Consider the following 57,671-nt stretch of genomic DNA (forward strand, 5'->3'; position numbering starts at 1 on the left):
GGATTACTACAACCGTCTGACAACAGGCATGAACCGTCCGTCGGAGATGTCTATTCTGCTTACAGGTGCCTATGATGCACCGCGCAAAAACATCGGTAACCTGCGTAACAAAGGTGTCGAGTTGAATCTCGGTTGGTCGGATAAGGTGGGAGAAGTGAAGTACGGATTCAACTTTAATGCTTCCTATAATACTACCACGCTTGAGAAGTGGAATGAGTTCCTCGGCAGGGGGTGGGTATTCCTGGATATGCCTTATCATTTCCTGTACACTTATGAGGATGTGGGTATTGCCCAGACATGGCAGGATGTGTATAGTCATACGCCACAGGGCGCTTCTCCGGGAGATCTTATCCGTAAGGACCTGAATGGCGACGGACGTATAGACGGTAATGACATGAAGGCTTATCCTAATGTACAGCGTGACAGGCCTACTACGATGGGAGCCTTGAGCCCTGTTGTTTCCTGGAAGGGCATTCAGCTGTCCTGCCTCATCACAGGCGCTACCGGTCGTAAGGATTTCTGGATCAATAATTACAACAACATCAACTTCGGTTTACAGCGCTATGCTTCGAGCTGGAATCACTGGAATAATCCGTGGTCAGTAGAAAACCGTGATGGTGAATGGCCTCGTCTGGGTGGCAGTAACAACAGGGTGGAGACCTCCTTCTGGCTGGACGATCTCAGTTATATCCGCTTCAAGAATATTATGCTGTCGTACAGCTTCCCCAAGAAGTTACTGGATAGGATAGGCCTCGCCAGCTTCCGCATTTATGGGGCGACAGAGAATATTGCCACGATCACCTCGTTCCGCGGACTTGATCCTGAGCTGACGGGGAACAGGAGTAATGCGTATCCGTTGAACAGATCTTATTCGATGGGTTTAAACATCAGTTTATAAATGTCATGATCATGAAACTAACAACTGTTAAAATATATATCGCAGGTATGTTGTGTCTTTGGGCCTTCTTTACCAGCAGCTGTACAAAAGATCTGCTGCACAGGGAGCCGACCACAGAGCTGGGTACCGCTTCCTTCTGGAAAACTGAGGCAGATGCCACCTATGCCCTGATGGGCGCTTATGCAGATATCAGACCGCTTTTTGACCGTGATTACTATTTCGACGGTCAGGGAGAATATATCAGGACCCGTGGCACCAGTACTGCCAGCGGTAACCTGCAAAAGGGCGATGCCTATAATGGCGGGGACTATAGTCCTTCCGGTTATGGCGACAACTTTGACAAAATGTATGAGCATCTTTATGGCGGTGTACACCGTGCTAATTACGTGATTGAGAACGTGAGAAAGATGCTGCCATCAGTCAGTGAAACCTCCTTGCCGCAGCTGGAAAGAGTGGTGGCAGAGGCCCGTCTGCTCAGGGCGATGGTCTATTTCCGTTTAATCTCTATGTGGGGGGATGTGCCCTATATCGACCACGTGATATACGATAATTCGGAGGTAGCCAATATGACCCGTACACCGCTGGCACAGGTGAAAGATTCCATCCTTGCGGACCTCACGTATGCTTTTGACAAACTACCGGTGAAAGCACCGGAACTTGGCCGCGCTTCGAAGCCAGCAGCGCTGGCTTTCCGGGGTAAGGTACAACTGTACTGGGCCTGCTGGAACAAATTCGGCTGGCCGGAGCTGGATACCTTCACACCGGATGAAGGCAAAGGAAACGAGGCGTACAAGGCTGCTGCCGATGATTTTAATAAAGTGATCAATGACTATGGTCTGACGCTTTTCAGAGGCGGAGAACCGGGTGAATGTGATGTATTGGGGAAGGCAGATAAACTGCCCAACTACTACTATCTGTTCACATCTGTAGCCAACGGAGATGCAGAAATGATCATGTCCTTTACACATGGCGGTACGGGCACCAACCAGGGAGAAGAACTGATGCGTGATGTAGCCGGCCGTTCCCATGAAGGTTCCCAATGTTGGGTATCTCCCCGGTATGAGATCGCGGATAGGTATCAATCGACTATTACAGGCGATTTTGCGCCTAAACTGATCCCGATGAACCCTACTACTGCCGGCGCAAGAACAGCCCCTAATTCGGCTGTAAATCCCCAAAGCTATGCAAACCGCGATTACAGGATGAAGTCTTCCATTATGTGGGATTTCGAAGTGAGCGTTGGTATGATCTCACTGAAATCGACCGGCTGGGTACCATTCATCTACAAGACCTGGAATCAGCCGGTAACTATTGATGGGGTGAAATACACGACCTATAATACGGATGGCTGTAACTCCGGTTATGTGCTGCGTAAGTTCCTTCGTAATACGGCTGGTCTGGGCCGCAGCGATGGCACCTATAGCTATCCTGTGATGCGCCTGGCGGATGTTTACCTGATGTATGCAGAAGCTACGAATGCCATAAACGGTCCGCAGGCAGATGCCATCGCGCTGGTAAACAGGGTGCGTCACCGTGGCAACCTGCCGCCGCTGGCAGGAGATAAAACAGCCAGTAAGGAGGCATTTTTCAGTGCTATTGAACAGGAGCGAATTGTGGAACTGTTCGGAGAGGGACAGCGTTCATTTGACATTCGTCGCTGGAGAGCGATCGAGCGGGTATGGAATCCACCTTATGGGAATGGTGTATGGCGTATCGATAGCTATGGCGTACAGATGTCCCGCTATTTCCAGAATATGTCTGAGCGGGAATACCAGCAATGCTACATTTTCAGGATACCACCGGGAGAGCGTAACAGGAACCCTAACCTGACACAGAATACCCCCTGGCTGTAATTCATTCACTTATTAAAAACCGACACGATGAAAAGATATTCCGCTATACTCCTGTTACTGCTCATGACCACTTTGGGCTGGATGGGCTGCAAAAAGGATGATGCCCCTATTGATGAAGATGGTCTGCTGATCACTACCCGTGCAGAATGTTATGTCAGCAATTTTGAACTGCTGGGTTCCGATTTCCAGACAGTACGTACCAGGAATGCCGTGATAGATACGGTAGCCTGTACCATCAATGTGACCGTTTTCTTTGGCACAGACCTGAAGAACCTGTTCCCGCAGTTTACATTGGTAACAGATGCGAAACTGGATCCGAAGATCACTGGTTTTACTGATTTTTCTGACCTGGCCAATCCAAGGAGCTATACGGTTATTGCCGGCAACAGGCAGGTGAGAAAGACTTATAAAGTGATCGTTGCTGTGCAGCCAAGGTAGTATTGACATTTAAACATGCTTTTTATGAACACTAAATATCTCGGATATACATTATGGTTCTTCTCGCTGTGCCTGTCTATGGTGGCGTGTAAGGACGACAAATACACTGTTCCGCAGCCTAAAAATCAGCTGCAGAATGACTGTATCAAAAGAACGTTGGGCCCCAATGTGGCTGGATTGAAAATAGAGTTTGCCTATGCAATGGCGCTGCCTGCTGCAAGAGGTAAGATTGTGTCTGCACAGGTGGAAGCATCTATACCCGGTGATGCAGCGACCTACCTGGAGAACAAGTCTTATTATACAAATGGTAGTGGTGAGGACGTTGGTATCCCTATCGGTGATCCTTCTGTGAATGAAGGCGCCGTTACAAAGGTTACGTTCACCAAAGACACCAATGCGGTGACGCTCAGGTATTACTATGTGATACCGCCCACTGCGAAGGGGAAAGAGGTGAAGTTCACTTTCTCTGCGAAGAGCAGTAATGGGGAGACGGTTTCTTATGTGATGGGGCCATACACTATTTCCAATATGGATATGGTGCTTGACCTGCCGGTGAAGAATGGGGATGCGTGTTATATTTCCATTGCAGATATGGCGGTTTATAATGCTGCAGACGCTGCGGCGAATGCAGCCAAAATAGATCTTGTGTACCTGTATAGAGCTATTTCCGACGTTTCATTTAATCATGCACTGGTATCTCCGGCGGCAGATACCACTTATCTTCCTGGTGTGGTATTGCCTACCGGTGTGAACAGGGATACGAAGATCCGTAAGACCTGGAACCTGAGAGACCGGCATCTCGCACGACTGCAGTATGGTATTTATATTGACGACCTGGATTTCCAGCAGCTGGATATGAAAGGGTCTCCTGATTATGCCATCAATCTTAAATCAGAAGCAGGCGCCTGGGTGGAAACAGCAGATGGGAAATACCGCGCCTACATCTATATGAATAAGGTGGATGACGCGAAGAAAAGCGCTACTATCAGTATGAAACGTTATACACTTAAATAAATTAATGCTTTTATGAAGATGCCTGCATTAGAGGTTTGTATGATGCTGATCCTGGCGCTGTTTGTTTGCATGAATACCCTGATGGCGCAATCGCCGCCGGAAACTTTCCTGGTCAAGCCAGGGAAGCTGCTGGAAGTGAAACGGAAGATCGCGCGGCAGGAACCCGCCATGCAGCAGGCGCTGACGGAACTGATTTCCATAGCTGATAAGTCACTGAAGAACGGGCCTTATTCTGTCGTGTATAAGGATAAGGCGCCGCCCAGTGGCGACAAGCATGACTATATGAGTGTGGGGCCGTACTGGTGGCCTGACACAAGCAAGGCGAACGGACTACCCTATATCCGTAAGGATGGGCAGGTGAATCCGGAACGTTATACGATCAAAGATGATGAGTACCAGAATGCCATGTCCCGGGATGTATATTTCCTGGGCCTGGCCTGGTTCTACACTGGTGATGAGCGATATGCTGCTCATGCTACGGAACTATTGCGTACCTGGTTCCTCGATCCTGCTACGCGGATGAACCCGAATCTGAATTATGCGCAGGCCATTCCCGGTATTACAGATGGCAGGGGGATCGGGTTGATCGATACCCATAATGTAACCATGCTGATAGATGGCGTGCAGTTGCTGAAAGGTTCAAAGTCCTTATCTGCCGAGACATACAAAGGCGTCCAAAACTGGTACAGGGAATTCCTGCAATGGATGCGTACCAGTCCTATTGGCCTGGATGAAGCGGACGAAATGAATAATCATGGCACCTGGTATGACGTACAGCAGGTAATGATAGCGCTGTTCACTGGTCAGGAGCAACTGGCCAGACAGATGCTGGAAGAGCAGACGAGGAAGCGGATAGACCTGCAGCTGGAAACGGATGGTCGCCAGCCAAAAGAACTGGCCAGAACGCTTTCGTGGAACTATTCCCTGTTTAATCTACGGGCGTTTTTTGAACTGGCTTTACTGGCGGAAAATGTGAATGTTGATCTGTGGAACTATGAAAGTCCCGGTAAGAAAAGTTTGAAGAAAGCATATACCTGGTTGCTACCTTATGCCACAGGAAAGAAAGACTGGGATTATCAGCAGATCAAACCGAAACACGATGAGGAATTCCTGGAGCTGTCGGAGGTAGCCGCAAAGAAATATACAGACATTGATCTGGCGGCACTCCGGAAACAGCACGGGGAACTCCGGAATAATTTATTGCTACTCACCGACTGGGCATATTAAAACAAAGGTCTCATGAAGAAAATGATCGTTTTCACCTACATGCTGTTATTGCTGGGAGGTCAGCTATCTGCGCAGAACCTGTTGAGTGGCCGGTATACGCCGGCACAACTGGCAGAGAAACTGATACCGCATGACAAATGGGAACCATTCCCTCATATAGAAAACCGGGCAGGATGGGAGAAAGCCGATCCTGCAATAGGAGCGGCTATTATTAAGAAAGCAGAAGCCTACCTGAATTATGAATGGCCGGGTATTCCTGCTGTAAAATCCTTGCTCATTATCCGTAATGGGAACCGTACAGAGTACCAGGATATCAGTAGTAAAAAAAGAGAAGTATTGGGTACGTTGTTGCTGGCGGAAGTGTACGAACATAAGGGCCGTTTCACCGACCAGGTGGTGAATGGTGTATGGTCTATCTGTGAGGAATCTTTCTGGGGCGCACCTGCGCATCTGCCAAGGTCTTTTGATGGACTGATGGATGTATCAGCACCCTTTGTGGAACTGTTCTCCGCGGAGACGGCTACCTTGCTGGCATGGGTCGACTATTTCCTGGGAGCTGAGCTGGATAAGGTTTCTCCGCAGGTCAGGAAACGGATCTACTACGAGACCAATAAGCGGATATTCGAGCCACTGATGACCAAACATCATGGGTGGATGAGTACAAGCAGTAGTGGCAGGCGTCCCAACAACTGGAATCCCTGGATCTGTTCCAACTGGCTGAATGCCGTATTACTGCTAGAGAAAGATGATAGTAAACGGGTAGCGGCGGTATCAAAGCTGCTGGGCGTACTGGATGAGTTCCTGAATCCTTATCCTGCCGATGGTGGCTGTGACGAAGGACCCGGATACTGGGGTGCAGCCGCGGCTTCTTTATACGATAATGTCTCTTTACTGAACCTGGCGACCAACAATGCTTTTGCCTATGTGTATGCTGACAAAAAAGTGGGGGAGATGGGCCGGTTCATTTACAGGGCGCAGATCAGTGAGCGTTACTTCCTGGATTTTGCCGATGCAGATCCTCAACCGGGTATGGCGGCCAGTATGATCTACCGTTTTGGTAAGGATATTCAGGATACGGCCATGATGCGTTTCGGGGCGTATTATCTGAAGAATGAGAACCCGGCTTCTATAAGAGGGTACCATTATTTCAGGCACCTGTTTGTACTGTTCATGCAGGATGAATTGCAACATGCAGATAAGGGGCTGGTGTTACCGGGCGATGTCTGGTGGCCTGACCTGCAGGTAATGATAGCCCGCGACAGGAATGGCAGTACGGATGGCTTCTTTGTGGCTGCCCAGGGTGGGCATAATGACGAGAGCCATAACCATAATGATGTGGGCAATTATGTGGTGTACCACGACGGATTGCCGGTGCTGATAGACGTAGGGCGGGGTACGTATACCGCCAAAACTTTCAGCAGTAAGCGATATGATATCTGGTATAACCGTTCTGACTATCATAATGTGCCTACTGTAAATGGCTATCCCCAGTCAGCAGGCAGCCAGTTTAAAGCGGAAAAGGTGGTGTACAACAAAACGGCATCGGCCAGTACACTGGCTATGGATATCCGCGAAGCGTATCCGGAGAAGGCAGGCATAAAGAAATGGCAGCGGAGCATCCGCCTTAACAAGGGGAAAAATGTACAGATAGAAGATGATCTGCAGCTGGAGGGGGACGGACAGGTGACGGAACATTTGATGACCTGCTATCCGACAGAAGTGCTAAGGCCGGGCGTATTGGTGATACACCGGAAGGAGGGAGGTGCATCGAAAGACTTTTACCTGCATTATCCTGCAAAGGATCTTGTGGCCAGTATAGAGAAAGTGCCTTTGCAAACAGAGGAAGATGGAGGCGTAAGGCAGAAGTGGGGCGATAATATTTACAGGATCAACCTGGAAGGAAAAATAAAGTCGCAGGGTAAGCTGAAATTTTTTGTAGCATCTATGTAGAATTTTAATAAAAAAAGAACCGGCAGGTGTTCACCTGCCGGGTTTGCATTAATTCACTATGACTACCTGTTATGATTACACTCTTTTACTTATTTACCAACTATACCAGCTAATTTCTCTGACAGTTGACTCCCTTTCAGATTTCTGGCAATAATATTTCCGGCGCCGTCTATCAGCACGTTCTGCGGAACTGCAGAGACATTATAAAGTTCGGCGATCTCGTTTCTAAGGAATTTCAGATCGGATATATTGTATCCTGGCATCCTGTCTTCAGCGATAGCTTTTACCCATGGTTCCTTACGTTCTTCCAGTGCGATGTTGATCACGGTTACGTCTTTCGCGGTGTAAGGCTTCAGGATCTGCTTCAGCTGTTGGTTTTCCAGTCTGGACGCTGCAGACCAGCTGGCCCAGAAGTTCAGCAGTACTACTTTTCCTTTGAAGGAAGAAAGTGTTACCCTGTTACCATCAGGATCTTTTTCAGAGAACTCGCGGGCTACAGCACCTACGGCTGTCAGCTTTGATGTCTCGATCTTTTTCAGGTATGCTTTACCTTTCGCGGATGTTTTTGTTGGGTCTGCCAGTGATTTGAACAAAGGCTCTACATCACGGTAGTCGATAAAAGCGCCTGCGTATTCTTCAAGGATATCCAGGCTGATATACATCTCGGGATGCTGCTGGATAAACTCTTTCATTTTCTGTTTTCTGTAGTCCATTGCAGCACGGAAATGCTCCATATAGTTGCTTTTTGCAGCAAGGGCTTTTTCCGTTACATCATTCTGCAATGTGTTGGATGATTCAGCGGTCAGCAACGTCAGTTTTTCTTCCGCATCTGCCATGAATTTCTCATACACTTTATAATCATCCTGGGACTTCGAACCGTTGGACTCGAAGTTAGCGATGCTTTCGTCGGATGTCAACCACACGATTGAACCTGGTTCTACATATAGATGTGCAATATCCTTTGCGTTAAAGAAAGTCTGCGGCTCCCCATCCCGGCTTACAGTCAGCAGAATGTTTGTTGGATAAGAAACCGGCCTGTCGAATGAGAAATTACCATTGTCAACATCCGCAGAGTCATATACACTTTTGCCGTCAAAAGTGTAACCAATGTATACCTTGGCCGGAGCCTGTAATCTTCCGAGCTTTCCTTTAATCTGAAAGGATTGTGCAAAGGCTGGCATAGTCATGCAGCAGGCTGCAAGAACCATTAAGCTTCTGTTCATCTGTTTTACCTTTATTATTATGGTTACACGAATTATTAAAGTAGATTCAAAATCTAACGCGCATTATATTGAATGAACCCTTTGCATATAAGACAACATTTAATACCCGATATGCGTACAAGGGTTAAAAAAAAATTTAAAGTATATAGCTGGGAAATGTGTCTATGTAGATATTATAAGTATCCAAAATGCGGGAGGCTGGAATACATAATTGATTTATTATATGGGACTTATGAGAGGAGAGATGGCTATAAGCGGGCGGAAAATCCCCTGAAAAAATATTTTGAGCAAATAGGCTTAAACGTAATTAAGTAGCTGGTAATCAGTGAGAAAATATTTTTAAAAATATTTTCGGGAGAGCAGTGAAAACTTTTTTATCCGCATAACGAATAAAAATTGCTTTTAAATATAAAAAAATGTTAAATTGTAAGGGAACACGAACCTTTTACCGAATTATTAAAGATTATCCCTATGACAAAGCGCGCACTAAACCTATTTCTTATTGTCATGCTGGCAATGTTTTCATTCAGTACTTCTGTTGCAAATGCCCATGATATCAAACCTCCCTTTACTGAAATAGGATACCAGACCGACGGAGATTATTATTATACATTTTACGTTGACTTGTCTAAGGACGGTCCTAACGCTATCGCTTATATACAGGTACAGAGAAATACAACAGGAGAAATACTGAAGCTGGATAATTTCAGTGGTAAGGTAATGCTGTTGAATCCTGTACAATTCAGCATAAAGGATAAAGCCACTGTGGCATTCTTTGATGGGAATAAACTGATTTCCAAGGACCTGAAAGGTGCATTACAAGGTAGTGTAAAACCCTGATCAATTCTATATACCAGATAAATGTCCCGTAACCGGTTTATTATGTAACCGGTTACGGGATCTTATTGTTTAATGCTGAACTATTGCAGGAGGGAAGTGGGCCATCAGAAAATATAGTATAAATCACCCAAACAAAAAAAACGAAATGCTTTTAGTTTTTCGTAATCTGCCGAACTTATTCGACGTTATAGGAAACGCTTAATGAAAGTCCGTCTGCCGATGCCCCGGAAACCAAGCAGCAGAATATCCCGGCACGGAACCACAATGCACTGTTAACTGTTAAATAAGCAGAATGGCCAATAGCACGTTTACCACCAAAATCTGAAATCGCGGATCACAAGATCAGTTAAGGAACCTGTAGCAGTAATTTATCAATCATCATATCTAAATCGAACAAGCTATGCTTCTACCCAAATCCGGCTTGCTCGTGTTGCTATTTCTATGTAGCACACTGGCACTATTTGCGCAGCAAAACATTTCAGGAAAAATTAAGGACGCCGTGAATGGCAAACCAATTCCCGGTGTAACTATCAGAATACAGGGCACCAACAGGGGGACCATCTCTGATGGTAGTGGTGCCTATAATTTGACGGTTCCCTCGAACGCTACATTGCTCGTTTCCTTCACGGGCTACAAAACACAAACTATTAAGGTATCAGGTAATGCTACCCTGGACATTACGATGGAGGAAGATTTTGCTAAACTGGATGAAATTGTGGTAACTGGTCTGGCTACTACTGTAAAGAGAAGTAACCTGGCCAATACCGTGGTAACCATCAATGCCAATCAACTGTCTGGCGCTGCACCTGCGCAGACGTTCGATGCTGCGTTGAGTGGTAAGGTACCTGGCGCCCTGATCACGGCCAACTCCGGCGCCCCGGGTGGTGGTATTTCCGTGAAGATGAGGGGTATCACCTCTGTATTTGGTAACTCACAGCCACTATATATAGTGGATGGTATCTTCTTCAACAATAGCAGTATCCCTGCGGGATTGAATGATGTAACCGGTGCTGCTACAGCAGGTAACCCTAATAACCAGGATAACCCTTCCAGCCGTATTGCAGACCTGAACCCACAGGATATTGAGAACATCGAGATCCTGAAAGGAGCCTCTGCTGCTGCCCTCTATGGTGCAAAAGCGGCAGCCGGTGTGGTGATCATCACTACCAAAAAAGGAAGGGCCGGTAAAACAAGGATCAGCGTGAACCAGGAAACGGGGTTTGCCAAAGTAAGACACCTGATGGGTGTCCGTTCTTTTACCCCGGAAACAGCTGCTGATCTGGCAGGTCCGGCTTCCAGCACAGACCCGGCTGTTATAGCGAGACGTGCGGCATATGCGGCACAATACAACGCAGCTAAAAGCGCGGGTAAGATCTTCGACTATGAGAAGGAAATGTATGGCGAAACAGGGCTGATATTGAACACTGGCCTGTCACTGAGTGGTGGTGGAGAAAAGACCACTTTCTACATCTCCGGCAACCGCAGGCAGGAACAGGGTATCGTAAAGAATACCGGCTATTTCAATAACTCTGTACGCGTGAATATCGATCATAAGATCAGCGACCATATCTCGCTGGGCGTTACGACCAGTTATATTCATTCCGACGCTGACAGAGGTCTGACCAACAACGATAACAATGGTGTGACCTACGGTGTGGCTTTATCATCTACTCCCGACTTCGTCTACCTGTTCCCCAATGCATTAGGTGAGTATCCCCGGAACCCGTTTGCGGCCTCCAATCCGCTGGAAACCCGTGATAAAATGAAGAACAATGAGCTGACCAATCGTTTTGTTGGTGGTGCCAACCTGGAGGTACGCATTCAGCAGAATGATCATTCTACTACCAAATTCATTGGTCGTGGTGGTGTGGATTATTTTAACTACAAAACTGCTGCCCTGTTCCCCCGTGATCTGCAGTTTGAGGAAAATGCCCAACAAGGGCATTCCATCCAGGGCAATACCAACAATACCAATACTAACTTAGGCGGTTTCCTGGCCAATACTTTTACGCCAAATGAGAATATCAGTCTGACCAGTACTGTAGGCGCCACCCTGGAAACAGGTTTCATGGACAATATCGTGACGGTGGCTACCAACCTGGTATCCGGACAGAGTAACCTCGACGCCAGCGCCAATACCACTACAAGGCAGTTCAGACAGAAGTACCGTGACAATGGTATTTTCATACAGGAAGACCTCTCACTGATCGACGCGATTACTTTGAGTGGTGGTGTACGTTTTGACCGGTCTACCAATAACGGTGATTACAAAAAATATTATGTATTCCCCAAAGGAGCTATTTCCTGGAACATTGCCAAGATGAAATTCTGGGATGTGAAAGATGTACAGAACCTGAAGATACGTGCTGCCTATGGTCAGTCTGGTAACGTACCGCCATACAGCAGTAAATTCACAGGTATGCTGGGAAGCAATATCGGCGGATATCCGGGTATACTGGTAGATAACCTGCTGGGTAATCCGGACATCAAACCAGAAAGACAGTCAGAGTTTGAAACAGGGCTGGATGTGAGTGTACTGAACGGCAGGATCAGCCTGGAAGCTACTTATTATATCAAGAAGATCCAGGATGTGCTGCTGCGTCATGCGTTGCCGGGATCTTCCGGTTATGCGAATGAGTGGAAGAACAGTGGTGACCTGAAAAACAATGGTATTGAACTGGGACTGACGGCCATACCGATCAACAACAAAAATATCAGGTGGAGTTCTTCCATCAACTGGTGGCGTAACCGTTCGAAGGTGACCAAATTGCTCATCCCTCCGTATGCTATCGGCGCCTTCGGTAACTCACTCGGTACCTTCTACCTGGAACAGGGAGAACCTGCCACACAGATCAAAGGAACTGTTGGTAGCGATCTGAAACTGATCGGTAATTCAGAGCCGAAGTTCCAGATGAGTTTTTATGATGAAGTGACATTCCTGAAGAACTTTACCCTGCGTTTCCTGATACACTGGAAGAAGGGAGGCGACAATATTAACCTTACGCAGCTGCTGACTGACCTGGGTGCGACTTCATTTGACTACGACGATGTGCTGCATGGCCAGAAGGCAGGTGTTTACCGCACCGGTGCAGGTGACGCTTCTATCTATGTACAGGATGCTTCCTATGTACGTATCCGTGAGATAGGGCTTTACTATAATATACCGATTAAGAATACGAATTTCATCAAGGGTGTACGTGTGGGTGTATCGGCCAACAACTTCTTTACCTGGACACATTATGTAGGGTATGATCCAGAGGTATCCAACTTTGGAAGTAATACCATCACTACCTCTACAAGCCGTGGTAGTAATGGTTTATCTACCGGTGTGGATGTTACACCGTTCCCTGCTTCCAAAAGAGCCAGCTTCCATGTTGGTGTGGATTTCTGATCATTTTCTATCTGTTAAAAATTATTTCATATGAAGAACTATTTCTCAATTATAACTGCTGCCTTTTTCCTGCTGATCATGAGTGCATGTCAGAAGGGGGAAATAACCAGCCTGAATACGCCTGTAGTTGGCGGTGTCATTAATAATCCAACCCGTAGTGACCTGTTTAACCTGGTGACAGGTGCCGAATCGGGTATGCGTAACCACTATGCTGTTTACCTGGATGGCATAGGTGCTATCGGCAGGGAGATATATCGTTTCTCTGGTTCTGAACCCCGTTATACGACCGATATTCTCGGTGGTGGTAGCAGAAGACTGGATAATAATACCTTCTACCTGACAAACCCCTGGGGCGCCCGTTACCAGGTAGCCAGGCAATGTTTCATCCTGCTGGATGCGGTGAAGAATGCCCGTCCGGAGATTGCTTCAGATGCACAGAAGAAAGCCTTTTCGGGGTATGCAAAGACGCTGATCGGTTACCAGTTACTGCTGAATATCAACATGACTGATTCCAACGGCGCCCGTATACCGGTGCCGAATGGTGCTACCTTAGGTCCTGTAGTGACAGATCCGGGGAAAGTGATGGATACTATACTGCGATTCCTGGATGATGGAAAGGCAGACCTGACAGGATCGGAAGTTATGTTCCCACTGTCAGATGGCTTTGCCGGTTTCAAAGATGCTGCCGGTCTGCTGAAATTTAACCGTGCGTTGGCTGCCAGGGTGCATATTTATAGAAAGAATTGGACTGCGGCATTGACGGCGCTGAATGAATCCTTCTTTGATCTGAACGGGGCACTGAATACGGGTGTATATCATTACTTCTCTACAAATGGTGGTGACCTGGCCAATACGATGTTCATACCACCAAATAATACCGGTGAAGTAAGAGGCGCACATCCTTCCTATGCAGCGGATATCGTTCCGGGAGATGACCGTATTAACAAGACTGCCCTGCGTAATGCCGCTTTCAGCCAGAATGGCCTCACGGCTACACGTGATGTAGTGATCTGGAGCTCACTGAACTCGCCGGTAAGTATCATCCGCAATGAGGAGCTGATCCTGATCTATGCAGAGGCCAAGATCCAGACCGGATCTATTCCTGATGCTATTGTTGCCCTGAACCGTATCAGAACAGCGCATAACCTGACGCCATATGCCGGAGCTGTGACGCCTGCTGCTTTGACAACTGAATTGTTGTACAACAGGCGTTATTCCCTGTTTATGGAAGGACATCGCTGGATAGACCTGAGACGTTATAACTTATTGGGAACCCTGCCGAAAGACAGACCCGATGATGATGTATGGACAAGGTATCCATTACCACAGAACGAGAGCAATTTGTAGTTTAGTCAGCAACAGCGCCGCAGGAGATCCGTCTTCTGCGGCGCTGTTGTATTTATAGGAAAGTTCCTATCTTTTCTCAGCAAATAGCAAGGCCGCCTCTGTTACTGAAGCGGCCTTATTTATTTTATGCTATGTGAAGTTTTGGGCAGGAAATGTACTATTGCAGGCGACTACTTTTTGGGATAGTTGGTACTGATGTGATATCTGTCTTCCATATCCCATAGCCTGGCACCGCCTTTAATACCGTCTTTATTGGTAAAAATATGAATGTTATCATCCAGGGGAATGGTCAGTTCATCTGCACTGCCTCCACCGATGTACAGACGATCGTAATTGAAGACGGTTTTCAGGATGCCCAGCACGCGTTCCATTCTTTTGTTCCATTTCTCTTTGCCTTCTTTTTCCAGGGCTTTATTCCCGATGTATTCGTCATAATCGTGTTCCCGGGTAACGGGGTGGTGCGCCAGTTCAAGATGGGGCAGCAGGTACCCATCTATCAGCAGTGCGGTGCCAAACCCTGTGCCCAGTGTAACCGCCAGTTCATAGCCTTTACCGCTGACTACGCCAAGTCCCAGCTGATCAGCATCGTTGACGAGTCTTACCGGTTTATTCAACAGGTCGGCGATCTGCTGACCCAGGTCGATATTCTTCCAGTTGGGGTTACCCAGGTTGGGGGCGGTATAGACAATGCCATTGCGGACATAACCGGGAAAACCTACTGAGATCTTGTCGTATGCAGGCATGTCTTTGACCAGTGTGGAAATGGTGGCCAGTACATCGGCAGGTTTGGCGTCTTTGGGTGTAGGTACACGTTTGTAATCCATCTGCCATTCGCCTTGATCGTTGAGAATAGTGCCTTTGATGTGTGATCCGCCTACGTCTATCGCTAGAATATGTCCGGGTGATGTCATTGTATACTGAGATTAATATTAGAGAAAAACCCTGCGTTTTATTACGCAGGGCGTTTCACTGAAATTACTTCAGATTTTGCAGATATTTAATAACATCTTCCCGGAACGGGCCTTTATTTTTGATGGCTTCCAGTACCTGTTCATGTTTGAGATGCGGAAACTGCCTGTGTACATATTCCACTTCCGCAGGATCATTCGCATCAATTCTTATACGGTCTTGCTGACCGACATTGGATTTATTGTCAGACATATGAAAAGGTTTTGAGTGAAAGATCTTTTCATATGTCTGATCAGAGATTGTGCCATTCTTATTGCTGTGAGAATGGTGGTTATTCCTGTTTTTTAAAGACAATGTTTTTTATTCTTCCGTTGGAGAGTTTGAAGCCTGTGATGTTGCCTGCATCTGCCTTTAAAAAATTAATGGTGCCGTTATTGCTGCTGAACCTGTCGGCTACGGATCTGTCAGGGGTGAAGTCAAAGTCGCCCAGGCGCATATGATGAGCAGTCAGTTTCCCATGCTGCACAGTGAATTTATAGGCGGTTTCCAGTTCTTCGCTATAGTAGGTGCCTGTATAGGGTACCAGCAATGCTGAGTCGAGCCTGACGGGCGTTATTCTGGGAGCGATGATATTCCGGTATTTAAGCGCAGCCGCTTTATCGGTGATATTCCTGAAAGTAACGGATGACTGATAAGCGGGCACCCACAATACGGTATCTGATTTTATATCAGTAGGGAATTTACTTTCTCCATCTGCCTGTACCATCATATGGCCTTCTTCAAGGGTAAAGGTAACATACCAGCCGTCGCCCAGCTTGTAGGTGCCGGTATATTTCTTTAGTAATTCCGGATCTCCTTTCAGCGTAGGTAATTTACTGAGATCCTCACGTACTGGAATGGCGGGCAGTTTATCTTTCAGGAACAGTTTTGCGACAGCCAGGGCATTGCTTTCAGGATCAAAGTCGCTGTTATTACTCAGGAGGATGATCGCCAGCTTTTGATCAGGATAAACATTGATAGTCGTCCGGAATCCGGCCCAGCCGCCATCGTGCGAGATATTTCTTATGCCATTGTTGGTTTCTACCGACAGGCCATATCCATAAGTAACGGGTTCTTTATTATTAAGGCTATCTATTTCAAGCATCCGGAGGAAGACGGGGTCTTTCCTGTCTATTTGCTGCTGAAAATGAATGACCCATTTAGAGAGGTCTTCAACAGTCGTAAAGATAGAGCTGGAGCCAAGCGCGGTGAGTGCATCGTTCAATTTGCGGAAGGTCTTGCCATCGTTGTTGTCATAGGAACTTGCAAGGCGAGGGATCACTTTTGAGTAGTCGTCCGATACCAGGGAAGCGTTCATCTGTAAAGGCGTGAAGACGTGCTCCTGTATCCATTGAGGAAAGGGCTTACCGCTTACTTTTGCCACCAGTGCCGCCAGTAAGTTATAGCCGGTATTAGAGTAGGAATACCGTGCGCCTGGCTGGAAGTCAAGGTCATGCTGCAGCTTTACCATCCGCAGGATATCTTCAAATGTGAAGGCTTCGTCCCATCGCCATCCCGCAGCATGTAAGGTAGCAGGCCAGTCTCTCAGTCCGCTGGTATGGTGGACCAGATGACGTATGGTGATGGGGTAGCTGAACTGAGGCACTTCCGGCAGGTATTTCCGGATATCGTCATCCGGAGAGATCTTCCCTTCCTGTATTAGCGTAGAGATGGCGAAGCCAGTGAATTGTTTTGATACAGAGGCAATGTCGAAGACGGTGGCAGGTGTGATAGGGGCATCGTATTCGAGGTTGGCCGTGCCATAACCTTTTTTAAAGATGACCTTTCCGTTCTGTATTACCAGTGCGGCAACTCCCGGAACACCGGAATGGTTATACCTGGAGAAGATCTGATTGATGCTGGTCTCCAATGGTTGTGCGATACATTGTACACAACTCAGCAGCAGTATAACGAGGAGATATCTTTTCATAGTGATGGATTAAGGAATATGAGATATTCCCTAAAGACGAATGAAACTGCTAAAAGTTGCACGTAGTCATGCGTTGATCCAACCTGTAGATGCGGGCACGAAAGATTGTGTGCTTATACTCATTTACCTGGCGAAATCGTCTGTTCTGAAAGGTGATGCCGGAAGGCCTTCTTTGTTGAAGAGATTAGCTCCCTCAGGCGTGTCATCCCAGGCATAACGTACGGCTATGGGTTTTGAAACAGACGGATGCCAGACCACTACTGTATTGTTGACTATTTGAGCATGCGCCCACCTGAATTGCTGATCAGGTCCTGCAATGGCGAAGTGTTTCAGCGGGCCGCCTTTGGCCAGGAGTCCTTTGCCGGTATTAGTGAACCGGATGATGATCTTATTCCCCTGTATGCTCATGTCTTTATAGAGGGGACCGGAGCTGACTACCAGACTGTCGTTGTATGCCAGTTTGCGCGCAGCCAGGGCCAGGCGTTTGCCTACGTCTTCCTTGTTGAGCGGGTGTATGTCGTTCCATTCGCCAATGTCAATAGTGACGGCCATGGCGGTATTAGGAACGGACAGCGTCTTTAACTGCGCTTCCCGTAACAGTGCCCAGTTGCTGCTGGTCGGTTGGGGATGACCGGGCATATAGCTGGTCAGCTGCACATAGAGGAAAGGAAAGTGCTGCATGGGATGCATACTTCCCCATTTTATCCGCCAGTCTTTTATCAGGGCCGGGAATAGCTGGCTGTATTCCGCGGGCCGGTCTGCATTCGCTTCTCCCTGGTACCAGATAACGCCTTTGATGGTGTAGGGTAATAAGGGCGCTATCATGCCATTGTACAGTCCCAAAGGTTGGGTGTAAAAGGTCATGGCAGGCGGAATAGGATCGGTGGCTGCTCCCAGCTGGTATTGCCATGGTCCTTTCAGATCAATGGTATCGGTAGGGGTGAACAGCTGATAAGGTTTGTCTTTATAGAAGCCGCCGTTACCGCTATAGTTGATCACGCGTACGACGATGGTGTTGGTGCCTTGTTGCAGCATGCCGGCAGGGATAGGATATTTCCTGGGAGGGTACTGATATTGGGTAGAGCCGATCAACTGACCATTGAGGTATACGGAATCGCGGTCAACGATATTGCCCAGGAATAGTCTGGCTGGTTGTCCGGCCATGCTTGCCGGTACCTGTATCGTTTTTCTGAACCATACGACACCGTGTATGTTTTTCAGCCCCTGGTCATGCCAGTAGCCTGGAATATTCATGCTCTTCCAGTCATGTGGATTGTAACTGTTATCAGACCATTTAACAGGAGCCTGCATGCCTTTGTCCTGCCACCATAATTGGCTGTACCAGTCGTTGCTGGCCTTCTGATCCGCCTTGCGTATGCTGTCGAGGTACTTTGGATCTCTTAACTTAAGTGCGTTGTAGATAGCCGGAAACTGTTGCAGTGCTTCATCACTTAGCCAGGCTTCCGCGGTCGATCCGCCGGCAGCGGCCCTGATGATGCCGATGGGAATGTGATATTTTTCGTATAGTGCTTTCGCAAAGAAATATCCTACACCAGAGAATTGTAATACTGATTCCGGATCGGCCATTGCCCAGGAGCCGGTTTCCAGGTCATCCAACGGCTGTTGCCAGTTCATTCTTGTAGCGACATTAAAAGCCCTGATGTTAGGATTAGTGGCGGCTGCGATCACTGCAGGGTATTTATCCTTCAACCTTGTCATGGGCAGCTCCATATTGGATTGTCCGGAGCACAGCCAGACGTCGCCAATCAGGATGTTCCTGATGGTGAGGTGATTGCTGGCATCAATCTTCATGTCGTAGGGACCGCCGGCCTCCATGGGCGGAACGGCCACATGCCAGTGGCCATCCGCAGGAGTGATCGTTTCGTATTGTTGTCCGGCAAAACTGATGGTGATGTTTTCCCCTGCGGTAGCCCATCCCCACAGGTTTAGCTGGGTTTCCCGCTGTAATACCATATTATCGCTGATCAGACGTGGAAGCCTGACCTGCGCGTGCATGGAACAACTTATTACAGTGCTGAGAAGGAACAAACGAAATGTCTTCATAAAACGTGAGATATGTGAAGCTTAGAATCCAATTGAATTACCGCCGTCGACAGGTAGTATTACGCCCGTAATATACCTGGAAGCATCTGAAGCAAGAAAGAGTGCGGCATCTGCCACATCCTCGGGTAGTCCCATGTGTCCCATGGGGGTTCTGCCAATGGCTTTCTGTTTCCTTTCAGGGTCTGCGTTCAGTGCTTTGGCCGTCATGGCTGTTTCGATGAAGCCGGGAGCAATGGAATTAATGCGGATCCCTTTGGGAGATAATTCGACAGCCATGGCCCTTGTCATGCCGTCTATTGCCGTTTTGCTGGCGCTGTAAGCTATCACCCTTGGCATGCCATATTGTGCCGCCATAGAGCTTATATTGATGATACTGCCGCTGCCTGCAGGTAACATGTGTTTCACTACTTCTCTTGAAATAGCGAATACGGAGCAGAGGTTGGTGGTGATGATCTGCTGGAAGTCTTCGTCGGTGGTATCGATGAAATCTTTCTTCATATTGATGCCGGCGTTATTCACCAGGACGTCAATATGCCCGAACTGGTCGATGATCTTGTTGATGAGGTCCGGGATGGAAGACAGATTGCTTACATCATGGATGACAGGGTAACAGCGATCGCCCAGTTGTGCTTTGGCTGCCTGCAGTTTCCTTTCATCTCTGCCTACGATGACGGTGTGTATACCGCTGCTGATGAATTTTTCTGTAATAGCGAGTCCTATACCTGAGCCTCCGCCGGTTACTATTGCTACTCGTTTGTTTGCTCTGTCCATATCGGTTGTTGATTTAAGGTATATCAGTTTCCCGGTGCATAAGGGAAATGTTGTTGTTGATAATATTCGAGTGTATGGTCCGGTTGTTCGTAATTGGCCGGGAAGGGCATTCCGGAGAAGGTCTGGAAATATAACAGACAAACATTCCTCCACCAGATAGCTTCTTTGTGCTGGATGGCCAGCAGCATCTGTACCTGGTGAAATCTTTCCGGATCAATATAACCTTTAAGCTGTTCCCATTTATGTTGCATGGCGCTGACGGTGTCTACGCCTTCCTGATATTTGTGGCAAAGCTCGTTCCACAGGGTTCTGCCGGAATGCATTTTGTGCTGCCAGCTGACGTGGTGGAACCACAGCAGGTATTGATCGCTGCAGGTATTGCTGTCGGCGTACAATTGTCTTACCGCTGGTTGGTATTGCTGAAGCGCATTAGTGCCGGTGGCTGTTCTGTCAAAGCCGATACCTTTTGCGTCTGCTTTGTGGTAGTATATTGGATCCCAGTCGGGGCGGGGTGCTTTGTTGCTCCATGGTGCGGGACCGTAATGATGCCCGTTACCCATAATGTGATGCAGGCCGAGTGGTGTCATGTAGTTCACAACAGCTTCGCGGGAAGCGAGCATGATCTGTTTGATAGATGTGACTACTGCCGGATCGTTACTGAATGTTTGTCCGATCCATTCTGTGGCTATCTGTTCACTGCTGAGTGTATGATCCCATGCGAGTCGCCCGAGGGCATACCAGTTCGCCTGACCGAAGAGATGACCTGTCCAGTTGCGTTCATTACCAATGTTGGACACCCCTGCGATGCCTGACAATGTATGATCGTAGAGACTACCGTCAATGACCTTCGCAATGGTGCTGTTCGGACCTTTCGCATATGTATCTGCGTCAAGCACTTCTTTGAACAGGGGTGCTTCATAGACGAGGTGTGTACCCTGGCCGAGGTATTCCTGTGTAAGCTGGAATTCCATCATGAGCGGCGTTTGTGGCATAGCGCCGAACAGCGGAGAGAATGGTTCTCTTGGCTGGAAGTCGATAGGGCCGTTCTTCACCTGTACGAGTACGTTCTTGCGGAACTTACCGTCTAATGGAGTGAATTCGTTGTATGCCTGTTTGAAGCGGTCATTGGCTTGCGGATCGTATACGAAGGCACGCCAGATGATAATACCGCCGAAGGGCGCTACTGCTTCTGCCAGCATATTGGCGCCGTCTGCATGGGTACGGCCATAGTTTTGCGGACCGGGTTGTCCTTCGCTGTTGGCTTTAACCAGGAAGCCGCCGAAGTCGGGGATCAGTTGGTAGATCTCTTTAGCTTTGGCCTGCCACCATTGGCGGACGGTGTCGTTAAGCGGATCAGCGGTTTTCAGGTGACCTATTTCCATAGGGGCGCTGAAGCGGGCGCTGAGGTATACTTTAATGCCGTAGGGGCGGAGGATATTGGCGAGTGCGGCTACCTTTTGCAGATATGGGCCTGTGAGTATAGTTGCGTTGGCGTTGACGTTATTAAGTACTGCTCCGTTGATGCCGATTGACGCATTGGCGCGGGCGTAGTCGATATAACGGTCATCTATATAGTCGGGCAGGGTATGCCAGTTCCAGATGGAGATGCCGGCGTATCCGCGTTCTACGTATCTGTTCAGGTTATCCCAGTGGTTTAACAGTCGGAGTTTGACACGCGGTGAGGAGGTGATGTGTAAGTTTTCGATGGGTTGGTGGGTTTGGATCAGTCGCAGGAAGTGGAAGGCGCCGTAAAGTACGCCTGTTTCTGTGTTGGCGGTGATGATCGTGTAGTGTTTACCGTTGATTACTTTTGATATGATCAGAAAGCCTTCTGGGCCTGTTGGTTTATCTTCCAGGTTTAATGCTTCGCGTGTGCCTGCGATGAGGGTGTTGGTTGTTGTGTCTTTCGTTGGTATATGTGTGTCGAGCAGGCCGTTTAAGCCGAGTTCGAGTTCTTTCCTTACCGCTTCCATAGTGGGCGAGTGGCCTTTTATCTGAATAGCGGTGATGGTTTTCCTGTAGGATGTCAGTAGTAGGTTGTTGTTGTCTATGCGCTTGTACCGGAGCCAGAGATTGTATCCGTCTTCGGCGTGTAATAGATGCACGAGGCATAATGACAACAGCAGCAACAGTGTTTTTCTCATAACGGGGGAATTGTGAAAATACAATCGGTTGCGTAAAAGTCGGGAAAAGAATTTTAATTACAAAGATTTGTTTTGGGAGATGGTGTTTTGGTGAGTGAGGGGGGAAGTTGCTGCGGTTTCAGGTGGGATGGTGGGTTGTTGTTTTTTGGGATTGTGGTGGGGAAGTTGCTGCGGTTTCAGGTGGGATGGTGGTTTGTTGTTTTTTGGGGTTGTGGTGGGGGAAGTTGCTGCGGTTTCAGGTGGGACCACGGGCTGTACCCCTTTTCGATCTTTGCTATTGGGCTTTATCAGGCGTATTGAGCGTGGGGATTTTTATTAAACCCCTGGTTGATCGCTTCAGCATCTCAAAGGGCTAAGGCCCTTAGGTCTCCACCTGAAACCCTCCGCTACTTTGGGAGGGCTGATGATGGGAGGAGTGGCCGCAATTCAGGCCGTCAACCACAACAAAACATCGATCAACCCCTTTAGGGGGTGTCTTGTTTGTAGCGCGGGGTGATAACCCCGGGGAAGGTGATAACCCCGGGTAAGATGACAACCCCGGGATGATGATAACGAGGGAACGTGATAATTCCCGGGGAATCCAATAACCACAACAAAACATCGATCAACCCCTTTAGGGGTTGTCTTGTTTGTAGCGCGGGGTGATAACCCCGGGAAGGTGATAACCCCGGGAAGGTGATAACCCCGGGGAAGGTGATAACCCCGGGATGATGATAACACGGGGATAATGATAACATTGGAACGTGATAATCACCGAAAATCCGATCACCACAACAAAACATCGATCAACCCCTTTAGGGGTTGTCTTGTTTGTAGCGCGGGGTGATAACCCCGGGAAGGTGATAACCCCGGGATGATGATAACCCCGGGATGATGATAACACGGGAACGTGATGATCCCGCAGAATCCGATCACCACAACAAAACATCGATCAACCCCTTTAGGGGTTGTGTTGTTTGTAACGCGGGGTGATAACCCCGGGAACGAACATCAACACACCCCGATTTGCATAAAAAAGACAAGATGTATTAACTTGCGGCCCTTATGTGTGAATTGTTTACGAATTTATATAATGCTTATTTTACCCTTGGTGGGTCGGATAAGTATATCATGGGTAAGAATTTAAGAATGGTCAGCCTTTCCGAGAATGCGTATTTGCTTCACCTGGATACCCGGGAGGTAACCTATCTGAACTGGTTTTATGGAAATCCGACCTGTGGGTTGATCAGTGAAGACGAAAGGTGGGTTGTAATGGCGGGAGATTTTGAAATAACGGTATGGGATGAGGGTGTTGTCACCACTATTGATACAAGTCCCGTATTTGATATCCGTCAGAAAGATGCGTTTACTGTAGAGCTGTTAGTGAATATACCATACCTGGATGCAGCGGTATGGGAGCTGAATATCGCGACGATGGAATTACGGAAGACGGGGCATTATACGTTGTTCTTTAACAGGGAATATCTCAGCAAATGTACTATCCTGAGTGAGTCATAATGGTTATTTCCTCTTTCCGGAGGATGCCCTGATAATCAGTTCAGATCTTAGCACAATCGTATTGGTATCTGTAATATTAGTATCTCCGTTGAGGTGGTTGGCGAGGCTGGTAACTGCAGCTTGTCCCATGTTGTAGCCGGGATAGTTGACGGTGGTAAGGTTAGGCTCTATGACCCTGCTGATAGGGTCATTATTGAAGCCGGCAAAGGCGATATCTTCCGGGATGTTGACACCGGCGTTCTTGAGGGCGATCATGCAGTATACGGCAGAAGTGTCGTTGGCGCAGCAGACGGCTTCCGGCCGGTCTTTAGGTTTCAGTTTGAGGAGTTGTTTAGCGACGTCTGTGCCACATTCTTCGGTCAGGTTGCCTGTTATGACCAGTTTCTCGTCGAAGTGTAGTTTATGGTCCTGTAAGGCTTGTTTGTAGCCTCTTAATCTTTCGGAATAAACATTCAGTAACATATTGCCGCCCAGGTGCATAATGCGTTTGTGACCCTGCATGATCAAATGCCTGGTAACCTGGTAAGCTGCTGTGAAGTTATCTATAATAATACTGGTGCTGTCGGGATGAGGGGCTACACGGTCAAAGAAGATGACAGGGATCTTCTTACTAAAGAACACATCGAAATGCCGGACGTCTGAGCTATGGGCCAGGGATACCAGCAGTCCATCTACTCTTTTATTGAACATTGTCATCACGTTCTCCATTTCCTTGTCGGCCTGCTCCAGGGACTGTGCAATGATCAGGTTATATCCTTCTCTGCTGGCAGCGTTCTCCATGCCTGCCAGTACTGAGGACATGAAACTACTATTCAGTCTGGGCACGATAACCCCCAGTGTCTGGGTACGTTTGCTACGGAGACTGCTGGCAAAGGTATTGGAACGATAGCCCAGTTGTTTGGCTGCTTCAGCGATCTTCTTCCGCGTCTTTATATTAATAGTCGGATGGTCTTTCAACCCACGACTGACCGTCGTTGGTGAAATGTTCAGATGCCTGGCTATATCGTAGATCGTAATTTCTTTTTCTTCTGACATGACAAGAGTGTTTCCCGTGCAAATAAAAGTAGAAATATTTTAAGGAAAAAATACAATCGGTTGTATTTTTTATGAAAAGTACTATATTCGTTGTGTGAAAAGACTGATTTAAAGATTCCACTATGTAAGCACATATTTCAAGGGTTCCACGAATAAATAAAAGAAGGCTAGTGCCAACGGTTTAATGAAAAACAGACAATTCATTTCCTGCCTGCCTATGGCTATAAGCAACCCTTTACTGTGACTTCATAACTACCGGCGATATAATTACTGAATAGCCCAAAGGGCTAGGGGAAGTTGCGTGCTGTAATTTAAGCTGGTATTGACATCTTCTGTATTACAACCGATTTCATTTTATATCAATCAAATAAGGGAAAATGGTCAATCTACATCTACAATGCTGTAAGGGTAAATGGTGGCGGTATACGGCCTTCTGGGCGGCCGTGATGCTCTTTTGCCAGCTTACCTTTCCTGCGGTAAGTTTTGCACAGCAGGATAAAACAATTAAAGGCAGGGTTATCAGTGACCAGGGGACAGCAATTATCGGGGCGACAGTACAGGTAAAAGGAACTGCGAATGGTACTGTGACCAATGTGAGTGGTGAGTTTGCCATCACAGCCGGTCCTCAGGCCGTGCTTGTAGTATCAAGTATAGGATTTGGTGAAAAAGAAGTGGCTGTGGGCGGCAGAACAGAAGTAAATATACAACTGTTGCCTGTAGCGAAAGATATAGGTGAGGTAGTCGTAGTGGGATATGGTACACAGAAGCGGAAAGACGTGACCGGATCGATCGTTTCAGTGAATGAAACCACCTTGCGTGAAGTGCCGGCAGCTAACCTGCAACAGGCATTACAGGGAAGGGCCGCCGGTCTTGAGATTCAGCGTGCCGGTACTACTCCCGGTTCAGGTGCACAGATCAGGGTGAGAGGTACAAGGTCCATCAGTGGTTCCAATGAACCCTTGTTTGTCGTGGATGGTATTCCTTTTGAAGGTACCCTCAATGATCTGAACCCTGATGATATTGCCTCCATTGATGTGCTTAAAGATGCTTCTGCTACTGCTATCTATGGCTCCAGGGGCGCGAATGGTGTCATCATCGTTACGACTAAACGTGGTAAGAGCGGCGACACCAGGATTGCTTATAGTGGTTATCATGGTATCAGTACCGTGGCTAACAAATACCCTGTATTTAATGCGCAGGAGTATCAGGCTATGCGTAATACTTCTACCTGGGGACAAGGTTACATGCCGGAAGAACAGAAATCCATTGCCAGCGGCAGGACTACTAACTGGCAGAACCTGATGTATAGTTCAGGTTATCGGACTAACCATAATATTACGGTAACAGGCGGACATGGTGGTAATAATTTCTCTCTTGGTGGTGGTTATTATAAAGAAGAGGCGGTATTACCAGGACAGGATTTCACCCGTTATTCGCTGAGGGCAACAATTGACACGCGTATCGGTAAGCGCATTAAAGTGGGTATTACTACGCTCAACCAGGTGGGGGTTACCAATGGCTCACAGTTCGTAGCTGCTGCAACAATGTTCCCTATTCTCGCAATGAGTCCGCTGATGCCTGCCTATGACAGTACCGGTGCTGTGATTCCGTTACCGAATGGTAATATCGATGATAATAACTATCCGACTTATAGTGCGCTGTTGCTGAAACATAATAACAATAACTGGGTGGATAAAGTCCGCAGGCTGACTACCAACAATAGTGTTTATGGTGAATACGAGATACTGGACGGATTGCGCTACCGTGTGAACCTGGGGCTGAGCTACCGTCAGCAGGAAAGCGATCAGTTCCAGAGTGGTAATACGCCTACCAATCCTGCCTTCTTCCGTGGTTTTAAAGGGAATACAGCTTCTGTCAACAATGAAGAATCGTGGGGCTACACGCTGGAGCACCTCTTGTATTACGACAAGACCATCGCACAGAAACATCGTATCAGTTTTACAGGCCTGTACAGCGTACAGGAGAATCATACGCATAATACACAGGTGTCTAAAGACTCTATCAATGAAGATTTTGTACAATTCTACAACCTGGCGCAATCCAATGTAACACCTGCAGCTGTTGTGAGTGGCGGTGAAAGTTCATGGGCTTTGTTGTCTTACATGGCCAGGGTCAATTATGTTTATGATGACCGTTATATGCTGACCCTGACGGGCCGTATGGATGGATCTTCGAGATTGTCGCCGGGCCAGAAATGGCATTCCTATCCGGCTGTATCTGCGGGCTGGAATATCAGTAAAGAAGCCTTTATGAGTAAGGTGAAGTATCTGTCCAACCTGAAGCTGCGGGCCGGCTGGGGACAAACATCCAATCAGGCGGTGAATCCATATGCATCATTGGGACTGGTGACTAACAACAACTTCCTGACAGCGCCGGGTAATGTGATCAGGTATAACTATGGCAGCAGTATTGTGACAGGGTACCAGGTAAATACATTGCCTAATCCGAACCTGCAATGGGAGTATACACAGACACGTAACATTGGTGTAGACTTCGGTCTGTTCAAGGACAGGTTGACCGGTAGCGTGGATTATTACTATGCCAAGACTAACAGGATATTGTATAGTGTGACGTTACCGCCTACTTCAGGTGTAGCGGGCGCTTATCAGACCAACATCGGTGAGATGCAGAACAAGGGGATGGAGTTTTCCGTATCATCTGTCAACATCAGATCGAAGGGCGGATTCTCCTGGACAACAGACCTGAACCTCTTCTTCAACAGGAACAAGATCCTGAAATTAAGTAACCAGGTAACGCAGGATGTGGCGAACCAGTTGTTTGTTGGACATCCGATGTCGGCTATTTATGATTACAAGAAGTTGGGCATCTGGCAGACCAGTGAAGCAGCTGAAGCTGCGAAGTTTGGCGCGATGCCGGGACAGATCAAGTTTGAAGATCATGGTGGTCCGGATGGCAAGCCTGATGGTCAGATCAGTGCATTGTACGACCGGTATGTGATTGGTAGCCTGGATGCCCGTTTGCAGGGTGGATTGACCAACAGGTTTGCTTATAAGGGTATTGACCTGAGTATAGTGATGTATGCACGTTTCGGGGGAATGCTGATCAGCCAGGTCCATCAGCCGAATGCTGCTTACCTGACGGTAATGGATGGCAAACGTAATGGCATCAAGGTAGATTACTGGACAGAGAATAATCCTTCCAACTGGTTCCCGAAACCACAGGCCACTATCAGCAGTATCAGTACTGCGTGGACTACGCTGGGGTACTATGATGCTACTTTCGTGAAGATCAGAAGTATTAACCTGGGATATACTTTTAGTCCGGAGTTGCTGAAGCGCCTGAATGCGCAGGCGATCCGCTTCTATTTCACGGTGGATAATGTGGCTACTTTGTTCTCTCCGTTCAAGCATAAAACGGGCATTGATCCGGAAGGAACAGGTACGGGTACACAGGGTGTAGCGGATCCGGGTAATATCCGTCCGAATACCAATGGAAACGGTTCTATCACCTTAGGCGCCAGCACACCACCTACGAGGACATTTACGCTGGGCGCGAATATCTCACTTTAAATCATTTTCACGCATATGAAGTCTATATATAAGTTGATGATGATGGTAGCCGGAGGATTACTGCTGACAGTAACCGGCTGCAACAAGAAACTGGACGAGCATCCTTATACGGTGTTTTCCGTAGCCTATTTCAAAACGCCGGCAGGTTTGCAGAATGCGGTGAACGCGTTGTATTCCGGTATGCGATATGACTATGGTCCGGAGGGTGCTGTGGCGATCACTGTAGATGGGACAGATGAATACACCTATGCAGAGCAGCCCAGGAATGGGGCGGGTGGTACACAGGATTTCCTGACCCTGGGTAACTATACGCTGGACTTTGCAAACGGCGCTATCCAGACGCCATGGAACAGGAACTATTCCAATATCAATCTGGCGAATGCAGTGGTACAGTTTGCGCCGGAGGTGGCTATCAGTGATGATCAGCGGAAGGTGATAGTTGGAGAAGCTCGGTTCTTAAGGGCGCAGTATTATATGCTGCTGGTGCAGCAGTTTGGCGCAGTGCCATTAGATCTGGGAAGCGGCGAACTGAAATTCAATGAAGTGGCTTTCCAGGGTTTCAACAGGTTACCGGTGGCAGATCTGCTGGTGAAGGATTACAACGCTATTATAGACGATCTTATTTTCGCCAGTCAGAATCTGCCGGATAAAAGACCCGCTAATGCCTTTAAACTGTCGAAATCAGCCGCTTTTCATCTGTTGGCGAAGGCGTATATCCACCGGGCTTATTCTGCGGCAAAACAGCCTTCAGATTTCACAAATGCCTATAATGCGGCTATGCAACTGATCAACAACCAGGCATTGTACGGTGTTGCACTGCAGCAGAGTTATGCAGATGTACATAAACCGGGTAATGATTATAATGCGGAGATCCTGTATGCAGTAGAGCGTATTCCGGGTAATAACAATGCGAATGAAGTGGGTAATCCGAACAGCATCGGCGGTTCAAAGGGCATTGATGCCAATAATGATCTTGTAGGCGATTATACCTCTGTGAGGGCGCCGCTGGCTAGTTCCACTACGCAGCCTGTTGCTACGAGAACGGTGCAGTATGGTCGTCCGATCAGGCGTTTTTGTCCGACGCCCTGGCTGTACAATGTGGCTTTTGCCGATAAGACCAATGACAGCCGTTATGATGGTTCATTCCGTACGGTGTATGTCGCTTCGGTGACCGGGGGCGGGTTTACAGCGAATGTAGACACTGCTTTCATCCTGGCAAAGACGGATCGTATTGCGGATTCACTGAATGGGATATCGCCCGCAGGGCCGAAGTTGAAGCCATATCGTGTGATCGCACCCCGTGAGTTTTACCTGATTGGTGGGTCGATAGATGCGACAGTGACAAGGAATATGTATCCCAGTCTCAGTAAGTATGAAGATCCTAATAAACTGGCTGCGAACGACCAGGGAGGAAGACCTTTTGTAGTCAGCAAATTATCCGAAGTATACCTGCTCGCGGCAGAGGCAGCGCTGGGTGACAATCATCCTGCGGATGCAGTAGCCCTGATCAATGTATTGAAACAGCGAGCGGCTTATCGCCCGGGATTGAGTGCTGACGAAGTAACGAACCGTTACAATGCTATTAAGGTAAATGATGTAGCGCAGATCACGCTTGATTTCATCCTTGATGAGCGTACCCGTGAGCTGTGCGGTGAAAGCATGCGCTGGCCTGACCTGGCGGTGCGTGGTAAACTGATTGACAGGGTGAAAAAGTATAATCCGGATGCGGCTAATGGCATCAAAGATTTTCATGTGTTGCGACCTATTCCCAAAGGCCAGCTGGATGCCGTGGCGGATATGAATAAGGCGCAGTATCAGAATCAGGGGTATTGACGGGTTTTCATGTTAAATTATTCATAGGACGGATAAAAATGCCTGTAGCCTTGCGTTGCAGGCATTGCCCTTGATAGCAATTTGTAAATTTATGAAGCTGTTGTGAATGCGGGTGGTGCCCGGTGATATCAGATAAACAATATTCGTTTCATTGAGAATAATACTATAGCTAATGTTATTGATGGAGAAAACAATGCGCTGGTTCGGCCCGAATGATCCGGTGAGCCTGTGGGATATCAGACAGTCAGGATGTACAGGTGTGGTGACGGCGTTACATCATATACCGGTGGGAGAGGTATGGACGATACCGGAGATCCTCAAACGAAAGAAAGAAATTGCTGCTGCCGGCATGGACTGGACGGTGATTGAAAGTTTGCCGGTAAGCGAGGATATTAAAAAGCAATACGGTGATTATCAGCGGCATATTGCCAACTATAAAGAAAGTCTGTTCAACGTTGGGAAATGCGGTCTGAAGGTGGTGACTTACAATTTTATGCCAGTGCTGGACTGGGTGCGGACAGACGTTCAATACACCTTGCCGGATGGGAGTAAAGCCCTGCGTTACGAGCGTTCGGCGTTCATCGCGTTTGACCTGTTTATGCTGGAAAGACCGGGAGCTATCCAGGATTATACTTCCGCAGAGATTGCGGCAGCAAGGGCTTTGCTGGAGAATATGTCAGCGGAAGAAAAGGCGCGGTTATATAAGAATGCGTTATTGGGATTGCCGGGCAGTGATGTACCTTTTACGGCGGGGGAAGTGCTGGCGGCGTTGGATACTTATAAGGGGATCGATGCCGATCAATTGAGGGAACATCTGTATTATTTCCTTCGGGAGGTAGCGCCTGTGGCGGAAGCTGCGGGTGTGCAGCTAGCTATTCATCCGGATGATCCGCCTTTTCCTGTGCTGGGCTTGCCGCGTATTCTCAGTACTGCTGCGGATGTAGAAGCGCTATTTGCTGCGGTGCCATTATCGGCGAACGGGTTATGCTTCTGTACCGGCTCTTTTGGGGTGAGAAAGGATAATCAGCTGCCGAAGATGGTACGGCAATTCGGCGATCGTATTCATTTTGTTCACCTGCGGAATACCCAGCAGGATGCGGCGGGAAACTTCTTTGAGTCGGATCACCTGGATGGGATTGTCGATATGTATGCCGTTGTGAAGGAATTGGTGCTGTTAATGCAGCGGAGAGGGCATACGCTTCCCATGCGACCGGATCATGGTCACCAGATGTTGGACGATCTTTCCAAAACTACCTACCCCGGTTACTCGGCGATAGGTCGTTTAAAGGGCTTAGCGGAGTTGAGAGGCTTGGAAATGGGGATCGCTGTCGGGCTAAGCGGGCGGTAATACGTCGCTTTTTACCTGGATGTGGGTAGGCGTTAGGACGAAGTAAGGGTATCTTTGACATGGACTTAGGTTGGACCTGTAATTTAGGTCTGACCCTGGTCTGTGGTGGTGGGGCGGGTTCCACGATGCCGATGATGTCGAGAGCCTGGTGTACTTCAAGCAGGAGTATTGTCAGATTGTTGTTCCTCCCGAGGGTAATGGTTGTTGTTTCTTTGATTGTCATGGCCTCGGTAGCTTCGAGGTCAATCTTTTCTTCTTCAAAATCGATGGATAAGGTGATGACCTTTGCGGTTATGTCCTTATGAGTGCCGGGGATCGTTATACTGATATTTTCGTCCTTTTTTATGTTCACGTAGTCCATTTTAGGGACACGTGTTTCGATGTTGAACCGGAAACCGGTTAAGGCGGACATATTTTCCGGGAGGAGTCGCTTTTCTCCGGCAGGGCGTGCTGCGTCCTGGCGTAAGATATTTGCCAATACGGTGTTCAGGCGGTAGTGGAGGCTCTCGTCTTTGTACTTGCTTGTATACGGCTTTAACGCCTGACGGATCACGCGACTGGCTTTGCTGGCGGTGCCGAAATCGCTGGCGGTGCGTTTTGTGGCAGCGGTTTGGTGGACTTCTTCCGGCGCCTGCCGGACGTAGTAATTCTTTCTACCTTTTTTGTCTCTTCGGTAGTAGTATACCAGGTCGGCCATGCGACCTGATAATGGAATAATGCTATTTTGTCTAGGCATTAATGATTGATTTTGAGTTGATTGAAGGTACGGAAAATGAGCGGGATGTTTAGCTTCTTTTTTCCGCTAAGTAGCTTCGGTTTCAGTATGGGATGTCGGTCGGCGCCTCTCTGGAATGCTATTTAGCTTTGTCAATCGAATAGGGGTTGGGATATCTATTGGACGGTATCGGTCGTGTCGCCGGAGAGCCGAAGGCCCGACATTCCCATCTGAAACCGTTGCTACTTCAGCTGGTCCTACTATGATATTTTAGTCGTACTTATAAGGATGTATTTCTATACTGAAGGTGCGATAAAGGCATTCCCTCTGATGCTTTAAGTCGATTCTATCAGCGTGGTAACGATTCAACGGTGATGGTAACAATAGCCGCAGGGGCGATTCTTGCCTAACGCTTTTGCTTCATCTACGGTAACAGAATCGATGCTGTGTGTGCATTGCTTCAGCCCCTGGCAATATCCTTTGTGGTAGGAGTAACTGGTGGGTGACTTGCAGATATACACTTTTGTAAACTTTATGGCGCTTAAGGAGATAAGGGCAAGGAACAGTATTGGGAGGATATGTAATTGTTTTTTCATAGTGGAGTATTATAGATGTAATATAAATACTTGCCAGCATATAGCATGAAGTATAAGTGTAAATATTTCTGTTTCTATTTCTGAAGTTGTAAATACGCTTGTGTAGTTAAATAACTACGCATATATTTGCAGCAGTATATCCGTAGTTAATCAAAAATCATAGTATGCATTCTAAAGTTGACGGCTACATCGGTAAATCCCAATGGGAGAAAGAACTGGAGAAATTGAGGGCGATTATTCTTGATTGTCAGCTGAATGAGGAATTCAAATGGGGAACACCTTGCTATACGTATAATGGGAATAATGTAGTCCTGATACATACATTTAAAGAATACTGTGCGATCCTGTTTTTCAAGGGTGCTTTGTTAAGTGATCCGGAAGGAGTGCTGATCCAGCAAACAGAGAATACGCAGGCAACGCGTCAGATCAGGTTTACTGATGTAAAGGAAGTGGTGGGAATGGCGCGGGTGCTGAAGTCCTATATTTATGAGGCGATTGAAATAGAGAGAGCCGGTTTGAAGGTTGAATATAAAAAGACGACTGAGTTTGTTGTTGCTGAAGAGTTTCAAGAGAAATTAGATACTAACCCTGTTTTGAAAACTGCTTTTGAAGCATTGACGCCGGGACGGCAACGTGCATATCTGCTTCATTTTTCTGCGCCTAAACAGTCCAAGACCCGGGTATCAAGGATCGAGAAATGTATGCCGCAAATCCTTGATGGGAAGGGGTTGATGGACTAGTTGATACTTCTGCGGAGACTGATGTCCGATCATATCAAGTTCGTTACTTGTCCAAATTGGTGCTGATATATTTCCTGCGCTTGTCGTCGGGTTGCAGTCTCATTGCCTAATTTGTAATGTAAATCCGTCCAACAAACAATAGATTGATAATTGTTGAAACCAGCACGATTACTCCCTTTTTTGTAGCAATTGTAAATTCGAGATAGCCTGGCGCATGTGACCCTCATGACGGGATTTCCCCTAACGGTATATCATTGTATTCCCTCAACGCAATAATGGCAGCTGATATCAGATAATAATGCTTTCCTCATGTTACGTTTGAAAGAACTTATGCAATGGAGGTTAACGTCTGCCACCTCATTATGGAAGTTATAGATAAGCGCAGGCAATTTTAATCATGTAAAGTTTAGCTTTTTGAATCTAAAAAGCACTTATTATCATGAAAAAGAAAGCAATGATGCTGCTTGTGGCTATTGGCTTGCTGGCATTAGCCGGCGGAGTAGTCGCATCTAAATCCAGACAAATAGTGATATTCTTTTCTGATGATGGTTCCGGCGATTGTACGATCTTGATCCAGACTGCGCTTGCTACTACCACGCCTAATGCTCCGGGCGCTTTTCCGACAAGGATCTGGCCAACACGTACTGCAGGTCTTTGTTCTTTCACATGGGTAAGAACAGTGCTCTGACCGCGCTATTTGTCACCCAACAGTATGTTATTTTAAAGAGCTAATCTCTGTGGGTTAGCTCTTTTATGATATGATATCATTGTACCTAACACGCAGGAAATGTATAAGCACCGTTTAGCAGTAATAATAGTCGTAGCCCTTATTATCGTTGAGTTCATCCTGTTTAAGCTACTTTATCCCTATGCTAATTTTTCTTCCGACTCCTATGTCTATATAAATGCAGCAGCCGCTAATTCGGATATTAATATATGGCCTATTGGCTACTCAAAATTTCTCCGGGTGTTTGGTACGTTTATCCATAGTGATACGGCATTGGTCTTCTTTCAATACTTGTTCCTGGAGGCTGCTATCCTTTATTTCCTGTTCACCATAATTGAGCTGCTTCGTCCTGCTAAAGCGGTTGTTTATATTCTTCTTAGTTTTCCTTTACTAAATCCGGTGTTCCTGTTTCTTGGCAATTATGTTACAAGTGATGCGTTATTTACTGCATTGAGCTTTATCTGGTTGACGCAACTATTGTGGATGTTATATGAGTTTAAACCATTCTATCTGTTCACACATGCATTGGTATTGCTGGTAGCGTTCACCTTCCGTTATAATGCCTTGTATTATCCGTTTATTTCGGCGATGGTATTGATTGTATCCCGGCAGCGATGGCAGTTGAAAACTGTGGGCATTGCAATCATCTTCCTGCTGCCCGGTGTTTTTGTCTGGCATACCAGTAATCAATATTACAAGCTTACCGGTACCCGGCAGTTCTCTGCTTTTGGAGGATGGCAGTTAGCGGGTAATGCTATGTTCATGTATAGTCATGCATATAAAAATGATACAACAGCTGTACCGCTTCGATTTGCTGCTTTACATAGAGGAGTGGTCCGGCATATGGATTCTCTTAGTCATGTGAGGAGTAGGCCGGATGCTTACCTGAATGATTATTACTTATGGAATCCCAATAATCCCCTGATCCAATATATGTTCGCTCAATCGGGGACGGATGCCAGTGCGCTTGACTTTAGAATATGGGCGCCGATGGCACCGCTACAGGGCGCGTATGGGGCGTACCTGATACGACGGCATCCAGGAGCTTATGCCAGGTATTATCTGTTGCCTAATACGATTAATTATTTCCTCCCTCCGTTGGAAGATCTGGGTATATACAATATGAGGAAAGACTCCGTTAAGAAGGTGGAGCAAATCTGGTTTGACTATAAAAGCCAGCAAGTGAAAAGTTACTCAAAAGATGTAGGTATACTTTATTTATTGCCGGTATTGGCATTCATTATACAGATCATCTTTTGGGGTACAATGGTTAGCTTCCTGCTGTTGAAAGGGCATAGGAAAGCAGATCAATTTTTCAATGCTGCATTGGTGCTGGTAATTGTAATCTGGATAATCAATTTCGCTTTCAGTGTGTTGGCTTCTCCTATTATGTTGCGGTATCAACTTTTCCCCCTGGTGGTATTTTTTTCGTTTTCAGTATTGTTAGTCGAGCGGATATACAAAACAGCATGGGAGATCTAAATACCGCTATTACGGTACTTTTCCGCTATTATCAAGCTCCAGTCCCGTTTCAATGCCTTTCATCGCAGCGGGAACACCATTTACCATCCATTTAGGCGGCGGTGCATCTTTGAGGTAGTGGTCAAAGAATTGGGTGATACGGATACTAAGATCGGCGGCTGGTTTACCCCATAGTCCATGGTTACAGTCGTCATACTGTAGCATCCACACCTTTTTTCCCAGGCGGCGTAGTCCTGTGAAAAATTCTACTACATTGGCAAAAGGGCATATGCCATCGTTGGTGGTATGCATCAAAAAAAGGGGAGTGGTTACTTTATCTGCTTCGAGAATGGGCGAATTCTTTATATACTGATCCGGTATTTGCCAGAGCGATGCTCCCATGCGCATTTGTCCCAATTCATATACGCCCTGTACACTTTCTCCTGCTCCTGCCAAAGAGCCGTAGTGACTAATGAAGTTTGCCAGACCCGATGCGCTATAAGCTGCCGCAAACAGATTTGTATGTGTGACCAGGTAATTTGTTTGCGCACCTCCAAAACTGCAGCCCTGTATCCCCATTTTCTTTGGATTGACATATGGCAGACCGGCCATATAATTGGCCGCCGCTATGACTGTATTGTAGGTACTCTGCATGGGATTGCCTACCGTAAAGTGAATATCGGGCGTGAACACCAGGTATCCATTGCTGACAAAGGACGGGATATTTATATTACAACCACCTGCCAGGTATTCCGGTTTTAAATAGGCATTTAACTCATCTGATTTTCTTTCATAATAGTAGAAGATGAGGGGGTATCGCTTGTTAGGATCGAAGTTCTCCGGCTTGTATAATATTCCCTGCGTAGTTTGTCCATCCAGCGTTTGGAAGGTATGCAGTGTTGTTGTATACCAGTTGTAGCCTTTTTCAGGATGGAGATCGCTTAGCCTGGTAAATGTCCTGAAATTGGTCGTGCTGAAGTAATTGGGCGACTCAGCAGCACTCATGCGTTTCACAATGTATGTTGTTGTGTTGAGTGCTTTAAGCGGTGAAAAGCCGGTGCCGGCAGGTAGATAAGGATTGTTGGTGATGCTGTAAATATATGGGCCGACAGTCAATGAATCCGGATCTCCCTTCTTGTTCAACGCTTTGCTATAAAATCCGTTGTGTTTGTTATCAAGGTTAAAAGCGGTTAAGATAAGGGGCTCATTATTCGTGAGGGCTTCACCGGCATCATTTTCCAATGCCAGATAGAATATAGTGTTATGCAGGCGGCCATATCCATTGGTGAGATTAACCGGTGGTTTTATACACAGAGGATCGATCTGCCAGATGTCACGCTGATCATAAATGAGCACAGTTGCATCCTGCTGTAGCCAGCCCGCTATGCCTCTGGCCTCACTGGAAGCATCCGGAAAATCGTTGCTGTAATATCCTGACCAGGAAACGGCTATGCCCTGGGTAATATTCCGGATGGTGCCAGTAGCTATTTCATAACTGAAATAATTCTTTTGTGCAGGGTCGTAATACAGCAGATATTTCCCGGCAGGAGAAATGTTGACTGCCAGGTAATCGTTCAACACTGTGATGTGTTTCCTTAGCCCGTTTTTAACGAATACCAGGTACCAGCTTTTGCGGGCAGCTACGTTCCAGTTTGATTCACCATTGCCAGCATTACCTGTGGTATGGGTAAGCAGTATCACTTCGTCTTTTTCGTTATTGCAGGGCAATGAGGCTGTCCGGTCGCCGGCTTGCTCAAGACGTATTACTTTGTGATCGTGGATCGGGATGACAGCTGAATAATTGCGGGAATAGTTTAGCTCCTGTAATTGCTGGGATTGCAATTTCTCATCTGCGTAGCTCCATACGTTTACCCTTACCGCGTTTGGATCGGGGATACGTGCAGGTTTATCCTTTTCTTTCAGACTGATAAACAAATGGCGACCGTCCTTACTAAAGTGCTGAATGTTGTCCAATTGCAAATTGCTATCTATACCCGGCGTCCGATCATCCGCCAGCAAAATAGCATTGTTTGTTCCTGCTTTATAATACCAGCAGGAAGTGTTTACGCGGCCATTTATCCTGCTTCCGGAGGTAAAGGCAAGTTGCATGCTGCGGCTATCGAAGACGATATTTCCTGCTTTGGTGCCTTGCCAGATAGTAGTAATGTTATCATCAGCAAGCTGCATCCAGTGTAGAGACTGCATTGCTGCACTGTCTTTTTTTGATGTTGTTTGCAGTAATAAAACCGCACCATCATTACTGAAGAAATAATCCGTTACAGCATGATAGATCTTTCGTTTACCTGTTGCTAAATCGCGCACTACCAATCTTGTCTCCGGAGTTTTCAACTGATAGGCTAACCATTGGCCTGAGAGTTTAAATGAAGATACGGGAGGTAGATATTCGATGTCGGGGCTGCCTAAAGTAACGATACATAAACTGTCTCCGGCGGTAGTATAAATAGCAAACCGGCTATCGGAAGTCATGTGGGTATAAAGCACATCCTGCCCTCCGGGAATTTCCATTTTCCAGCTACCGTTGGTCGCCTGTAGTACCAGGGTCTGACTGCCTGCCGGCTGGTTTTCAATGGTATATATCACATATTTTCCATTGTTACTGATACTAGCGCCTGCGAGCGAGGGCCATTTATTATATACACTGGTATCAATGGGGGGCTTTGTAAGGGGAGGTTCCGGCGCTTGTGCCGTCAGGAGGGAACATCGGAGTGACAGAAGGAGAGTAATCAACAAGTGTTTCATTACAATACATTTTAAGCATATGTTGAATCCTTGTAAGAGGGGCTATGATGCTGTGTAGCAGTCTGTAGGGCTTATAAGTATTGTAATTTCAGTATATCTGCTGCAATGTGCTTACAGCCTGTACAACCCCTATTGGGAGCTGCTTTCAGGGAGGAAATAATGAGAAGGGCTACTTATTGTTGAAAATAAGTAACCCTTCAGCTATACTATCAACCAATCAATTACCTGTTATTCCACTCAACTTCCACTCATCTTTCCATTGTACGTGTGGCATGCCTTCCGGATTGAATATCAGCGGCAGCCATATATAGCGTGATATTTCGAGGTCATTCTTATTCCACCTGTCTGCCATAAAGATGAAGGCGCCTGTTTCTCCAGGTACGGGCAGTACAAACGTACTCTGTGCATGAAAGGTACTATCAGCATCTGTGCCCCGGCAGGGATTGTCATGTTCTGTCCAGGTGCCCATAATACTATCTGCTACTGCATAAGAAGCTGCATTGGGCGACCAGCCGGTACAACCGGATGTGAACAGGTAAAAGCGGCTGTTGTATTTGCATACCGCCGGCGCTTCCCTGGCGCGTTGCACCAGTATGCGGTGATCGTTGGTGGTATGTGACAGGTAGTCGTCTGTCAGTTCACAGATGTGCATGGTCTGGTTCTCTTCTGATGAATAGAAGTGATAGGCCTTGCCATCGTCGTCCTGGAAGATGGTCATGTCTCTGGCCATATTCCCGTTGGGCCTTTCACTGCGGATATAGCGGAAAGGACCTTCTGGTTTGTCGCCCACGGCTACGCCTGCACGAGCGTAGCTGTAGTCCTGAGAATCGATATGCATCCACATGACGAATTTGCCTGTCTTTTTGTTATAGATCACCTTAGGTCTTTCTATTACCTTGCTGATGTGTAAGTCTGCCGTGCTATCGTTTTTATCAGGCGCGAGGGCGACACTTTCATATTTCCAATGCAGCAAATCTTTCGATGAGTAGCAGGACACGCCTCCTGCATTTACGCGGTTGTTCTCCCAGTTGGAGCCTGGCACTCTCCATGTATCACCTTTCTTTATTTCACCGTACCAATACCAGGTACCTGCGTAGTACAACATACCGCCACCGTGTGCATTTATCGGGTTACCATCTGTATCTGTCCATACCGCTCCCGGCACAATGGGCGGCTGCTCCTGGGCAAAGCCTGTCATAGATGCGGCTATCATCAACATCGTTAACGCCGTAATTATTTTCATACTATCAGAGGTTTGAATTTAGTTGCTGATCGCCGATTGGTATTGGGGCCCAGTAAAAAGTATGTGTGGCGTCATCAGGAATATTCTTCAGTGGTTCTTCTGATGCATCCCTGTCTGAGTTAGCCTTCTTTACAGTTTCTGTACGTATCAGATCATACCAGCGTGCTGCAGGTTCTACGCCCGCAAACTCCCAGCCTCTCTCTGCAATCACTGAATCGCGGAAGGCTGATTGTGATAGTCCGGCAACGAGATCTGATAGCCCGGCCCTTTTCCTGACAAGGTTAATAGCAGCATAGGCAGTAGCATCTGCGGAGGCTGACATCGCCTGCGCTTCAGCGTATGTCAGTAATACTTCTGCATAGCGGATGATAGGAACGGTGTGGCTGCCTATCCAGTTGTTGTTTACATGGTTCGTTGGATTAAAGGCATCGTCATCGCGGAACTTGAAGAAGTAAGGATGTTTATGCTGTACTTTGGTCCAGTCAACGGCATTGTTAGGATCATTGTTCAGAAAATATACCATCTGGTAAGTAGCATCTTTCCTCGGACCAGCAGGGAATTTCTTGTAGAAATTGATCTCTGCATAACCATCGCCCCAGCCGCCTTCATCATCGGGCGCATAAGCGTTTGGAGTAAGCATATTATAGTTTTCCCAGGCCCAACCGGAAACATTGACGTTATAGTAGCAACCGAATACTGTTTCATGGTTGAACTTACCTGTTTTCTTCCACAGATCGGCAAAGTTGGTCTGGAGGTCATATCCCCAGGTAGCCTTGTTGTCAATTACTTCCTTCGCTTTTGCGGCAGCCAGTGCGTATTTGTCTGTTTGTTTCAGCGGCCAGCCTGCCATGGTCAGGTATACGTTAGCCAGCAACGCTTTTGCTGAACCGCGGGTAGGTGGGATATCTACGCCGCTCTGTTTTTTGGTACCATCCCAGCCATCAGGCAGCATGGTTTCTGCTTTCTGCAGGTCAGCGACTATCAGTGTATAAATATCAGAAGGTGCTGCTTTTGTTCTCGTGTAGTCGACCTTGTTATCTGTGATCAAAGGTACAGGACCCCAGGTGCGGGTCAGGAAGAAGTAACTCAGTGCCCGGAAAAAGTAGGCTTGTCCTGCGGCCTGGTTACGGGCATCTTCTGTTGCCCCGGTGGCGTTCTGATAGTTATTGATCAGCGAATTGGCAGATTTAATAGTTGAATAGAGATAACTCCACCAGTTGGTCATACGGTCGTTCGACGAGTTAGCCTGATAGGTATCAAAATCAGAATAAGAGATCTTGTTACCGGCGCGGGCTACGGTGATGTCATCTCCGCCCCAGAGGGTAGAGAAGCCGGCGGACTGATTGAAGGCACCGTTCAGTTGCGTATAGAGCCCGATAGCGGCCATATTCAGGTCGTCGGATGTTTTATAGAAATTATCCGGTGTCAGATTGCTTCTTGGGTCTTCCTTCAGGAAATCCTTACTGCAGGCGGTAAAGAGCAAAAGCAGCAGCGGAGCGATTTTATGTAGTTTCATTTTGTACGTGTTTAATGTGATCACTATAAAGAAATATTCACCCCGAATGTGACTGTGCGTGGGGAAGGATAGGCACCCAGGTCAATACCGGCATCAGCATCGCTGGTGGCCGAAGTTGAGGTGGCTTCCGGATCATACCCTTTATATTTTGTGATGGTGAACAGGTTCTGTGCACTCAGCGTAAACCGTATATCGGCAAAACGGGTGGTCTTCTTCAGCAGGGAGTATGACAGGCTTACGTTCTTCAGCCGTACATAACTACCGTCCTGCAGGTATTGTGTAGACTCCACATAACTGCGGTTCGTTTTGCTTGCGGGGTCGGCCCATTCTGCGCCGGTATTCTTGCTGGTAGCATAGTTGGCAGATGCTGCCAATGTAGGATATTTCACATCACTGGTAGGTGCTGCGATACCTGCGTAGGTAGCGTTAAAGATCTTGTTGCCGTGTGATGCCTGTACGAATACATTCAGCTCAAACTGTTTGTAGTGGAAGTTGTTGTTAAAGCCCCACAGGAATTTCGGCAGGGCGCTGCCTGCAATGACGCGGTCTTCGTAACCAATAGAGCCATTACCGCTCACGTCTCTGTAATGGTTATCGCCTGCTTTATATCCCAGTGTATTATCGTCGGAAGTGTAAATACCCTGCCATGGGATCAGGTAAAATGCGCCCAGTGGCTGTCCAGTCTTCACTACCTGTATGTTGGTGTTGATCAATCCTCCGCCAATAACGGGACGGTAGAGGATAGAATCTTTACCCAGGCTCACAACCCGGTTCCTGTAAGTAGAGGCGTTGATGGTGGCTGTCCAGGAGAAGTCATGTGTTTGAACAGCGGCTACTTCTACAAAGAATTCGAAGCCTTTGTTATTTACTACACCTACGTTTTTATACATGGTACCACCACCGTCATAGCTGGCAATAGGCACCTGCAGCAGCAGGTCTTTGGTGCGTTTGTTATAGTAGTCGGCAGCAATGTTCACTCGTCCACCCAATAGGCCAACATCCAGTCCTATGTCAGTCTGTTTGGTCGTTTCCCATTTGAGGTCCGGATTGCTGGGACTACCTAACAGATAACCCTGATAAAGCGTGGTGCCACCGTATGAATATTGAATGCCATTGAGTAGGCCCAGACTGCTATAGGGGCTAATAGACTGGTTACCTGTAATGCCCCAGCTACCGCGGAGTTTCAGGTTAGAGAAGATGCCGAGGTCTTTGATGAAAGACTCTTCAGATAGTCGCCAGCCGAGACCTACAGAAGGGAAGTACCCCCATTTATTAGCAGTGCTCTGGAACTTGGAAGAACCGTCAGCGCGGTAGGTAGCAGTAATGAGATATTTATCGTTAAAGGTATAGGAAGCCCTGCCTACATAAGAGAGCAAGGCCCAGTTAGTATAAGCAGAAGAGATGCCTTGTGAGGTGTTCAGTCCGAGGTTGTTGTAACCATTGGAAGTGGAGGTCAGGCCGGAACCCGATGCGGAGAACGAATTGTACTTATTGGAGGTCTCTTCCACGATGCCCATCAGGGTAAAGTCGTGTTTCTCATTGAGCTTTTTGTGGAAGGTCAGTGAATTGCTATTCTGGATGGTATAGTTCTCCAGGGAGCTTTGTCCGGAGCCGGGATTGCCGGGGCTTACCCAATCGTTATTCAGATAGGCAGTGCGAGCGACATTTGCATCCAGGCCCACGTTGATGTTCAGTGACAGCCAGTCTGTAATGTCGTATTTCAGTCGTCCGTTCAGCACTACGGAGTTGGCGGAGTTATCGTTCTTCCTTTCCTTGATGGTCATATAGGGATTAGACCAGATAGGGGAGATGGCGAAACGATTGTATTGGGTACCTGAGTCATATACCGGCTCAGTAGGTGCCCATGCGAGGGCTGCCATTACAGGATTACCCTTGCCGCCTACGTCGCCGTTATTATGAGAATTGGAGTGTCCGGCGAAGATGCCTACACCGATGCTTACTCTCTTGCTCAATTTGCTGTCCAGGTTGGCGCGCAGTGCGAACTTCTCCTGGTTGGTATTCACGAGAAGTCCTGACTGATTCACATAATATCCGGAGATATAATAACGCGATTTTTCTGTACCACCTGAAACAGAGAGCTGGTGATTCTGTGTGGTACCATGATGAAAGATCATATCCTGCCAATCGGTGCCCTTGCCTGCATAGGAGGAAGGATTAGCAAAGACATTTGATCCTGCGATATGATTGGCCTGTTCTGCATATGTTACGGCATCCAGCAGCTTATATTTCTTCATGGGCGAATTGCTGCTCAGAAAGCCGTTGTATTCCAGGTGCATGTCGCCTGACTTGCCGCTCCTGGTTGTAATGATGATCACCCCATTGGCGCCGCGGGATCCGTAGATAGCGGTAGCAGAGGCATCTTTCAGTACCTCCATGGAGGCGATGTCGTTCACATTGATGTCGCTGATGCTGATACTGCTCAGTGCCACTCCGTCGATGACATACAGTGGGTCATTGCTGGCATTGATCGAGTTTGCACCCCGGATGCGGATCTTTACCGCACCTCCTGGTGCACCGGAACTATTGGCCACCGACACCCCGGCGACCCTGCCCTGGAGGGCGGAGGATGCGTTTAGTACCGGCTGGTCTTTGTAGGCGCTGGCATTGAGGGAGGCGATGGAACCGGTAAGATCTTTCCTTTTCTGGGTGCCATAACCTACTACTACCACTTCTCCCAGTCCCTGGGTGGTAGATTCGAGTTGCACATTGATGGTGCTCCGGTTGTTTACCGGCACCTCTTTACTGGCATAACCCATCAAACTAAAGGTAAGGGTAGCCCCAGCTGGGGCATTGATGGAAAACCGACCGTCATTGTCGGTCTGTGTATTTACGCCACCGCCTTTTATGTAGACTACAACACCTGGTAAGGAAGTGTCGCCGGAACTTACTCTGCCGGTGACGGGGTGTTGGGCATAGAGTGCCATGGCATAACTGCTGAAAATAAGGCAGAGGGCCAGTTTTTTCCATAACGTCAGATAACTTTTCATGACAGCATTTAATTTTTGTACCGTGGAAGATTGGTCGTTGTTCAATGCAATGATATGACCCCCTGCCGGCAGACTACAGGGTGTAAATGATCAAATAAGGGCGCTAAAATGGTAAAATGAGGGTTATTCCTTCCAATTGACGACGTTAAAATCCTTGTTAAAGGAGTTGCGGTACTTTTTGATGTAATCAGAAGGGTTCATTCCAAAAAGTTTGAAGAATTGTTTCCGGAAATATTTCATATCGTTGAGGCCCACTCCGAAGGCGGCTTCATTCACATTACAATCTGTGCTTAGCAACAATACCGCCGCCCGGCGTAAACGGATAAAGCGGATAAATGCATTCACGGAGTGTCCGGAGATGGATTTTACCTTCTTGTAAAGATTAGAATGGCTCATACCTATCTCTGCGGCCAGCATCTTGATATTAAAGGTGTCCTTATCCAGGTTGTTCTCGACGATCGTGATGCAGCGTTCCAGGAAGGTTTTATATTCGGCGGAGATCCTGGCGTCGTTCTTTTTCAGGGTGATCTTGTCAAAAAAGTAATCCTGCAGGGCGTTCCTGTTCTGGAGGATGTTGTCGATACGTGCCAGGAGCAAGTCCTGTTCAAAAGGTTTTGTGATGTAGTCATCGGCTCCGCACTCGATACCCTTCAGTTTGATCTCCTGGGAGGGATTGCCGGTGAGCAGGATCACTGGTATGTGACCAAGGGTAGGGTCCTGTTTGATGGTATTACATAATTCCATGCCGTCCATTCCTTTCATGAGGACATCACTTATAATGATATCCGGGTAATGTTCCCGGGCCAGCATCAGTCCGTCCTCTCCATTGTCGGCCTCGAGGAAGATGAACTTCTCGCGGAACAGCAGCTGGAGGTAAGCCCGGATCTCGGGATTATCGTCCACCACCAGAATGGAGCGCTTACTGGTAAAGATATCTTCCAGCGCCCCGGTTTCGTTGTCTGCTCCCGGCAGTTCGAGTGATATTTCGCTGGTGATGTTACCCATCAGTTCCTGCAGCATGGCCGGGTCGTCGGCCATCTCCTCGAAGATGTATTGTCCGGTGAAATGAATCGTTCCTTTTCTGAGCTGTAGGGTGAAGGCCGTGCCTTGTCCGGGAGTGCTGGTGAAGGAGATATGTCCTTTATGACTTTCAATAAAATGTTTTGACAGGTAGAGCCCTATACCAAAACCGGCTTTGCCGGCTGTCTGCTTTTCTTTTACCTGGTAGAATTTTTCGAACAGTCGTTGTCCGGCATCTTCGCTGATGCCGCAACCGGTATCTGTAATGTTGACGGTAATATGTCCTTCGTCTTCACTGATGGTGAAGCTGACCGTTCCATTCTCCGGTGTGAACTTCAATGCGTTTGAGAGCAGGTTAAACAGTACGATCTCGATCTTTTCTCTGTCGGCATATACTTCCAGTTGCTGGTTGGCGCAGCTGAATATATAGTCAATCTGTTTTGCTTTGGCTTGCTGGCTAAAAGACAGGTATACTTCCTGGCAGAGATTATAAAAGTTAAGCCGCGTGATTTTTAGTTTGTCCATCTCACTGTCGGCCTTACGGAACAGGAGTAGTTGGTCTACAAGACTAAGCAGGCGGCGGGCATTCCGGTAGATGACTTCCAGGCCGTTGCCGGGCGTTTTATCACTATTGTTCAGTAGCTCTTTAACGGGATTGATAATCAGCGTGAGCGGTGTCCTGAACTCGTGCGAGATATTGGTAAAGAAGGCCAGTTTCTTTTCGTTCAGCTCTTTTTCTTTCTCTGTTTCCAGCCGGGCCAGGCGGATGTCAAAGGCCAGCTTTGTCTTTTGCGCTTTATACTGCAGGTAGGTATAGGCCATTCCTGCGATAGCGGCAATGTACAGCAGGTAAGCCCACCAGGTGCGGTACCAGGGTGGTAGCACAATGATCTGCATGGTATATTCCCGGGTATTCCAGACGCCTTCTGTATTGGTAGTTTTTATCCGGAAGGTATAACTGCCTTCATGTAGTCGGGTATAGTTGGCAGACCTGGATTTGCCGACATAGTTCCATCCTTTGTCCCATCCCTCCAGATAATAGGCGTAATCTATTTTATCAGGAGCGGAGTATTCCGGTGCTACGAAGTCAAATGCCAGTACGGCTTTATTATAAGGTATTTTCAGTGCTGTAATATGATCTGCCGTCCTTTCTGTAACATAGCGACCTGCCTGTTCAATGGGAATATTATCCACCTTTAAACCTGTCAGTAATATACCGGGTGTGCCTGAGAAGGAGGGCAGGCTGTCGGGGTAGAAGATATTCAGTCCTTTGATACCGCCGAATATAAACTCGCCGGATGGCAGGGACAGTGCTGCATTATAGTTCAGCTGATTGGAGAGCAGTCCGTCTGACTGTGAATAGTTCTTGAAAGTCTTCTGCCGGGGATTGAATTTAGAGATACCATAGAAGGTGCTGATCCACAGGTTACCGCTTCTGTCTTCCAGTATTTTCAGGATGGAATTGTTAGAAAGGCCGTCGGCTTTAGTGTATCGCACGTAGGTGCCGGTTTCCCTATTAAATAGCAGCAGACCACCGCCTTCGGTGCCTATCCAGCAATTGCCGGCTTTGTCCTGGTGAAATACCCTGACAGGGTAACCGATATTATAGACCTGGTGATGTTTGGTCGTCTTGTCGATCTTTATCAACGAGGTATAATCTCCCGCCCAGAAATCGCCTTTGTTATCTTCCGCCATGGAAAGAATGTTGGTGATGTGATTGTCGAATATTTCAAAGCGGTTGGCGTTTCTATTAAAGCGGTATAGCGGACTGCCTGTACAGACACCAGCCCACAGTGTTTTATCTGCATCTTCATAGAGCAACCAGGTGTTTTTATCTTCTGCGTTGTTTGTATGATTAAAGCACGCGTAATGGTCAAAGGAATGTTTGGCTTTGTTATAGCGATAGATGCCTGTTCCCCAGGTAGAGATCCATATGTTGTCCTGGAAGTCGCGGGTGATACTGGTTACAAAGTCGCTGCATAGTGAGGCATCGTTGCCGGCCAGGTGTCTGAAGTTGGTGAACCGGTTCTGTTTCCGGTTCCATATACTGAGTCCGCCGCCATCGGTGCCGATCCATATATTGTGATCTACATCTTCGCAAAGGGACAGTGTAAAGTCGTTGATCAGGCTATTGGTGTTCAATGGGTCATGCGTGACGCGTGCAAACCCTGCTTTCCCCGGATCGAGGATATTGACACCTCCCCGGAGGGTGCCTATCCATTTACGGCCTTCATGGTCTTCAAAGATAGAGAATACGGCAGTGCTGGTAAGCAGTTCTTTGTTCTCCGGAGACGCCAGGCGGGAGATCTTTTCTGAAGACAAAGGCATCATAAACACGCCTTCTCCGTCTGAGGCAATCCACAGGGTATTATGTTGGTCGATGATGAGATCCACTACTCTTTTAGAATGGGTAGAGAGCATGCTGGTGAATGTATTGGCAGCGACGGTGTATTTATACAAACCTTCGTCGGTACCCAGCCATAGCTGACCATGATGATCTGCCTGTAAAGCGATGCCATTCCGTATGCTGTCATTGATGACGCGTACGACACCGCTGGTATTGTCGTAGGTGCAAAGGCCGATGTTGCGTACAAAGAGCCAGGTATGCCCGGATGCATCTGTGGCTATTGAAGATACTTCATATTGGGTGATGAGGCCTTCCGGTGTCCTGAGTGGTGCTTGCCTGGCAGGACCGGCGGTATTATAAACAAGCAGTCCTTCGCCATTGGTACCGATGAATATCGTTTCGTTTGCACCGGGCATAATTGCGTTTACAGGCGCATTGATCTTCTTTTGTTTTGCGCTTTTGTAAGGCAGGAAACGAAGGCCGGAGAAAAGGCCGGTGGTGTTGTTGTATATACTGATTCCTCCCCGGGTACCGATCCAGAGGCGTTTATGATGATCTTCGGTGATACAGGCAATCCGGTTGTTGGCCAGTGAATTACTGTCATTGAATTCATTCCTGTAGACAGTGAAATTGTATCCATCGTATCGGTTCAATCCATCGTAAGTGCCAAACCACATAAAACCATTGTGGTCCTGGTAAATGCTGGTCACCGCATTATTAGAGAGCCCCTGTTCTATACCCAGGTAGCTAAGCAGTGGAGGGGCAGCTGCAAAAGAATTGGCTGGCAAGGAAAACACACAGCATACCCAGAGGATGGCAAACCTCAGATATTTGTTCATATTCACTGTTTTTAGACTGTCCCGTATTTTATTTCATAACGACTGTGAGAAAATGTACGGAACTTATTTTAATAAATGAAATTCCCGGCCGGAAAATATTGAATATGAAGATGTAAGAGGGGCGAAGTATAATGTGATCAAATAAAGTTAACTTGCGGGTATAAATAAATGTTACCCCCGGCTACACATAGCCACAAAACGGACTTATATGCTTAGAGCTACTGATGCAGCAAAATTCTGGCGTTGGTTTGAGGAGAAGAGTGATGATTTCCGCTTCTTCAGAGAAATGGAGCCAGAAGAATGCGAAGAACTATTTGAATCGCTGACGGAAAGACTCCACCTGTATTGTACCAGCCTGTTTTTCGAAATGCGTATAAATGCCATTAATGAGGGCGAATTTATTGTTACTGCCGAAGGTGTTGAGGAATTTTTCGATGACGCAGAATTCCTTGTATCAAAAGCGCCTGAGATTGATCACTGGACATTTACTGCGTTAATTCCTGCAGATGAAGATAACGAGGGAATTGAATACGAAGACCTTGACCTGATCCCCTCTGAGATGTGGTTTACTGCTATTGAAGATGCGGATATGCCGGATAAGCTGAACCTGGTGATCCATTTCATGGATTATGATCTTGTGAAAATGAACGAGCACCTGGATACGGCTATTTTCCTGTTATTGCAGAGCGTGTTGGGAGAGAAGATGTTTGCCCAGCATATTAACGTGTATACGACATCGGAGTTGCCGGGAGATCCGGATGAGGGATTTCCGGTGCTGGATAGATTGCCGGAGTATATTGCCGAGATGAAGAAGGAGGGGAAGAAGAATATGGATGATTACAGGTGAAATTGCGTCACAAAAACCAAAGGCCCGCATAAACAAGTTTATGCGGACCTTTTATACCTGATCGTTCATCAGTTCTTTACGCCTAACACTTCTGCGATATCCACCGTGGCTGGCATCTCTTCACGCTTACGCTCCTCTTTAATATCGGAGATCTGGAAACTGTCTTCCTCTTCTACGCTATATTCTTTATACCTGCTTAATTCCAGCATTCTGGCCTTCAGTTCTGCAGCGCCGATGGTCTTTACCAGCCCATCCGGGGCACTTATCCGTAACTGCAGGTTGCCTTTTTCTATCAGCTCTTTTGGTACATCGAAATAACCATCATCGCTGATAGATATTTTCTGTTCGCTATCATCTACAATCGCCAGAATCTCACTTATTTCATTCATACGACGGGAAGGATCAAATTCAGGGAATACCCGTATACGCAGATATTTGCTGACATCAAAGTAAAATACACCAAATGGCAGCGGACTACGTTTCCATATTTCCATTTCAGGATCGCCCAGTAGATTAAGTGCCAGCGCACTCCATTTCCAGACATGGTTGCCGGGATTATTCTGCGGGAACCAGAGACGGCTGTTATGAAGAAGTCCCAGATGACGGGTACAGGTCATTTCATGGAAGAACCTCCGTTGTATATCATCGCCGGCTCCTATCCATGAAAAGCGGGTGCTGCCGACATATGCGACGGCGCCACCATTAGGGTTGTTTATCAGCGCTTCTCCCATTGCATCATTAGTATCAAAACCACTGGTCAGGCAGGAATCGGCATACGCAATAAAAGTAGCGGAGCCATTGGTCAGCGAGGCCGCCGTCCCTGTGCTCAGATAACAACAACCAGACTGGCTGCCATGACCGGAAAGGCTTACAAAGTGTTGGCCTTCGTTGAGTGCTGCACGCACACCTGTAGCGGTATAAGGCTCCAAAGGTGCTGCATTGACGGCTGCCGGAGAAAGACTGGTCAGATCGTTATAGATCCTTTTGAATTTCGTGATGGTCGGCAATTCTGCATCTACCTGCACACGCAAAGCTTCCTGATCTTTCATAGAACCATCTTCAGCAAGTGGATCAAGGATGTAGTATAGTGGTGAAATTTCTACCGCGTCGCCATATACTACAATGATGTCAGTAATAACAGGAAGGTTGAAGATATCACCCCATGGCATAATGACAATATGTGTTGCCGGACTAAGATTAGCAAGGCTCTTTGCGTAATACCATCCCGGATCAGAAGGGCCGGCATTCATGTTATACTCAATTACACGCATATCGCCCCCTGCCAGTGCGGCTACAAGATGCCAGTCATTACTCAGGTCGAGATCGTCTGCCAGTCTCATAACAGCCCTACCTTGTGCAGTATCGGTGAAGAATTGATTGTCATCGGGAAGATTGCTATTAGTCTTGCTTATCACAGGACTGTGGCCCCAGTTGTCGGACACCAGCAACATCTTGCGGAGGAAATCAGGGCCAAATAATGTGGGCAGCTTTTCATATCCCGTTACCTTACTCACAAAGGCATCCGCATCAGCAGGCGTAGAAGCAGGCGCTCTTCCCACAATTACATCTGCGTTCCAGTTGATAGGATCAAACTGCGTAGTACCCTCATATTGTCCGTAGATGCCATTGCCATTGGGATCCCAGTCATGTTTACCCGCTACTCCGTAGCCAGGACCGAACAGGCTACTGTAGTAGAAGTCTGTAGGAATAGTATTCCAGGTATAATGAAAACGTAATGGAGCACGGATGATAGATGCGGGGCCATCTACCCTGATAAAATTAGTTGGATCAGCCGAATAGGTCTGATAGGTGTTATCTGTGCAGAAGTACCATCCCAGGCGACTGCGGAAGGCTTCTATTGTCTCAAAGAACTGTAAATCCAGCTTGCGGAACGGGGAAGTAGTTTCTGACAGGACCGGGCCGTTAAAAACATGGCCTAAGTTGCGGGGCGATTTTCTGGGAATACGCCTGCCCGTGTTTTTGCTGGTCAACTCAAGGTAAGAATCGTAGATGGAAAACCAGTCGCCGAGATCAACGGCTTTTATTTTCATGTACGAACCCGTCCAGTAAGACTGTCCGTTTTCAGGCGAACTATTGGTAGTCTGTTCGGTCACATCTCCCCTTATTTCACCTGCAGTTTTACGTACTGGTATGATCTCTATATCACCGCCCAGCAATACCCAGGTAACGCCCCAGTTGCTGCGGGCATGTTTGAGGAAATTACGGATCACTTCCTGCAAGTCTCTGGCGCCGGTTTTGAAATTACCATAAGTTCCATTCACAATATTGGAGATAGTGATCACTGCTGCGCGCAGCCCTTTCTCGCGCTTCCACTCCACCAGTTTCTGGAAAGATGCTACCATATCACCAGCTGGTCCTGTAGGCTCAATGCGGTTACTATCCCAGCGGTTGTTGTCTGTAATAACAATGTAGTCATAACTGCGGAAATAGGCGCCAAAACCTCTTGTAAGGTCTATTACATCGACAGGATTTAATACTGCGTCTTTCAGCTCATTAAAGATGGACGATTGTGCTTTCAGGTCCTGTGGCAAGCTGCGGAACGTTGTGTTGCGAATCTGAAGCTTATTTGCATCTCTCTGATAAGTGATGTATACAGTCATCTGCTCATGAAGTACAGGAACATATTCCGAAAAGGTGATGGGATTGACCTGGATGCTAACGATCCTGTTACCACCAACTTCCACGCTGCTCTGATGTGTTGCAAGTACGGCTGCTTCTTCGAAGGCCTTTGCATATGTCTTTGCTTCGGGGTCGAAATACGGGATGAAAGACCTGGGTTGTAGTCTGGGTTCATCTTCCTGTTGCGTTGCTTTTATTTTCGTTTCAAGCACTCGTACTGCCTCTTTATCTAACTGACGCGCCTTGCCTGCAATACGGAGCTCTGGCACAGGCATAATAAATACTGGTTTGTCAAATAGTTTACGTGAAACGAGCGACTCTGCTCTCACTGTGATGTCTCCTGCATCCAGCGGAAGTGCTATCTGAACGATCTTTGAAGGTAGAGAAGGTGTGCCGGGAGCTGTGGTTGTTTTAAAATCCTGTCCCAGGTCAAACCTGAAACCAAACGGGGTTTCCTGGATCTTCACCACCTTTGAATCTACTGTAACGGTGAAGGATATAATCTGATTGGGGCTATCTTCGTCAACGCGACGATGCAGATCTGTTTTCATACAAAAATATTTTTTTATTGTATTAAAGCTACGACCTGCTATGCCGGTAATGCTACGTATAACTGCGTGATTATGACAGGTATTTTTACGGTGCCTGGAAAAATGATGTACTTATATCCAGCCCTTCTTCTGTGCCAGTAACACCAAGCCTATACGATTGCGGACATTCAGTTTTTCCATAATGGTATTGGCATGTCCTTCTACTGTACGTGGCGACAAAAAAAGCGCTGCGGCGATCTCACGATACGTTGCTTCTGAGCAAAAATGTGGCAATAGTTCCCGCTCTTTATCGCTGAGCTCCGTTTTAACGACAGCTTTTTTTATATAGTCGTTGGATAGCGTTCTGCTAACCTGTGGGGTATAATAAACTCCTTCTTTCATGACAGTTACGAGGGCATTGGCAAGATCGGCCTGTTTGATGCTTTTCAGCAGATAACCTTTGGCGCCGGCCCGGATCATACGGATGACCTGGTCTTCATCATCCTGCATGCTGAGTGCGAGTATTAATATTTCGGGATGATTGGTGGTCAGCCATTGTGCCACTTCGTAGCCACTCATAACAGGCATCTGCACATCCAGTATTACCAGGTCCGGAATATTACGCTGTTGTTTAAACTTTTCAATCAACTCACGTCCGGTACTGCATACATACAGTATATCAAAACCGGGAATGGTATTGATCATTGTTGCCAGTGCCTCTGCAATTAAGATATGATCATCTACGATCACGATGTTATGTTTCATATGTGGAGGTATTCTGATTGGGGTTAATAGTAAGCTGTAATGTTGTGCCGTCGTCAGTCGTCCATATACAGTGGGCGCCAATAGATTTTGCACGGCTATTGATCATGGCCACTCCGCTGCCTGAACGGGAATCGTAAGGTTTCATTTTAGCAGGATCAAAGCCGGCTCCATTATCGCGACATCGTATTTCGAATACCTCATTATCCTCAGCGATATCAATACTGATCAATGTGCAACCGCTATGTTTCAGACTATTCTGGATAAATTCCTGGCAGATACGTGCAAGGTGCAATTCTGTTCTGTCATCGGCAATCCGGAAAATGCCTTCGGGATAATGGAGTGTAGCATTACATAAATGACTTTGTTGCAGGCGATTGAGTTCCTTATCAAGAAAATGGATCAGACTGAAATCCGCTAACGTATGTGAAATCAGGATCTTACTGAGGCTTCTCAGCTCCTGCAGTGATTCCTGCACGAGGTTGTTGTGCAGTACAATATGGTGTTTAAGGGTTTGCATATCATCCAGCTGCAATGCGTTCTCCATCTGGAGATAAGCCAGCGTAAGTTTCTGTCCTACGGTATCATGCAGTTCTGAGCCAAGGCTTTGCATCAGGCTCCGCTGTATTTCCTGGCGGGCTTCCAGCAACTCTTGCCGGTGGCGGAGCACGGCATGCTCGCGCTCCCGCTCAAAAGTACGTGTTCTACGGCGGATGCTGATGATAATGAAACAAATGGCCATTACAACGATGATTACCGTCAATGCCAGCGACAGGAAAAAAACACCTATTTCTTCTTCGCCCATAGTATTCCAAAAATGATCAATCCGTACATAATATAATTCAAAATCATGGAAAGACGATAGTAGCCGAAAAAAATTGCCCGGTAATGCACGTACAGATAATTGTACATGGAGCGCAACGGCAATATACCCAGGTAGAAAAGCATGGTTCCCAGTGCAAAGTAAAACAAGGGATTCCTTTCAATAGCGGTTATACTATTGCTGTTCATACACTCATATAAATAATGCAGGCAACAGATAGCTACACAGCCAGCTTCTACTGTAAAATTCAGGGTATTGAACTGACGGGAATGTGGTAAGATAACATACAACAAGGTCAGTAAAACAGTCAGTGCTATGAAGCCCAGGATAATCAGTCTCCAGCCATACGATTGGGCATTCCGCCAGAACAGCAGAAAGATGCAAATGAATTGCAGGGGCGTCATGTAATTATACCAGACGCCATTGGACATCCAATTAGTCTCCCTTACTAATAAAAGGTAGCCCACCGTCTCGCTGATAACTACGACGGTGAGCAAAACCGGGATAAACATCAATCCTCTTTGCTTCAACATGCCTGATTTTACCCAGGCAACAGAAAATGAGGCCAGTTCCAGGGCCGAGAGAAAATAGTCCATGATCGTAAATATTCCTTGTTATCTATTCCTGCACTTTTGCCAGTGCTAACAGCGCGGCATTGCATCCATCGGGTGGCGGACAAAGATTACCCTGGTTTTTGCCGACATCCTTGTCGCTTTCCAGGCTAACTACTTCTGGTCCCATTCCCACCGGCATTCGTCTCAGCAGCGTAAGAAGTTGCTTCGCCTTTTGAGGATTCGTATAGACGTCCAATACCTGCTCAATAGTCATTGGATGTTTATTTGCCTGCAAAAAGCCCGGAAAGAATTCCACATAGTTCTTCAAAGCAGTATCCCAATAGGTAGGCACCATGATAAGCGTATGTCTGCCTTTCTTGGTATGCTCAATATCTGCTTCGGCTACTATTCCCGGATAAGCGGCATAATAAAACTTGATTCCAAGGTCACAGGATTTTATAGGCTGATTAACAGAATTCAGATGGGCTTCCCGTCCCAGCATGGACTCGACCTTACATATGAATTTCTTAATGGTATCTAAAGGGAACGTAATATAGCGGCTATCTGAAAAAAGGTTTGCCTGTGGTCCGTTTGTGGCCTGAAGTCCTTTTACCATATTCTCATGAATACCTTTGTATTGATGTTTGCCGTATTCCGATATCATTTCCACCGCTTCGCTCAGTTTAACCCATTTCATTGGGCCTGTGCACGGATCGGGGCAGGAAGTGCGTATAATCTGTACGCCACTTTCAGGGCTGGTAGTCCGGGATTCCTTCTTTTGTCGCTGATGGCATATTGCTGCAAGTGTTAACAGGACAATCCCTGCAAAGGAAAAGAGTAAAGGCTTCATAACAAATATGTTTGGGGTTAATGATTAAAAAAGGGAAATTTTTGTTGAAGGTAAGTCTCTTTTTCGGGAAAATACGGGCGCTAGACGTTACAATGGCATCTTCCTCTCACGGAAAGCCTTACTGTAAATGATCTGCATGAAACAGGACCTTATCTCGCAGTTTCCAAATACCGTAAATATACGCATCGGGGTATCGTAGATATCCCGATAAATTTAAAGTACAAGCACGTCTGAGATCACTGATTATACTATTGTATGCTGATCTTCGGGTAAATGATTTAGGCGGAAACATCGTTTCCGCCTTTTGTTTTTGCACTAGTTATTTTTTACAGTCGCTTGTACACACATGTCCTTTTTCTCCATGGGCATACACATGCTTACCGCTATCGTGACAAGCCTGGGTGCATACATGCTCTTTGAGTTTCATTTTTTCTGTCTTAGCTTTTTTCGGCTTATCCTGTTTTTTGTCTTGCGCCTGGGTGGCCAATGAAAGGGTTGCCAGGATACAGGTTGCAATGAACATTTTGCTGATAGATTTCATGTTTTCTTCGTTTGTAGTGTTATTGAATGCTTACCTTAATTATGTTGTTGATGGCTGGCAGCGTCGTAAATCCATTTGGATTGGGCACCGCCTGTATGGTTTTTGATTCGGTGAGTGGGGTACCGGCGAGGTTAAACTGTGTGATGCCGGCGCCGGGAAATTGATTGACTGCCGTACCATCATCATACAATCCGATAGTGGTGGAAAGGTCCCCTTTCTGGGTGGCATCCCAGTCATTGCCTGAAGTCGCAAAGAACCAATCGTTCGAGAAGCCGTACATGGTAGCAATAGCAATTCTATCACCTTTTACTACGGATAACATTTGCGATACCTTGCCGCCATTAGCACCATTGATGCGGGGAAGTAGTACTGTATTGGCAGCATCTTTCAGCACATACACAGCTTTCACCCCTTGTTTTGATTTAAGTGCGGTTGCCAGGATATCGGCATTACCTTTTTGCGCCAGGTCTTTCAGTCCTTCCCCACGGTCATTTTCGCCTGTCATGAAAAAGGGATTTTGCTGACCATTGTATACAACTACTAATACGGGAGACAAGGGCGTGAAAATACCCGTTTTGCCCATCAGGTAGGTATTCAGTACAGCATTGTCACCCATTTCTGCAATATTGGTAAGACCATTTGCAGAAGGTTTGCCATTCGAGTAGATGGCCTCTGGCAATAGCTGGTTACCACCGGCTACATACGAGATGGTCCATACGCCGGGGCTGAACGGGGTTTCATTGGCTGTGCCGCCCGATTTGTTGGTAATGGTAACAGTAAACATAGAATTACCGTTATAGGTCAGGGATACCTGCATTAATTTTGAAGCGGCCAGGTAGGAGTTACCGTAATCATCTGTGCCATTTACTTCTTTGATGTTCAGGGGCGTTTTTTCCATGACACCTGGGTGCGTTACAGCTGAACCGGGGGCCTGATTTACCCGTGTGCCGTTGTCCCATAGTTTTATCTGAGCGGATACATCGCCGGTAATGGGAGAGCCGTCGTCGTTGTATAACTTAATGCCTGGATTGTCTGGCGCAAAGAAGAGATCATTGCTCCAGCCATACATTGTGGCAAATGTGAGCCGCTGGTTTTTGGCGGCAGAAAAAGTGAATGAGGTGGATTGTCCGGGCAGAATAACCGGCGGCGTACCGGTCCCCTGAAAAGTGCCGGTTTCTACCAGTGGCTTACTGTCCAGCACATTCTCGACAGTAATAGTTGTTGATTGCGCAGGGGGCATATCATCATCTTTTTTGCAGGCGGCCAAGGATAGTGCGGAAATGAATAACGTACACGTTTTTAATAAGTTATAATTCATTTGTGTTGTGTTTTAATACCACAAAACAAAAGAAACAGTGTCCCACGGTTGTTGCAGAATTGTAACAAAAGTATCACAGTGGATCATCGCAGTCTTTTATTTAGCAACTTTGCTGCTATCATTATGGATAATAAATCAGTGCTGATCATCGAAGATGATCCCAACATAGTGGAACTGCTGCGCATTCATCTCCACGATCTGGGTTGCCAGGTGGCATCGGAAAGCGATGGTGCAAAAGGATTGGCCTCTGCCAGGGAAGGGCATTTTCGCCTGATTATACTGGATATAACGTTGCCCGGGTTGAATGGTATGGAGGTTTGCCGGAGAATACGACAGACCGACCGGCAAACGCCGATATTGATGCTTACTGCCAGAAGTGAAGAAATAGATAAAGTGATGGGGTTGGAAACGGGGGCTGATGATTATCTGACCAAGCCATTCAGCATCCGCGAATTCATTGCCCGGGTAAAAGTCATCTTCCGCAGAAGCGAAGAATTTGCAGCAGAAGCTGGTCCTGCGTCGTTATCTTCTG

40 protein-coding genes (2 of these 40 running past the window's edge) are annotated in these 57,671 nt (G+C 47.1%); 18 read left to right on the plus strand and 22 right to left on the minus strand.

Going from position 1 to position 57,671, the window contains the following annotated elements; genetic code table 11:
• The 6 genes in view from CLV42_RS27760 to CLV42_RS27785 are tightly spaced (at most 27 nt apart) and all read left to right on the plus strand, a layout consistent with a single transcriptional unit that may run on beyond the window.
• On the plus strand, positions 1 to 898 hold the final stretch of the coding sequence (locus tag CLV42_RS27760) for a SusC/RagA family TonB-linked outer membrane protein (protein ID WP_106605202.1). It extends 2,255 nt beyond the left edge of the window; only the last 898 of its 3,153 coding nucleotides appear in the window; its start codon lies off the left edge, out of view; it ends in the stop codon at positions 896 to 898.
• 11 nt (positions 899 to 909) lie between these two features.
• On the plus strand, positions 910 to 2,751 hold the full coding sequence (locus CLV42_RS27765) for a RagB/SusD family nutrient uptake outer membrane protein (protein WP_106605243.1): 1,842 nt from the start codon (positions 910 to 912) through the stop codon (positions 2,749 to 2,751).
• A 27-nt stretch (positions 2,752 to 2,778) separates the two neighbouring features.
• On the plus strand, positions 2,779 to 3,189 hold the full coding sequence (locus tag CLV42_RS27770; protein ID WP_106605203.1) for a hypothetical protein: 411 nt from the start codon (positions 2,779 to 2,781) through the stop codon (positions 3,187 to 3,189).
• A 24-nt stretch (positions 3,190 to 3,213) separates the two neighbouring features.
• Positions 3,214 to 4,203, plus strand: coding sequence for a DUF4466 family protein (locus CLV42_RS27775; RefSeq protein WP_106605204.1), 990 nt, complete (start codon positions 3,214 to 3,216; stop codon positions 4,201 to 4,203).
• Positions 4,204 to 4,215: 12 nt separating this feature from the next.
• Complete coding sequence (locus CLV42_RS27780) at positions 4,216 to 5,430, plus strand: alginate lyase family protein (protein ID WP_245901748.1); 1,215 nt, start codon at positions 4,216 to 4,218, stop codon at positions 5,428 to 5,430.
• Positions 5,431 to 5,442: 12 nt separating this feature from the next.
• Positions 5,443 to 7,380 (plus strand): heparinase II/III domain-containing protein, encoded by a 1,938-nt coding sequence (locus CLV42_RS27785; RefSeq protein ID WP_106605205.1) that lies wholly within the window; start codon positions 5,443 to 5,445, stop codon positions 7,378 to 7,380.
• 89 nt (positions 7,381 to 7,469) lie between these two features.
• Here the strand turns inward: CLV42_RS27785 and CLV42_RS27790 are convergent, their stop codons facing one another.
• Positions 7,470 to 8,603 carry a redoxin domain-containing protein gene (locus tag CLV42_RS27790; protein ID WP_106605206.1) on the minus strand — a complete coding sequence of 378 codons (1,134 nt, stop codon included), beginning with the start codon at positions 8,601 to 8,603 and terminating at the stop codon, positions 7,470 to 7,472.
• Positions 8,604 to 9,074: 471 nt separating this feature from the next.
• Here CLV42_RS27790 and CLV42_RS27800 point away from each other — a divergent pair, with 471 nt between their 5' ends.
• The 3 genes from CLV42_RS27800 to CLV42_RS27810 all read left to right on the plus strand — a co-directional run bounded on the left by CLV42_RS27800 (position 9,075) and on the right by CLV42_RS27810 (position 14,181).
• Positions 9,075 to 9,443, plus strand: a complete 369-nt coding sequence (locus tag CLV42_RS27800) for a hypothetical protein (protein WP_146154502.1) — start codon at positions 9,075 to 9,077, stop codon at positions 9,441 to 9,443.
• 400 nt (positions 9,444 to 9,843) lie between these two features.
• A complete protein-coding gene (locus CLV42_RS27805) occupies positions 9,844 to 12,834 on the plus strand; it encodes a SusC/RagA family TonB-linked outer membrane protein (protein ID WP_106605209.1) in 2,991 nt (996 codons plus the stop codon).
• Positions 12,835 to 12,864: 30 nt separating this feature from the next.
• Positions 12,865 to 14,181 carry a RagB/SusD family nutrient uptake outer membrane protein gene (locus CLV42_RS27810; protein ID WP_106605210.1) on the plus strand — a complete coding sequence of 439 codons (1,317 nt, stop codon included), beginning with the start codon at positions 12,865 to 12,867 and terminating at the stop codon, positions 14,179 to 14,181.
• 170 nt (positions 14,182 to 14,351) lie between these two features.
• On the opposite strand, the gene CLV42_RS27815 is transcribed toward CLV42_RS27810, so the two are convergent.
• The 6 genes from CLV42_RS27815 to CLV42_RS27840 form a co-directional block, all read right to left on the minus strand.
• On the minus strand, positions 14,352 to 15,092 hold the full coding sequence (locus CLV42_RS27815; RefSeq protein WP_106605211.1) for an ROK family protein: 741 nt from the start codon (positions 15,090 to 15,092) through the stop codon (positions 14,352 to 14,354).
• A 64-nt stretch (positions 15,093 to 15,156) separates the two neighbouring features.
• Positions 15,157 to 15,342, minus strand: coding sequence for a DUF3606 domain-containing protein (locus CLV42_RS27820; protein ID WP_106605212.1), 186 nt, complete (start codon positions 15,340 to 15,342; stop codon positions 15,157 to 15,159).
• Positions 15,343 to 15,421: 79 nt separating this feature from the next.
• Positions 15,422 to 17,059, minus strand: coding sequence for a serine hydrolase domain-containing protein (locus CLV42_RS27825; protein ID WP_106605213.1), 1,638 nt, complete (start codon positions 17,057 to 17,059; stop codon positions 15,422 to 15,424).
• Between the two features lie 123 nt (positions 17,060 to 17,182).
• Positions 17,183 to 19,123 carry a sialate O-acetylesterase gene (locus tag CLV42_RS27830; RefSeq protein ID WP_106605214.1) on the minus strand — a complete coding sequence of 647 codons (1,941 nt, stop codon included), beginning with the start codon at positions 19,121 to 19,123 and terminating at the stop codon, positions 17,183 to 17,185.
• A gap of 21 nt (positions 19,124 to 19,144) precedes the next feature.
• Positions 19,145 to 19,894: an SDR family NAD(P)-dependent oxidoreductase gene (locus CLV42_RS27835; protein ID WP_106605215.1), complete on the minus strand. Its 750-nt coding sequence runs from the start codon at positions 19,892 to 19,894 to the stop codon at positions 19,145 to 19,147.
• A 23-nt stretch (positions 19,895 to 19,917) separates the two neighbouring features.
• The gene (locus CLV42_RS27840) at positions 19,918 to 22,038 is read right to left on the minus strand and encodes an alpha-glucuronidase family glycosyl hydrolase (protein ID WP_106605216.1); all 2,121 of its coding nucleotides are present in this window, start codon (positions 22,036 to 22,038) and stop codon (positions 19,918 to 19,920) included.
• A 1,110-nt stretch (positions 22,039 to 23,148) separates the two neighbouring features.
• Between CLV42_RS27840 and CLV42_RS27845 the strand changes: the two genes are divergently transcribed.
• Positions 23,149 to 23,535, plus strand: a complete 387-nt coding sequence (locus CLV42_RS27845; RefSeq protein WP_146154503.1) for a hypothetical protein — start codon at positions 23,149 to 23,151, stop codon at positions 23,533 to 23,535.
• A 3-nt stretch (positions 23,536 to 23,538) separates the two neighbouring features.
• On the opposite strand, the gene CLV42_RS27850 is transcribed toward CLV42_RS27845, so the two are convergent.
• The gene (locus CLV42_RS27850) at positions 23,539 to 24,570 is read right to left on the minus strand and encodes a LacI family DNA-binding transcriptional regulator (RefSeq protein WP_106605218.1); all 1,032 of its coding nucleotides are present in this window, start codon (positions 24,568 to 24,570) and stop codon (positions 23,539 to 23,541) included.
• 377 nt (positions 24,571 to 24,947) lie between these two features.
• Between CLV42_RS27850 and CLV42_RS27855 the strand changes: the two genes are divergently transcribed.
• From CLV42_RS27855 to uxuA, 3 genes are all read left to right on the plus strand, one after another.
• Positions 24,948 to 28,121 (plus strand): SusC/RagA family TonB-linked outer membrane protein, encoded by a 3,174-nt coding sequence (locus tag CLV42_RS27855; protein ID WP_106605219.1) that lies wholly within the window; start codon positions 24,948 to 24,950, stop codon positions 28,119 to 28,121.
• A gap of 15 nt (positions 28,122 to 28,136) precedes the next feature.
• On the plus strand, positions 28,137 to 29,954 hold the full coding sequence (locus CLV42_RS27860; protein WP_106605220.1) for a RagB/SusD family nutrient uptake outer membrane protein: 1,818 nt from the start codon (positions 28,137 to 28,139) through the stop codon (positions 29,952 to 29,954).
• A 181-nt stretch (positions 29,955 to 30,135) separates the two neighbouring features.
• Entirely contained in the window at positions 30,136 to 31,302 is a 1,167-nt protein-coding gene (uxuA, locus tag CLV42_RS27865; protein WP_211303547.1) for a mannonate dehydratase, read from the plus strand.
• Here uxuA and CLV42_RS33750 read toward each other — a convergent pair.
• Both CLV42_RS33750 and CLV42_RS33755 read right to left on the minus strand, forming a co-directional pair.
• On the minus strand, positions 31,205 to 32,038 hold the full coding sequence (locus CLV42_RS33750) for a hypothetical protein (RefSeq protein WP_146154504.1): 834 nt from the start codon (positions 32,036 to 32,038) through the stop codon (positions 31,205 to 31,207). The genes uxuA and CLV42_RS33750 overlap by 98 nt on opposite strands.
• Positions 32,039 to 32,382: 344 nt before the next feature.
• A complete protein-coding gene (locus CLV42_RS33755; RefSeq protein ID WP_146154505.1) occupies positions 32,383 to 32,613 on the minus strand; it encodes a hypothetical protein in 231 nt (76 codons plus the stop codon).
• Between the two features lie 164 nt (positions 32,614 to 32,777).
• Here CLV42_RS33755 and CLV42_RS27870 point away from each other — a divergent pair, with 164 nt between their 5' ends.
• The 3 genes from CLV42_RS27870 (at position 32,778) to CLV42_RS27880 (ending at position 35,562) form a co-directional block, all read left to right on the plus strand.
• Positions 32,778 to 33,353: a YdeI/OmpD-associated family protein gene (locus CLV42_RS27870; protein WP_106605222.1), complete on the plus strand. Its 576-nt coding sequence runs from the start codon at positions 32,778 to 32,780 to the stop codon at positions 33,351 to 33,353.
• Between the two features lie 439 nt (positions 33,354 to 33,792).
• Positions 33,793 to 34,041 carry a hypothetical protein gene (locus CLV42_RS27875; protein WP_106605223.1) on the plus strand — a complete coding sequence of 83 codons (249 nt, stop codon included), beginning with the start codon at positions 33,793 to 33,795 and terminating at the stop codon, positions 34,039 to 34,041.
• A gap of 99 nt (positions 34,042 to 34,140) precedes the next feature.
• A complete protein-coding gene (locus CLV42_RS27880) occupies positions 34,141 to 35,562 on the plus strand; it encodes a hypothetical protein (RefSeq protein WP_106605224.1) in 1,422 nt (473 codons plus the stop codon).
• 9 nt (positions 35,563 to 35,571) lie between these two features.
• On the opposite strand, the gene CLV42_RS27885 is transcribed toward CLV42_RS27880, so the two are convergent.
• From CLV42_RS27885 to CLV42_RS27905, 5 genes are all read right to left on the minus strand, one after another.
• Positions 35,572 to 38,301, minus strand: coding sequence for an alpha/beta hydrolase family protein (locus tag CLV42_RS27885; RefSeq protein WP_106605225.1), 2,730 nt, complete (start codon positions 38,299 to 38,301; stop codon positions 35,572 to 35,574).
• A gap of 217 nt (positions 38,302 to 38,518) precedes the next feature.
• Positions 38,519 to 39,544, minus strand: a complete 1,026-nt coding sequence (locus CLV42_RS27890; protein WP_106605226.1) for a glycoside hydrolase family 43 protein — start codon at positions 39,542 to 39,544, stop codon at positions 38,519 to 38,521.
• 4 nt (positions 39,545 to 39,548) lie between these two features.
• Positions 39,549 to 41,060 (minus strand): RagB/SusD family nutrient uptake outer membrane protein, encoded by a 1,512-nt coding sequence (locus CLV42_RS27895; protein ID WP_106605227.1) that lies wholly within the window; start codon positions 41,058 to 41,060, stop codon positions 39,549 to 39,551.
• Positions 41,061 to 41,083: 23 nt separating this feature from the next.
• Positions 41,084 to 44,068, minus strand: a complete 2,985-nt coding sequence (locus tag CLV42_RS27900) for a SusC/RagA family TonB-linked outer membrane protein (RefSeq protein WP_106605228.1) — start codon at positions 44,066 to 44,068, stop codon at positions 41,084 to 41,086.
• A gap of 123 nt (positions 44,069 to 44,191) precedes the next feature.
• On the minus strand, positions 44,192 to 48,274 hold the full coding sequence (locus CLV42_RS27905; protein ID WP_106605229.1) for a two-component regulator propeller domain-containing protein: 4,083 nt from the start codon (positions 48,272 to 48,274) through the stop codon (positions 44,192 to 44,194).
• Positions 48,275 to 48,482: 208 nt separating this feature from the next.
• Here CLV42_RS27905 and CLV42_RS27910 point away from each other — a divergent pair, with 208 nt between their 5' ends.
• Positions 48,483 to 49,121: a hypothetical protein gene (locus tag CLV42_RS27910; protein WP_106605230.1), complete on the plus strand. Its 639-nt coding sequence runs from the start codon at positions 48,483 to 48,485 to the stop codon at positions 49,119 to 49,121.
• Positions 49,122 to 49,189: 68 nt separating this feature from the next.
• Here the strand turns inward: CLV42_RS27910 and CLV42_RS27915 are convergent, their stop codons facing one another.
• The 7 genes from CLV42_RS27915 to CLV42_RS27945 all read right to left on the minus strand — a co-directional run bounded on the left by CLV42_RS27915 (position 49,190) and on the right by CLV42_RS27945 (position 57,061).
• Entirely contained in the window at positions 49,190 to 52,312 is a 3,123-nt protein-coding gene (locus CLV42_RS27915; RefSeq protein WP_106605231.1) for a C25 family cysteine peptidase, read from the minus strand.
• A 111-nt stretch (positions 52,313 to 52,423) separates the two neighbouring features.
• Positions 52,424 to 53,056, minus strand: coding sequence for a response regulator transcription factor (locus CLV42_RS27920; RefSeq protein ID WP_106605232.1), 633 nt, complete (start codon positions 53,054 to 53,056; stop codon positions 52,424 to 52,426).
• The gene (locus tag CLV42_RS27925) at positions 53,046 to 53,858 is read right to left on the minus strand and encodes a sensor histidine kinase (protein ID WP_106605233.1); all 813 of its coding nucleotides are present in this window, start codon (positions 53,856 to 53,858) and stop codon (positions 53,046 to 53,048) included. The genes CLV42_RS27920 and CLV42_RS27925 overlap by 11 nt, the downstream gene beginning before the upstream one ends.
• The gene (locus tag CLV42_RS27930) at positions 53,840 to 54,472 is read right to left on the minus strand and encodes a hypothetical protein (RefSeq protein WP_106605234.1); all 633 of its coding nucleotides are present in this window, start codon (positions 54,470 to 54,472) and stop codon (positions 53,840 to 53,842) included. Before CLV42_RS27930 ends, CLV42_RS27925 begins: the two co-directional genes overlap by 19 nt.
• A gap of 22 nt (positions 54,473 to 54,494) precedes the next feature.
• Positions 54,495 to 55,280 carry a hypothetical protein gene (locus CLV42_RS27935; protein ID WP_146154506.1) on the minus strand — a complete coding sequence of 262 codons (786 nt, stop codon included), beginning with the start codon at positions 55,278 to 55,280 and terminating at the stop codon, positions 54,495 to 54,497.
• Positions 55,281 to 55,599: 319 nt separating this feature from the next.
• Positions 55,600 to 55,821, minus strand: coding sequence for a hypothetical protein (locus CLV42_RS27940; RefSeq protein WP_106605236.1), 222 nt, complete (start codon positions 55,819 to 55,821; stop codon positions 55,600 to 55,602).
• 19 nt (positions 55,822 to 55,840) lie between these two features.
• Positions 55,841 to 57,061, minus strand: coding sequence for a spondin domain-containing protein (locus CLV42_RS27945; RefSeq protein ID WP_245901749.1), 1,221 nt, complete (start codon positions 57,059 to 57,061; stop codon positions 55,841 to 55,843).
• A 201-nt stretch (positions 57,062 to 57,262) separates the two neighbouring features.
• Between CLV42_RS27945 and CLV42_RS27950 the strand changes: the two genes are divergently transcribed.
• Positions 57,263 to 57,671, plus strand: the 5' portion of a protein-coding gene (locus tag CLV42_RS27950; protein ID WP_106605245.1) for a response regulator transcription factor. It continues 302 nt past the right edge of the window; only the first 409 of its 711 coding nucleotides appear in the window; it begins with the start codon at positions 57,263 to 57,265; the stop codon falls past the right edge of the window.

It is taken from the genome of Chitinophaga ginsengisoli (genome assembly GCF_003014595.1).
GTDB classification, from domain to species: Bacteria; Bacteroidota; Bacteroidia; order Chitinophagales; family Chitinophagaceae; genus Chitinophaga; species Chitinophaga ginsengisoli.

Excerpts from the sequence above, each read along its gene's own strand:
- CLV42_RS27875 (WP_106605223.1), top strand. The coding sequence starts at position 33,793 with ATGAAAAAGAAAGCAATGATGCTGCTTGTGGCTATTGGCTTGCTGGCA.
- CLV42_RS27895 (WP_106605227.1), bottom strand. The coding sequence starts at position 41,060 with ATGAAACTACATAAAATCGCTCCGCTGCTGCTTTTGCTCTTTACCGCC.
- CLV42_RS27800 (WP_146154502.1), top strand. The coding sequence starts at position 9,075 with ATGACAAAGCGCGCACTAAACCTATTTCTTATTGTCATGCTGGCAATG.
- CLV42_RS27835 (WP_106605215.1), bottom strand. The coding sequence starts at position 19,894 with ATGGACAGAGCAAACAAACGAGTAGCAATAGTAACCGGCGGAGGCTCA.
- CLV42_RS27785 (WP_106605205.1), top strand. The coding sequence starts at position 5,443 with ATGAAGAAAATGATCGTTTTCACCTACATGCTGTTATTGCTGGGAGGT.
- CLV42_RS27790 (WP_106605206.1), bottom strand. The coding sequence starts at position 8,603 with ATGAACAGAAGCTTAATGGTTCTTGCAGCCTGCTGCATGACTATGCCA.
- CLV42_RS27805 (WP_106605209.1), top strand. The coding sequence starts at position 9,844 with ATGCTTCTACCCAAATCCGGCTTGCTCGTGTTGCTATTTCTATGTAGC.
- CLV42_RS27935 (WP_146154506.1), bottom strand. The coding sequence starts at position 55,280 with ATGAAGCCTTTACTCTTTTCCTTTGCAGGGATTGTCCTGTTAACACTT.
- CLV42_RS27775 (WP_106605204.1), top strand. The coding sequence starts at position 3,214 with ATGAACACTAAATATCTCGGATATACATTATGGTTCTTCTCGCTGTGC.
- CLV42_RS27870 (WP_106605222.1), top strand. The coding sequence starts at position 32,778 with ATGCATTCTAAAGTTGACGGCTACATCGGTAAATCCCAATGGGAGAAA.
- CLV42_RS27820 (WP_106605212.1), bottom strand. The coding sequence starts at position 15,342 with ATGTCTGACAATAAATCCAATGTCGGTCAGCAAGACCGTATAAGAATT.
- CLV42_RS27830 (WP_106605214.1), bottom strand. The coding sequence starts at position 19,123 with ATGAAGACATTTCGTTTGTTCCTTCTCAGCACTGTAATAAGTTGTTCC.
- CLV42_RS33755 (WP_146154505.1), bottom strand. The coding sequence starts at position 32,613 with ATGAAAAAACAATTACATATCCTCCCAATACTGTTCCTTGCCCTTATC.
- CLV42_RS27945 (WP_245901749.1), bottom strand. The coding sequence starts at position 57,061 with ATGCCCCCTGCGCAATCAACAACTATTACTGTCGAGAATGTGCTGGAC.
- CLV42_RS33750 (WP_146154504.1), bottom strand. The coding sequence starts at position 32,038 with ATGCCTAGACAAAATAGCATTATTCCATTATCAGGTCGCATGGCCGAC.
- CLV42_RS27890 (WP_106605226.1), bottom strand. The coding sequence starts at position 39,544 with ATGAAAATAATTACGGCGTTAACGATGTTGATGATAGCCGCATCTATG.
- CLV42_RS27900 (WP_106605228.1), bottom strand. The coding sequence starts at position 44,068 with ATGAAAAGTTATCTGACGTTATGGAAAAAACTGGCCCTCTGCCTTATT.
- CLV42_RS27845 (WP_146154503.1), top strand. The coding sequence starts at position 23,149 with ATGGGTAAGAATTTAAGAATGGTCAGCCTTTCCGAGAATGCGTATTTG.
- CLV42_RS27810 (WP_106605210.1), top strand. The coding sequence starts at position 12,865 with ATGAAGAACTATTTCTCAATTATAACTGCTGCCTTTTTCCTGCTGATC.
- CLV42_RS27905 (WP_106605229.1), bottom strand. The coding sequence starts at position 48,274 with ATGAACAAATATCTGAGGTTTGCCATCCTCTGGGTATGCTGTGTGTTT.
- CLV42_RS27840 (WP_106605216.1), bottom strand. The coding sequence starts at position 22,038 with ATGAGAAAAACACTGTTGCTGCTGTTGTCATTATGCCTCGTGCATCTA.
- CLV42_RS27885 (WP_106605225.1), bottom strand. The coding sequence starts at position 38,301 with ATGAAACACTTGTTGATTACTCTCCTTCTGTCACTCCGATGTTCCCTC.
- CLV42_RS27850 (WP_106605218.1), bottom strand. The coding sequence starts at position 24,570 with ATGTCAGAAGAAAAAGAAATTACGATCTACGATATAGCCAGGCATCTG.
- CLV42_RS27940 (WP_106605236.1), bottom strand. The coding sequence starts at position 55,821 with ATGAAATCTATCAGCAAAATGTTCATTGCAACCTGTATCCTGGCAACC.
- CLV42_RS27860 (WP_106605220.1), top strand. The coding sequence starts at position 28,137 with ATGAAGTCTATATATAAGTTGATGATGATGGTAGCCGGAGGATTACTG.
- CLV42_RS27765 (WP_106605243.1), top strand. The coding sequence starts at position 910 with ATGAAACTAACAACTGTTAAAATATATATCGCAGGTATGTTGTGTCTT.
- CLV42_RS27825 (WP_106605213.1), bottom strand. The coding sequence starts at position 17,059 with ATGAAAAGATATCTCCTCGTTATACTGCTGCTGAGTTGTGTACAATGT.
- CLV42_RS27925 (WP_106605233.1), bottom strand. The coding sequence starts at position 53,858 with ATGGGCGAAGAAGAAATAGGTGTTTTTTTCCTGTCGCTGGCATTGACG.
- CLV42_RS27915 (WP_106605231.1), bottom strand. The coding sequence starts at position 52,312 with ATGAAAACAGATCTGCATCGTCGCGTTGACGAAGATAGCCCCAATCAG.
- CLV42_RS27910 (WP_106605230.1), top strand. The coding sequence starts at position 48,483 with ATGCTTAGAGCTACTGATGCAGCAAAATTCTGGCGTTGGTTTGAGGAG.
- CLV42_RS27815 (WP_106605211.1), bottom strand. The coding sequence starts at position 15,092 with ATGACATCACCCGGACATATTCTAGCGATAGACGTAGGCGGATCACAC.
- CLV42_RS27770 (WP_106605203.1), top strand. The coding sequence starts at position 2,779 with ATGAAAAGATATTCCGCTATACTCCTGTTACTGCTCATGACCACTTTG.
- CLV42_RS27780 (WP_245901748.1), top strand. The coding sequence starts at position 4,216 with ATGAAGATGCCTGCATTAGAGGTTTGTATGATGCTGATCCTGGCGCTG.
- uxuA (WP_211303547.1), top strand. The coding sequence starts at position 30,136 with ATGGAGAAAACAATGCGCTGGTTCGGCCCGAATGATCCGGTGAGCCTG.
- CLV42_RS27880 (WP_106605224.1), top strand. The coding sequence starts at position 34,141 with ATGTATAAGCACCGTTTAGCAGTAATAATAGTCGTAGCCCTTATTATC.
- CLV42_RS27855 (WP_106605219.1), top strand. The coding sequence starts at position 24,948 with ATGGTCAATCTACATCTACAATGCTGTAAGGGTAAATGGTGGCGGTAT.
- CLV42_RS27930 (WP_106605234.1), bottom strand. The coding sequence starts at position 54,472 with ATGGACTATTTTCTCTCGGCCCTGGAACTGGCCTCATTTTCTGTTGCC.
- CLV42_RS27920 (WP_106605232.1), bottom strand. The coding sequence starts at position 53,056 with ATGAAACATAACATCGTGATCGTAGATGATCATATCTTAATTGCAGAG.